Annotated in this window: 47 protein-coding genes and 2 pseudogenes (1 of these 49 only partly in view); 18 read left to right on the forward strand and 31 right to left on the reverse strand. The window is 31.3% G+C overall.

The features are described 5' to 3' along the window. From JHL18_RS16915 to JHL18_RS16960, 10 genes are all read right to left on the reverse strand, one after another. Window positions 1-272: the 5' portion of an ATP-binding protein gene (locus JHL18_RS16915; protein WP_200271378.1), read on the reverse strand. It extends 2,431 nt beyond the left edge of the window; 272 of the gene's 2,703 nt are visible here — the first part of the coding sequence; the start codon lies at window positions 270-272; the stop codon falls past the left edge of the window. A gap of 500 nt (window positions 273-772) precedes the next feature. Further along, entirely contained in the window at window positions 773-1,930 is a 1,158-nt protein-coding gene (fliB, locus tag JHL18_RS16920) for a flagellin lysine-N-methylase (protein ID WP_200271380.1), read from the reverse strand. Window positions 1,931-2,183: 253 nt separating this feature from the next. Continuing rightward, window positions 2,184-3,020, reverse strand: a complete 837-nt coding sequence (locus JHL18_RS16925; RefSeq protein WP_200271383.1) for an ABC transporter permease — start codon at window positions 3,018-3,020, stop codon at window positions 2,184-2,186. 1 nt (window position 3,021) lies between these two features. Continuing rightward, window positions 3,022-3,942, reverse strand: a complete 921-nt coding sequence (locus tag JHL18_RS16930; RefSeq protein ID WP_200271386.1) for an ABC transporter ATP-binding protein — start codon at window positions 3,940-3,942, stop codon at window positions 3,022-3,024. Between the two features lie 517 nt (window positions 3,943-4,459). Continuing rightward, the gene (locus JHL18_RS16935) at window positions 4,460-5,626 is read right to left on the reverse strand and encodes an alpha/beta hydrolase family protein (RefSeq protein ID WP_200271388.1); all 1,167 of its coding nucleotides are present in this window, start codon (window positions 5,624-5,626) and stop codon (window positions 4,460-4,462) included. Beyond that, window positions 5,616-5,750 carry a transcriptional regulator gene (locus tag JHL18_RS16940; RefSeq protein ID WP_200271390.1) on the reverse strand — a complete coding sequence of 45 codons (135 nt, stop codon included), beginning with the start codon at window positions 5,748-5,750 and terminating at the stop codon, window positions 5,616-5,618. Before JHL18_RS16940 ends, JHL18_RS16935 begins: the two co-directional genes overlap by 11 nt. A gap of 202 nt (window positions 5,751-5,952) precedes the next feature. Continuing rightward, on the reverse strand, window positions 5,953-7,005 hold the full coding sequence (locus JHL18_RS16945) for a sensor histidine kinase (RefSeq protein ID WP_200271392.1): 1,053 nt from the start codon (window positions 7,003-7,005) through the stop codon (window positions 5,953-5,955). Between the two features lie 4 nt (window positions 7,006-7,009). Next, complete coding sequence (locus tag JHL18_RS26495) at window positions 7,010-7,702, reverse strand: response regulator (protein ID WP_200271394.1); 693 nt, start codon at window positions 7,700-7,702, stop codon at window positions 7,010-7,012. A gap of 494 nt (window positions 7,703-8,196) precedes the next feature. Further along, the gene (locus JHL18_RS16955) at window positions 8,197-8,688 is read right to left on the reverse strand and encodes a GNAT family N-acetyltransferase (RefSeq protein WP_200271396.1); all 492 of its coding nucleotides are present in this window, start codon (window positions 8,686-8,688) and stop codon (window positions 8,197-8,199) included. Window positions 8,689-8,926: 238 nt separating this feature from the next. Further along, window positions 8,927-9,262 carry a CGGC domain-containing protein gene (locus tag JHL18_RS16960; protein ID WP_200271398.1) on the reverse strand — a complete coding sequence of 112 codons (336 nt, stop codon included), beginning with the start codon at window positions 9,260-9,262 and terminating at the stop codon, window positions 8,927-8,929. A gap of 410 nt (window positions 9,263-9,672) precedes the next feature. Between JHL18_RS16960 and JHL18_RS16965 the strand changes: the two genes are divergently transcribed. Next, window positions 9,673-10,005: a hypothetical protein gene (locus tag JHL18_RS16965; protein WP_200271400.1), complete on the forward strand. Its 333-nt coding sequence runs from the start codon at window positions 9,673-9,675 to the stop codon at window positions 10,003-10,005. 207 nt (window positions 10,006-10,212) lie between these two features. On the opposite strand, the gene JHL18_RS16970 is transcribed toward JHL18_RS16965, so the two are convergent. Both JHL18_RS16970 and JHL18_RS16975 read right to left on the reverse strand, forming a co-directional pair. Next, window positions 10,213-10,806, reverse strand: coding sequence for a YdeI/OmpD-associated family protein (locus tag JHL18_RS16970; protein ID WP_200271402.1), 594 nt, complete (start codon window positions 10,804-10,806; stop codon window positions 10,213-10,215). 127 nt (window positions 10,807-10,933) lie between these two features. Further along, entirely contained in the window at window positions 10,934-11,383 is a 450-nt protein-coding gene (locus tag JHL18_RS16975) for a GNAT family N-acetyltransferase (protein WP_200271404.1), read from the reverse strand. A 561-nt stretch (window positions 11,384-11,944) separates the two neighbouring features. Here JHL18_RS16975 and JHL18_RS16980 point away from each other — a divergent pair. The 3 genes from JHL18_RS16980 to JHL18_RS16990 all read left to right on the forward strand — a co-directional run bounded on the left by JHL18_RS16980 (window position 11,945) and on the right by JHL18_RS16990 (window position 14,326). After that, complete coding sequence (locus JHL18_RS16980) at window positions 11,945-13,351, forward strand: MATE family efflux transporter (RefSeq protein WP_243277916.1); 1,407 nt, start codon at window positions 11,945-11,947, stop codon at window positions 13,349-13,351. Window positions 13,352-13,691: 340 nt separating this feature from the next. Beyond that, complete coding sequence (locus JHL18_RS16985; RefSeq protein ID WP_200271406.1) at window positions 13,692-13,889, forward strand: helix-turn-helix transcriptional regulator; 198 nt, start codon at window positions 13,692-13,694, stop codon at window positions 13,887-13,889. Window positions 13,890-13,894: 5 nt separating this feature from the next. Beyond that, the gene (locus JHL18_RS16990) at window positions 13,895-14,326 is read left to right on the forward strand and encodes a DUF6442 family protein (protein WP_200271408.1); all 432 of its coding nucleotides are present in this window, start codon (window positions 13,895-13,897) and stop codon (window positions 14,324-14,326) included. Window positions 14,327-14,504: 178 nt separating this feature from the next. Here JHL18_RS16990 and JHL18_RS16995 read toward each other — a convergent pair whose 3' ends face one another. The 7 genes from JHL18_RS16995 to JHL18_RS17025 form a co-directional block, all read right to left on the reverse strand. Beyond that, window positions 14,505-14,783, reverse strand: a complete 279-nt coding sequence (locus JHL18_RS16995) for a DUF3892 domain-containing protein (RefSeq protein ID WP_200271410.1) — start codon at window positions 14,781-14,783, stop codon at window positions 14,505-14,507. A 137-nt stretch (window positions 14,784-14,920) separates the two neighbouring features. Then, entirely contained in the window at window positions 14,921-15,820 is a 900-nt protein-coding gene (locus JHL18_RS17000) for a hypothetical protein (RefSeq protein ID WP_200271412.1), read from the reverse strand. Between the two features lie 532 nt (window positions 15,821-16,352). Next, window positions 16,353-16,505, reverse strand: coding sequence for a hypothetical protein (locus JHL18_RS17005; protein WP_200271414.1), 153 nt, complete (start codon window positions 16,503-16,505; stop codon window positions 16,353-16,355). Between the two features lie 62 nt (window positions 16,506-16,567). Then, a complete protein-coding gene (locus JHL18_RS17010; RefSeq protein ID WP_200271417.1) occupies window positions 16,568-17,635 on the reverse strand; it encodes a hypothetical protein in 1,068 nt (355 codons plus the stop codon). Next, window positions 17,632-19,770 (reverse strand): hypothetical protein, encoded by a 2,139-nt coding sequence (locus tag JHL18_RS17015; RefSeq protein ID WP_200271419.1) that lies wholly within the window; start codon window positions 19,768-19,770, stop codon window positions 17,632-17,634. Before JHL18_RS17015 ends, JHL18_RS17010 begins: the two co-directional genes overlap by 4 nt. A 14-nt stretch (window positions 19,771-19,784) precedes the next feature. Next, window positions 19,785-22,565 (reverse strand): tubulin-like doman-containing protein, encoded by a 2,781-nt coding sequence (locus JHL18_RS17020; protein ID WP_200271421.1) that lies wholly within the window; start codon window positions 22,563-22,565, stop codon window positions 19,785-19,787. Between the two features lie 402 nt (window positions 22,566-22,967). Continuing rightward, the gene (locus tag JHL18_RS17025) at window positions 22,968-25,277 is read right to left on the reverse strand and encodes a VWA domain-containing protein (protein ID WP_200271423.1); all 2,310 of its coding nucleotides are present in this window, start codon (window positions 25,275-25,277) and stop codon (window positions 22,968-22,970) included. Window positions 25,278-25,541: 264 nt separating this feature from the next. On the opposite strand from JHL18_RS17025, the gene JHL18_RS17030 reads away from it, so the two are divergent. Both JHL18_RS17030 and JHL18_RS17035 read left to right on the forward strand, forming a co-directional pair. Next, window positions 25,542-26,273 (forward strand): helix-turn-helix domain-containing protein, encoded by a 732-nt coding sequence (locus JHL18_RS17030; RefSeq protein ID WP_200271425.1) that lies wholly within the window; start codon window positions 25,542-25,544, stop codon window positions 26,271-26,273. Window positions 26,274-26,448: 175 nt separating this feature from the next. After that, window positions 26,449-28,182, forward strand: coding sequence for an ABC transporter ATP-binding protein (locus JHL18_RS17035; RefSeq protein WP_200271427.1), 1,734 nt, complete (start codon window positions 26,449-26,451; stop codon window positions 28,180-28,182). A gap of 209 nt (window positions 28,183-28,391) precedes the next feature. Here JHL18_RS17035 and JHL18_RS17040 read toward each other — a convergent pair whose 3' ends face one another. After that, window positions 28,392-28,820 carry a DUF4829 domain-containing protein gene (locus tag JHL18_RS17040; protein WP_200271429.1) on the reverse strand — a complete coding sequence of 143 codons (429 nt, stop codon included), beginning with the start codon at window positions 28,818-28,820 and terminating at the stop codon, window positions 28,392-28,394. Between the two features lie 366 nt (window positions 28,821-29,186). Between JHL18_RS17040 and gdhA the strand changes: the two genes are divergently transcribed. Together gdhA and nrdJ are read left to right on the forward strand one after the other, a co-directional pair. After that, window positions 29,187-30,518, forward strand: coding sequence for an NADP-specific glutamate dehydrogenase (gene gdhA / locus JHL18_RS17045; protein WP_200271432.1), 1,332 nt, complete (start codon window positions 29,187-29,189; stop codon window positions 30,516-30,518). Window positions 30,519-31,154: 636 nt separating this feature from the next. Continuing rightward, window positions 31,155-33,206, forward strand: a complete 2,052-nt coding sequence (nrdJ, locus tag JHL18_RS17050) for a ribonucleoside-triphosphate reductase, adenosylcobalamin-dependent (protein ID WP_200271434.1) — start codon at window positions 31,155-31,157, stop codon at window positions 33,204-33,206. Between the two features lie 501 nt (window positions 33,207-33,707). Here nrdJ and JHL18_RS17055 read toward each other — a convergent pair. Next, a complete protein-coding gene (locus JHL18_RS17055; RefSeq protein WP_200271435.1) occupies window positions 33,708-34,217 on the reverse strand; it encodes a hypothetical protein in 510 nt (169 codons plus the stop codon). Window positions 34,218-34,582: 365 nt separating this feature from the next. After that, complete coding sequence (locus tag JHL18_RS17060; RefSeq protein WP_200271437.1) at window positions 34,583-35,854, reverse strand: radical SAM/SPASM domain-containing protein; 1,272 nt, start codon at window positions 35,852-35,854, stop codon at window positions 34,583-34,585. A gap of 676 nt (window positions 35,855-36,530) precedes the next feature. Here JHL18_RS17060 and JHL18_RS17065 point away from each other — a divergent pair. The 5 genes from JHL18_RS17065 to JHL18_RS17085 all read left to right on the forward strand — a co-directional run bounded on the left by JHL18_RS17065 (window position 36,531) and on the right by JHL18_RS17085 (window position 43,713). Then, entirely contained in the window at window positions 36,531-38,987 is a 2,457-nt protein-coding gene (locus tag JHL18_RS17065) for a M28 family peptidase (protein WP_200271439.1), read from the forward strand. A 17-nt stretch (window positions 38,988-39,004) separates the two neighbouring features. Further along, window positions 39,005-41,359 carry an ABC transporter permease subunit gene (locus JHL18_RS17070; protein ID WP_200271441.1) on the forward strand — a complete coding sequence of 785 codons (2,355 nt, stop codon included), beginning with the start codon at window positions 39,005-39,007 and terminating at the stop codon, window positions 41,357-41,359. Between the two features lie 15 nt (window positions 41,360-41,374). Further along, window positions 41,375-42,352: an ABC transporter ATP-binding protein gene (locus JHL18_RS17075; RefSeq protein ID WP_200271443.1), complete on the forward strand. Its 978-nt coding sequence runs from the start codon at window positions 41,375-41,377 to the stop codon at window positions 42,350-42,352. Next, on the forward strand, window positions 42,345-43,133 hold the full coding sequence (locus tag JHL18_RS17080) for an ATP-binding cassette domain-containing protein (RefSeq protein ID WP_200271445.1): 789 nt from the start codon (window positions 42,345-42,347) through the stop codon (window positions 43,131-43,133). Before JHL18_RS17075 ends, JHL18_RS17080 begins: the two co-directional genes overlap by 8 nt. Window positions 43,134-43,365: 232 nt before the next feature. Continuing rightward, window positions 43,366-43,713: a hypothetical protein gene (locus JHL18_RS17085; protein WP_243277924.1), complete on the forward strand. Its 348-nt coding sequence runs from the start codon at window positions 43,366-43,368 to the stop codon at window positions 43,711-43,713. A gap of 140 nt (window positions 43,714-43,853) precedes the next feature. On the opposite strand, the gene JHL18_RS17090 is transcribed toward JHL18_RS17085, so the two are convergent. The 4 genes from JHL18_RS17090 to JHL18_RS17105 form a co-directional block, all read right to left on the reverse strand. Beyond that, on the reverse strand, window positions 43,854-44,423 hold the full coding sequence (locus tag JHL18_RS17090) for a hypothetical protein (protein ID WP_200271449.1): 570 nt from the start codon (window positions 44,421-44,423) through the stop codon (window positions 43,854-43,856). Further along, window positions 44,410-44,901: a DUF5643 domain-containing protein gene (locus tag JHL18_RS17095; RefSeq protein WP_200271451.1), complete on the reverse strand. Its 492-nt coding sequence runs from the start codon at window positions 44,899-44,901 to the stop codon at window positions 44,410-44,412. The genes JHL18_RS17090 and JHL18_RS17095 overlap by 14 nt, the downstream gene beginning before the upstream one ends. Before the next feature lie 697 nt (window positions 44,902-45,598). Then, window positions 45,599-47,077: an Lsa family ABC-F type ribosomal protection protein gene (locus tag JHL18_RS17100; protein WP_200271453.1), complete on the reverse strand. Its 1,479-nt coding sequence runs from the start codon at window positions 47,075-47,077 to the stop codon at window positions 45,599-45,601. A 726-nt stretch (window positions 47,078-47,803) separates the two neighbouring features. Continuing rightward, complete coding sequence (locus tag JHL18_RS17105; RefSeq protein ID WP_200271455.1) at window positions 47,804-48,292, reverse strand: hypothetical protein; 489 nt, start codon at window positions 48,290-48,292, stop codon at window positions 47,804-47,806. Window positions 48,293-48,667: 375 nt separating this feature from the next. Here JHL18_RS17105 and JHL18_RS17110 point away from each other — a divergent pair, with 375 nt between their 5' ends. Further along, window positions 48,668-49,009, forward strand: coding sequence for a DUF3784 domain-containing protein (locus JHL18_RS17110; protein ID WP_200271457.1), 342 nt, complete (start codon window positions 48,668-48,670; stop codon window positions 49,007-49,009). A 170-nt stretch (window positions 49,010-49,179) separates the two neighbouring features. On the opposite strand, the pseudogene JHL18_RS26655 reads toward JHL18_RS17110, so the two are convergent. From JHL18_RS26655 to JHL18_RS17130, 5 genes and pseudogenes are all read right to left on the reverse strand, one after another. After that, window positions 49,180-49,269, reverse strand: a pseudogene (locus tag JHL18_RS26655) (SEC-C metal-binding domain-containing protein); the annotation flags it as partial. 714 nt (window positions 49,270-49,983) lie between these two features. Next, a pseudogene (locus JHL18_RS26660) lies at window positions 49,984-50,565 on the reverse strand (J domain-containing protein); the annotation flags it as partial. A gap of 212 nt (window positions 50,566-50,777) precedes the next feature. After that, window positions 50,778-52,286: a hypothetical protein gene (locus tag JHL18_RS17120; protein ID WP_200271461.1), complete on the reverse strand. Its 1,509-nt coding sequence runs from the start codon at window positions 52,284-52,286 to the stop codon at window positions 50,778-50,780. Between the two features lie 277 nt (window positions 52,287-52,563). Next, window positions 52,564-52,704: a hypothetical protein gene (locus JHL18_RS17125; RefSeq protein WP_200271463.1), complete on the reverse strand. Its 141-nt coding sequence runs from the start codon at window positions 52,702-52,704 to the stop codon at window positions 52,564-52,566. Between the two features lie 94 nt (window positions 52,705-52,798). Beyond that, on the reverse strand, window positions 52,799-54,073 hold the full coding sequence (locus tag JHL18_RS17130) for a helix-turn-helix transcriptional regulator (RefSeq protein WP_200271465.1): 1,275 nt from the start codon (window positions 54,071-54,073) through the stop codon (window positions 52,799-52,801). A 425-nt stretch (window positions 54,074-54,498) separates the two neighbouring features. On the opposite strand from JHL18_RS17130, the gene JHL18_RS17135 reads away from it, so the two are divergent. The 4 genes from JHL18_RS17135 (at window position 54,499) to JHL18_RS17150 (ending at window position 57,659) form a co-directional block, all read left to right on the forward strand. Then, window positions 54,499-55,065: a TetR/AcrR family transcriptional regulator gene (locus JHL18_RS17135; protein WP_200271467.1), complete on the forward strand. Its 567-nt coding sequence runs from the start codon at window positions 54,499-54,501 to the stop codon at window positions 55,063-55,065. A 121-nt stretch (window positions 55,066-55,186) separates the two neighbouring features. Next, window positions 55,187-55,801 (forward strand): TetR/AcrR family transcriptional regulator, encoded by a 615-nt coding sequence (locus JHL18_RS17140; protein ID WP_200271469.1) that lies wholly within the window; start codon window positions 55,187-55,189, stop codon window positions 55,799-55,801. 171 nt (window positions 55,802-55,972) lie between these two features. Further along, window positions 55,973-56,854: an ABC transporter ATP-binding protein gene (locus JHL18_RS17145; RefSeq protein ID WP_200271471.1), complete on the forward strand. Its 882-nt coding sequence runs from the start codon at window positions 55,973-55,975 to the stop codon at window positions 56,852-56,854. A gap of 4 nt (window positions 56,855-56,858) precedes the next feature. Continuing rightward, window positions 56,859-57,659 carry an ABC transporter permease subunit gene (locus JHL18_RS17150; RefSeq protein WP_200271473.1) on the forward strand — a complete coding sequence of 267 codons (801 nt, stop codon included), beginning with the start codon at window positions 56,859-56,861 and terminating at the stop codon, window positions 57,657-57,659. Window positions 57,660-57,671: the final 12 nt, after the last annotated feature.

Genomic DNA, 57,671 nt, shown 5'->3' on the forward strand with positions numbered 1-57,671 from the left:
ATCTGCTGGTTTCCATCCTTTACTACTTGTATATACATAATTCTAACTTCAAGTGACTTCGTAAATATGATAGCTTCACTATTCTCTTCTCTTAAATCGTAATCAATATTAACCCGCAGTAGATCATTCCATACAGTAAATAATGCCTTGTTCACTAACTCATCTCTATTAAAACCCGTCAATTCAATAAATAAATCATTAATATATCTCACTATTCCGTTTTCTATAATAATAGCTGGACTTTGTGCTTTGTTAACTATATAATTATCCACTTTCCTACCTCCAGTAATAAGTAAACATATTTAGTGAACCAGGCTCTACTTCATAGTCGATAATAGCATAAGTCAAGTGTAATTTTCTACTATAATGTTTAAATTATTACATAATATATCTTCTATAACTTATAACTTTTTTATTTAACCTTATATCATGGAAGACAAATAATCTTACTTGCCAATCTCTGAGGCTCATTTACAGTGCTGTTATATATACAGCTTAGACGCAGTAAAAAAATGTGCCACTAAGCATAGGCTAGGCAGCACATTTTATATGGTATATTATTCTTTTTTGTAGGATTACTTGTTAAAGAGTTCCTATGTCGAAACTTAATTTATACTTGTTCGAAAATCCCGGCTTCTGCGGATTATCGGGCATGTATAAATTAATAGTTGAGCTAGGAACTCTATATAAAGATGAACCACTTCAATGCGAAATCTATTTTCAGAACTCCTCTGGGTTCTGAGAGGAGAGTAAGTACCGATATAGGAACTTTTTAGTTCATCAACACACTTAAAACCCCATCCAAATTGAACACATCATTAGTTTCAAATATCTCCGCCAAATTTTCTATATTTTCCTCTAAATGCTCAACATCCTTAGAATACATATGCATTATATCTACTGCATCTTCATCAGTAACTTGTCCACTTTCCATCCATCTAAACACAAATAATTCCTTAATCATTAAATAACTAACCACTGCTGTCTTTACCTTTGCAGATACATCATAATCAAAAACTGCTTTCATAAAATATCTAAATACAAAGTAAACTAAAAGATTTTCAAACTTGTACATCTTATCTTTATAATACTGGTTAAACTGTTTATGTTTATCTAAATAAAGTTCTGCATCACTATTGCACTGCCAAAAATGCTTTAATACCTTATGTAAGCCTAAAGGATCCTTAGAGTTTATATGTTTTAATTCTTTGAAGACTTTAAAAAACTCATATATGTTATTATATTTGATATGCCCCTTACCTTTATACTTACTTAAATTATTAATAATCTCATTTCTAATGTCATTGTTTAAGTATTTTTCATTTACAGCTTTTATTGCCATTATATTATTTTCATCTATTACTGCTTGAATTTCGCTAGTAAACTTGATAATTAAAGAAGCTCTATCCTCTAGAACAATATCACGGTTTTGAAGTATATCAAAAACTATCTTTCTACTTTGCAAAAGATAAATAAAAAGCATAGCGTTAATGTCATTATATGAAGTGATTTCTTCTTCAACTTCACTCACTTCAAACTCTACCTTTTTGTTGTCTCTTAATATTATTCTAGCAGCTTCTGGACAAGATAGTGATATCCCTATCTCACGTAAGCCTCCAAACTCTTCAGTATATCTCGGAAACTGCCTGCAAGTATAGCAAAGGCTGTCAGCTCCAAGCTCAGTATATATATCACACATCTTACTTTCATTTAGAAATGCACAGTCATCACCTTTTAATACAAATATATTCTCTCCATCACGGTTCACTATATTATCCCGTAGTCTTTTTCCAAAATCTCCACTTACCCTTTGATATTTACTATGTGTTTCATCATCAATTACAATCTCCCAGCCAGCACAGCATGTATCTTCACACTCTGAGGCTATACATTTGAATTCTTTAAAATAATCTGGCACTCGAATCTTCATTTTTTACCTCATCTTAAATTATATTTTTAAAGCTATTTCTTAATTTTAATATCTATTTATGATATCATCAAGTGCCAAGGACTTTTAGAAGAGCCCTTGGCACTTAAAATATAATTTTTATTTGGATATATGCATTATCTACATATTTATTATAACGAAGTAGTTATTCCTTTAGTATCATTGTGTTATTCCTTATAGATAAAAATGTTGTGTCTAACATTATATTATAGTGCAATATAGAACCTGTCTTTTATTAACCCCACAATGCACTAGCATCACTTGAACTTCTGTTTAAGCGAGAAAAATCCGTTTTAACAAATGAATTAGTAGCTAATATTAGGAATATGATGCCTATAGCAATAATGATAGCAAAAGACATAATAGGAGTAACAATAAATCCGTTAATTTCGATTGCTAAGCCCTGTCTCACAAGTTCTTCAGGTGCTAAATTAGTTTTCTCTAAAACAACCATACGGAAAAAAGCAGTTGCATAGGTCATTGGATTAATATAAGAAAAATACCTAAGAGTATCAGGTAGCATAGATATTGGAATATACGCTCCTGATACAAAGGTTAAGGGCATAGTTACAGCAGTTTTAACTATCTGAAAGGTTTGACCATTTCGTACAATAGTCGCTAAGTATAATCCAACACCAGAAAAAACAATTCCAACACTAATCATAGCTAAAAGAACCCAAAGTGGCGTTATCCATGAGGTAAATTTTATACCTATAAATAATCCAAGAATTAGTATCATTAACCCTTGTATGGTGGAGACGGTTGCTGCTGATAATAATTGCCCCAGGGCAACATTTATTCTTTTTGCAGGAGAAACTAAAACCTCTTTCATAAAGCCGCTTACCATATCATCAACAGTGGATGAGGCCAAGTTAAGTGAACCTTCAAACACTGTTGTTATAATAACTCCAGAGAGCATATATGCAATAGGATTTTCTATTGAGTTAATTTTAAAAATAGCACCAAATACATAAACAAAGAAAAATGGGAACACAAGTGAAAAAATTAAACCTGTTTTATTTCTTATAAAAGCCTTCAAGCCTCTTTTCCATAATGCAAATACAGTATTCATATTATGCTTCCTCCCTAATTTTTCTTCCGGTTATTTCTAAGAAAACATCATTAAAGGTACCTTTTTTTATTTCAATGTCAGTAATTACATCTTTTTGTAGACTTAGGACTTTCAATAAAATATTAGTATTTTCAGCATCAACCTTGTAGTAGCCATCCTTTTTCTCGTAATTCATTTTAAATTCTATTAGCAATTTTTCAAGTTCAGGTTCATTTTTTGTAGTGATATATGCCTTATCCTTAGTATACATTTTCTTTAAAGCATAGGGTGTGTCATGAGCCACTATCCTTCCACCATCTATAATTGCGATCTTATCGCATATTTCTGCTTCTTCCATATAATGAGTGGTAAGAAAAATAGTTATATTTCTCTCCTTTTGAAGCTTCACGATATACTCCCAAATATGAGACCTTGTTTGTGGATCAAGCCCTGTTGTTGGCTCATCAAGAAATAAAACCTTTGGATAGTGAATTAACCCACGTGCAATTTCTACACGACGTTTCATTCCACCTGACAAAGCACCTACTAGCTTCTTTCTTTCATCCAATAAATCAACTAAATTTAAAACAAACTGGATACGTTCCTCAACTTCTTTTTTGGGAACATTATAAAACACACAATGCATTTTAAGATTTTCGTCAATGGTCATTTTTGAATCTAGGGTTGAATCCTGGAACACAACTCCAATTGTTGATCTAACTTGACTTTTTTGTGTAGCAACATCTTTTCCATCTATTATAAGTGTACCAGATGTCTTATCAAATATTGTACACAGAGTATTTATGGTAGTACTCTTTCCAGCGCCATTAGGCCCTAAAAAAGCGAAGATACTTCCCTCCTCCACTGTAAAAGAAATATCATCGACAGCAGTAAAATCACCATATCTTTTAGTGAAATTCTTAACTTCAATTATCGGATTCATTTTCTCATCCCCTCCATAGGAATATATCCAAGTTATATTATTAAAGGAACACATTAATACTCCATTTAACTATTATCATAATTAGTTTTATAGCAAAATAGTACATAAATAATTATGTCTTATAATCTATATTTTAATCACTTTACAATATCATAAAGAATTTGTTCTATTGGTTATCCTATTTTTTAGAAATTGTTTCATACTCTTTATCATCTCTTCAAAATAGAAAAAAGGAATACTCAAAGCTCTTATAGCTCTAAGTATTCCTTTTATATCAAATTATATCTTTTAATTCACTAATATATACTAAAACTTACACTCCAAGAAATTTATCTTAATTATAATTTAATGCAATTACAACTGGCTCTCTTATTACTGCATCATTTAACTCTTTAAGATAATTATTTAAATCTTCTTTAATTAAACTATCTCGCTACATGCTTTCTAACAACTATAGTTTCAACTGTAACTAATGTAAGTTTTATAAGCTCCACCTTCTAATCAACTTAAAAACATTCTAGCAGTCACTTGGTCTAGGTGCAGAAGGACCAAGACCAATGGAGCAAAGCCAATTCAGAGCTACTTCATGTAGCACATTGATGTTATCTACCTGGCAGTGTTCTAATCCACCAAGTCTTCTATCCTCTATAGCGAAGAATGTCTTATTTTTTGAACCAGCCTGCTCGTAATTTTTAAGAGCTTGTGTTAGTGGATTTGGCTGAACTAATATCTCTTCCGCACCATGCATAACAAGAAGAGGACATTCTATCTGATGAAGTACACCTTCTAGATTGTAGGCAAAACGAGGATTTCCCGCAAAGTCATCCAAGCTTTCTGCACCAAGTATTCTCATGCCATGGGCAGCCAAACTAGGTGGCATCCATTTTAGCATTGCTTCCCAGTCGAATGCGTGGGTACCTCCGTCAGAGATGACAGCAGCAATCCTGTGGTCGAAGGAAGCAAATCTAAGAGAGTCATATGCCGCAAAGCTCTCGCCATGAACAATAATCTTGCTAGGATCAACTTCTGGTCTAGTTAGAAGAAAGTCGATTGCTCTTGAATGAAAAGCCTCACTATCAGCTCGTCTCCCCTTTCCTTTTTCGTACATTGAAAGACCAGTTCCAGGCTGATCATAAACCATAAAGTTATATCCACAGGAAATAAAAGCTGGTCCTAACCAGAAATAGTTCTCAACTGACCATTCATCACCACCATTGAGAGCCAAAATTGTAGGTTTCGGACCTTTTATCCATGAAGGTGAAAAAAAGTACCCATCCAACTTAACATCCTCATAGTCTACTTGGATTTTCTCTGGTTTGACATCGAAGTAATTTCCGGCAGCTTCGAAAAGTTCATTTACTTTCCTAAATATGCGCATTTTTTCGGTGTCATTATCCATCACAGCATATTCAGCTATTCTGTAGTAATTCAACGCACGAATGTAACAGTTACGTGCTGTATACCAGTTTCCAACAGCTTCTGCCTCCTTGCCATGCTTTTCCAAGGCCTCTGCTGTTATAAGCCATTCTCTATGCCATGATTCCTTATCATTTGGATCTATTTTTTTGCATGCCTCATAAATTTCGGTGACGTCAGTAGCACCAAGACTTGCCATTCCTAAGGCTTTAGTTACTTGATATGACATCATATAGTTGTTTGGCCAACGGCTGAATTCAATTGACATTGTAGTATCCTCCTTCTCTAGTTGTATTAGTTACTCCAGTCCTTCTCTGATTAAGTACAAGGTTGCATGTTTCGAAATAGTAGCACCTATCTATGTCAGTGCCGTGAGCTTGCTTCTCTACCATATCATTTCCTCCTATCAGTTTACTTGCTGTTTTTAAGCTACAAGTAAATTTTAAGATATAAAAATAAATCAGGCCTAAAAGGAAAATAAATCTTTATAAAAAGAATATAAAAAATTATAAAGAAATAAAGAACAAAAAGGCCACTGCTGTATTCTATACTTTCAACCAGCATTGACCTTTAATTCATTGTAGAAAAATAATATTAGTTTTTTGAAAGCGGAAGGCTGAACTTTATCCCAAGACCGCCATACTCAGAAGAATATGCATATATTTCTCCACCATGATATTCAATAATTGATTTACAGCTTGCAAGCCCAAGCCCTATCCCACCGTTTTCAATTTGCCGCGATTTATCAACAGTAAAAAATTTAAGAAATAGTGAAGGTATATCCTTATCTGGAACTCCAGTGCCATTATCCTCAATTTTAAAATAGGCATAAGATCCTTTAGAGTATCCAGTCATATAAACTTTCAACTCTTTTTTTCCTCCATATCTTATAACATTACTGAAGAGATTACCAAAGACCCTGCCTATCATAGTTTCATTGACCATAAGCATTATATTTTCCGTGAATAAATGCTTGTAAGCAAGCTCACAGTTAAGTCCTGATAACTCATAGTCATACTCTTGAGCAATGTTTTCAAATAATTTCGATGCATCAACTTGTTTCAATATCATGGATTCTAAATCCTGTTTTTCTTTGGTGAAACTTATAAAGTCATTGATAAGTTCAGCCATATATTTTGACTTTTTTTGAATCAACTCGTAATATTCCTGTTTTTCATTTTCTGATAGCCCCTTTTGCATAGCTAACAGTTCAGCAAAACCGCTAATAGATGTTAATGGTGCTTTTAGATCGTGAGCAATAGCAGAAATCATATCCGTTTGCTCTTTGTGTGCTAGTTGGAGCCTCTTTTCCATCTTATTAAAGTGCTTATAAAGGTCTCCAATTTCATCATTACTCCTTAATGCAAGTGGTGGCAATGGATGCACAATATTTACTCTTTCCAATCTTCTATTAAGCAGTCCAATGGGTTTTTCTATAAAAAAATTAATATACATAATCAAAATAATAAATATAAAACAGGCAATAGCCAATATAGGAAGGAGTACTCCTATATATGAGGGATTAAATAATGAACTAGATATATGTGGATATTCTGCAAAGATAAACTTCAAATAAATTCCAATTGAAACCATAAAAAATATAAACATCAACAGGAACAGTAGAGGAAGCTTTATTTTCAGTTTCATGCTATTATTCTCCTTCCTTGTACTTATATCCAACGCCCCAAATTGTTTTAATAAAGTCATATTCAGGACCAAGTTTCTTACGGATATTTTTTATATGAACCGTTACAGTATTTAATTCTCCGTACTCGTCTCCCCATATATATTCATATATCTGCTCACGAGTCAATACATTATTGGAGTTATGCATAAGCATGGACAATATTTGAAATTCCTTTGTTGATAAATTAAGCTTTTTGTTATTTAGAAATGCTTCAAAGGTTTTATCATTCAAAATTAGAGGTGAATCAATACTTTCTCTATCGGGACTAAGTTCATTCCACTCTTTAAAAAGCCTGTCAACTTTTCTGAAGTTAGCCCTTATCCTGGAAGTAAGTTCCTGAATACTAAAAGGCTTTGTCATGTAGTCATCTGCCCCTACTTCGAGCCCAACGATTTTATCAATATCCGTATCCCTGGCACTTAAAAACATAATTGGAGCATTATAAGATTCTCTGACGCTTCTACACACATCAAGACCATCCATACCAGGCATCATTATATCAAGAATTATGAAATCAATGTGATTTTCTTTCAATGCACATAAGGCTTCTTTCCCAGAACATGCTGAAATAGTTTCAAATCCCTCATAACTTAAACTCTTTGCTATTAGTTTTACTATATCTTTATCATCATCTACAACTAATATCTTTTTTTGCACTTTTGCACCTCCGAGCTACTTCAATAAGCTTTCTCTTCCACAGTCAAAATTATAGATTAACTGGAGCCTTTAGCTTTATCAAATATATCAACCTCTTTTATGCCTTGTTATGAGACTTTTCCAAAGAGATTTTTTATTAAGGTACTTCAGTACCTTACATACAAAGCTTAGCACTCTTTTTTTTAATATGCAATTATATATTTATTTTATTTCATGGTGTTGATAAAGTAGTGAATTTTTACAGTTTTATGCCTTGTTTCAGATAACTTCAAAAACCTCATTTATTTTGGTACTGTTCACAGCATCTACTATAAGTGAGGTTTTTCTATTTTATTCTTCTGTATATTTCTTGGTATTCATGTAGAATTTAATGTCAAAGAGAAAAAGCATCTATCCTGCAAAGAATAGTGCTTTATACTCTTAAATTCATATCTTAAACTATATCCAATAGCTCTAAAAAATAAATATTCTAAATATGCTTATTATTACCATCTCTATACATTTCTTATTTCAACTAATTCGTCAGTATCAATCACTAAACGCATAGCTATAAAATCATAGTCAGCACCTCTTATAGTATTTACAAACTCCTCGATAACTTTAAAACCTAATTTCTTATATACTTTAATGGCTCTTTTATTAAATTTCGCAACTGTTAAGTCAATACAGTTATAATTATATTTTTGTTTTCCAAAATCAACTACTGATTTTACAAACTCTGTTCCAAAACCTTTTCCAGTAATATCCGGCCTCATTTGCACACCTATACAAAGGAATTCTTCAATATAATAAAACGAACAGTTTCCTACTAACTCATTATCTTCATTATAAATTGAAAAATTGTTATCTGAATCAATAAAACTTAGTATCCACTCTATTTTATTTTTATCAATACTATTATCATAGAATGAATATATATCCTCATATCTCCAAGTTAAAAATTCCTCTACATCACTTTTTGTAGCTACTCTAAATTCAAACTTCATATTATCCTTGCCCTCCTAATTATTTATTAAGATATGAGCAAAGACTACTAAAATAAAACAATTTGATATTCTACTAATTTAATTTTTTCATAGCAGCCTTTGCTATGAATTTAAAAATGGCTTTAAACAAGGATATTTCACGTTAATCACTCCAGTCATATTATTTTAATATAAGAATCTTATTTATTTATGGTACGGTTAAATGCACCGTTGTATAATTGAGTCCCTAATTATATTTTTATTTCTTTAAAGATATAGTATTTCTATTATTACCGTTTTCTGATCCATGTGTATATCCCACAACCTTAAAATGCTCCGAAAGGCTCTTAACTAAACTATCATAGTCTTCATATTTTGCTCTAAGGCAGGTGGAAAGATGGACTACTTCAACATCATTTTTAATCAAACTTTCAACCTTATGTTCTAAATCTCCTCCCACATGGGTAAATGCTATTAACTCCACCTCAGACCCATAATCGCTAAAAGAATCAACTCTCTTGTTATAGGCGTTGAAACAGCCTTTTCCGGTACATCTATTCATCGTATCTTCGTTAACCAAAATCGCAATTTTCATATGTATCCCCCTTATATAATAAAACAAAATTATTAGCTATTAAATTGTTATATAAGCCAATATTGATAAAATATTCATTGATAGTTTACCATGTTTATTATATTACTGGTATATCACTTAAGCAGTGATTACTGTCACAAACAATGTATGGTTTATTCTCAACTTTTTAATGAAAGCTTAGTAGTTTATTGGAGACACAAAATGCAAGTATATGTTTTATGTGCTATAGGTAGAGTTGGAAATGTTTTTACTGAACTTACATGCAAATGCCGAATGAAACATACAGATTTAGAAAAGTAACTTATATGTAATTATATTAAATATTTGAATTTTTGCAGGTATGTGGTATATAATTAAACAAATGTATAATTGTAAATTATGATGTATAAATAGCTTAGGTGGTGAAAGTAATGATCGGTAACTTTGAGAACAATATGTTTTATGGAACATTAGCTATTTACTTTATTACAAATTTAGTTAACACAGTTATAATGTATAAGTGCAAGAGGAGACAATTAAAATTATTATTTGCGATACTGCCATTACCTATATTGTTTATTTACTGTACTGCTAATATTTTGATATTTAAGTCAATTGTTGATATAAGTAATCCACCTTTCGGTACTGACTATAGTGGCTATTTTATGGGATTGGTAATTCTTGCAGGTTTTCTAATGGTTGTTTTTTACGTAGTAAATATAATTTATATGCTTATTTTTACTTTACACAAACCCTACCAATGAGTTTTAAGTATTAATCATCATACGGTATTTTCACCTATAAAAACAGCCTTAGGCAAGTTATATAAATGCCTAAGACTATAAATCGCACTTATTTATGATACTATTCAACTTAAATAATCTTATAACATATCTTCGGAGTAAAAGCACATCCTTAAATAATAAATCTTAAAGATGTGCTTTTGTATATAATATTATTTCTTTAATTTGCTAATCATTAAGCCCCTTACCATCAAGAATTTGCTGCATATACTTTTCAATCCTTGAGGTTCGAGTTTTCGATTGTTTAGCCTGAGAAAAGTAAAAAATGTATGCCCTTTGTCTTCCTGGTGTTAGAGCTTCAAAGGCAGTTTTAAGTTCAGGTAACTCGTTAAATTTACTTTGTAGTTCTTCAGGTATTATGTACTCTTCATTTTTCTTTAATTCTACTTCCAAACCAGCTTTTTCAATTTCAATAGCTTCATTAATATAGTCTTTTAAGGTATCTTCCATCTCAATAATTTTTTCAACACTTGTGAATCTAATCTGGCGTGCTGCCTGAACATTTTCTGTTTGCTGCACTAAAATGCCCTTTGTATCCTTTAGCAAAGCTCCTTTAATAAACAGGATCGCACAGTATTCTTTAAAGCCATGTATTAAAAGTATATTCTTTTTATCAAAGGTGTAACAAGGTTTTCCCCACTTTAATTCTTCCGTAAGCTCACAGTGAAGAAGGATTTCTCTTAATGCTTTAAGCTCTTCTTGCCACTTTTTTTCTTCAGTTAAAAATTCATCAACCTTAGGATTTGTAATAATATTTGCCATCTAGGAACACCCCTTTTCAAATTTTTTCATCTGCTACTGGTCATACATATATAAGGTTAGTATTAATACCTGTTATAATGCAATGTCAATTTAATAAACTCAAAATCTGTTAAAGTAAATCAACCCATTATAATGCTTTTTTCATACATACACTTTCATCGTCACCTATATATACACCATAGTTTTCAATAATTTCATAACCAGTTCTTTCATAAAGCTTAATTGCTTCTATTTGTTTTCTTCCTGTTTGTAAAATCCCAAATCTATACTCATCGCTTCTTCCAAGCTCTTCTATTTGTTTAACAATTAATTTAGACAGCCCTTGACCTCTGTTTGCCTTTTTAACAAATATTCTTTTAAGTTCTATAGTATTATTATCATATTCTTTAGAGGCACCACAAGCTACTGGCTCATCATCTATATAAATAACTATTACGTCCTTCAAGTTATAATCAACACTATTTTGCTTAGAATATATCTTTATATCTTCTCCATATAGTTCATAAAGGTTTTCATCCAATAGTTCCGTAAGCTTTCTAAAATCTTCATTTTTACTATCAGTTTTTAATATTCTCATTAATTTCCTCCTGTCATCTACAAATCACTCTATAAATTACCCAAAATTAAACTACTAAAACTTATTGAAAGTATACTCTATTTTTCAGTAGCTTTCAATTTATAAAAAATCTGTTGCTATGTAGATGTATCGCTCAATAGACAAAATAACTCATATATCTACACCTCAATTTATATATTTTTTTTAAATATTAATATAATATTTATTTTAAGTTAAAAACACATGATATTTGTAAATAGAAAATTTGTAATGCATTTCACTTAATTATTGTTAAGAATGTACTTCTATAGTCGTATTCTCAGTGCTTAATCCTTCTCTCCTACAACCTAAAGCCTTCAGAGACCATATATGGATATTTCATGTAAATAAGTCTAGATTTCTTACATTTTCAATATTTGAAGCTAATAATCTTTAGGTTTATACTTATCATGGTTATTTTACTATAAAATATTTTTATCAATAATATATTTTACATAATATTCAAAGAAACACAATTTATTTTTATATATTAAATATTAGTATCACATCTAGAGATTTTATTGAAGGCTGGTGAGTGTAAATATGAATATGAATTTAGGTTTTTTACGACAAAATACTGAAGAAAGACGTGAATTAATATTAAATGGTCCTATACTTTCAACTCTTTTCTTACTTTCAATCCCAACACTTATGATGGGACTAGTTCAATCCATAATACCTGTAATGGATGGAATTTTTATAAATAATATTGTTGGAACCATTGGTGCAAGTGCAATAACCTACTCAGGTCCAATAATAAACATGGCTATAGCTCTTTCTCAAGGTCTTAGCGTAGCTGCAATCGCAATTATTGGTCAGATGAACGGCAGAGGTCATTACAAGAAAGCGAAGCAGGTTTCAACCCAAGTTGTGGTATTCTCATTTCTTATAGGAATAATAACAGCTCCTATACTTTACTTCTTAGCATTTCCTATATCAAGCCGAGTTGATCCACAAATATCCCATGATGTCTTTTTGTATCTTGCATTAAATTCATTAGTTCTTCCTTTTTTATTTCTTGAAGCTATATATAACTCTATAAAGAATGCCAACGGGAAGCCTGAAGCAACCTTTATAAGAATGATGCTAATGTTAGTTTTGAAGTTTCTATTTAATATATTGTTTATAGTTGTTTTTCCTTTGGGACTTGTAGGTTCAGTTATGTCTTCTTTTGCTGCAAACCTAATTATCTGTATTTGGATGTTTTATGAATTGTTCGTTAAGAATGGGGATGACAAGCTTATACTAAAAGGCTTTAAATTTGATTTTAAAATTCTGTTCAAGCTTGTAAAGATAGGAATACCTTCTATGATATCAAGCTTAATGCTTAGCCTAGGTTTCTTCCTTATAAATAATGAAATTGAAAAGTATGGTCCTGTTGTTTTGACCGGTCAAGGAATCGCAGGAAACATAACCTCAGTTTGCTTCATACTACCATCAGCCTTTGGTTCTGCTGTAACCACTATGGTAAGTATGAATGTAGGAGCAGGACAAGGTGATAAAGCTCGTAAGTCTTGTATAGAAGGCTGCATAGTGAGTGCTATTACTGCAGCATTATTAATCATTACAGTAGTTCCACTGTCCCCTTACCTAACAGTTTTATTTACCAACAACCATGATGTGCTTGAGATTGCTAACAAGTCTCTTCATATATACACTTATTCTGTAATAGGCTTTGGGATATGTATGGTGGCGCAAGGTGCTTTCATAGGACTTGGCCGTACAGGAATACCACTTATTATGGGCTTTCTTAGAATATGGCTTTTAAGGTATGTATTTATCTTGGCAACAGAGCATTACCTTAGCTTTTATTCAGTATTCTGGGGAAATTTGTTCTCAAACTACATGGCAGCAATAATCATCACCGTTTTAATGACTAGAATAAAGTGGGTATCTGCTTTATCTAAAAAAGAAAGTAAAAGAGAGACTACAAAACTTGCTTCTATATAATTCTATAAATAAAGTTACTAGCCACTCAATAGTGTTCTACTCATTAAGAAGAACACTATTGAGTGGCTATTTGTTTTCCGAATCATTTGTTTTTCTACAAACCTATCTTCTCAGAATTCTTTCATATATATCCTTTATATTACTATTTAAAACCCAGTAACTCTAAAGCTAAAGCTATTTCCAAATCTTAATTTTTACGCTTAGTTATATGTAGCTTTACATAAATAGAAATTAAACAATGATTCTACATCATTTTATGGAAAGTATGCTTGACATTTATACTTAGCAGCACTACAATTAAATTACGGAAAGCAAGCTTTACATGAAAAGGAGTGGCAATGTGAAAAATCGTTTAGAAGAGATACGAAAAAAACACGGCATTAAGCAAGAAGATTTAGCAACTGCTCTTGAAGTGTCGAGACAAACAATTGGTTCACTAGAGAACGGAAGATACAATCCATCAATTCTATTAGCCTTTAAAATCGCAAAATATTTCAATATGAGCATCGAAGAAATCTTTATTTATGAGGAGGATTAAATAAAATGAAAAAAAATACTACAAATTACTTTGCAGTGGCATTTGGATTGTTGCTATTATGTATAGGGTTATACCTTAGTAAAACAATCTTTGAACCTCAAGGGATTATGAGAGCCTTCCCTTATGTATGTATCGGCCTCGGATGCGGAATTTTTGGTCATGGTATGGGGGAAATTATCAGCCGTAGATCATTAAAAAATCATCCTGAGATTGATAAACAAATTAGGATTGACAAATCAGATGAACGTAATGTTTCTATTGCAAATCTCGCAAAGGCGAAAGCCTATGATATGATGATATTCATATTTGGCGCATTAATCCTTACCTTTGCTTTAATGGGAATTGATATGATAGCTCTTCTTCTTTTAGTGTTTTCATATTTATTTATTGTTGGCTATGGTATTTATTATCGCTACAAATTTGATAAAACAATGTAATTAAGCCTGTACTAAACTCAACTACTAAGTTATGCGTGCCCGACAATCACCAGAAGCCTTGATTATAAAATATGTATAAATTAAATTTCTATATAGACCCTTTAATAAAAGCAGCTTAGACCTCTTAGTCCAAGCTGCTTTCTGTATAAGAATATTTAATAATCAATTACTAGCTTTCTTATTGGAAGAACTGTCTTGAATCTTGTGCATCTCTTTTTAAATGTGTCTCTGATATATTGTTTGGCTCGCTACCATCTTCTGATACACATTTAAGATATTCTGTTCCATTTTTTGCTTTGGCTATTTCAACATCTCTAAGTACTCCTTGTTTTGCAAACATAACAGCTTCACCTGTTGAAATTCTTTCTCCGTTGTCTAATTCATATAATATTATCTGATCGTCCTCATCTTTTATAATTTTAGCTATTGTGTGCGCAAAGTTCTTATCTATAGGCATATAATCATTCCTTTCTTAAACTTAATACATATTAAGTTTAAGCAGTTCTTTACGGTATATACATGATTTTAATTAATTTATTAAAAATTCGCTAGCGGAATATTTTATAGATGAATTACTATTTCAATGTATAATATTTACCCTATTTCATCCATAACTGACCCACTCCATGTTGCAATAATTATCTTTCTATCACCATCTACAAATTCCATATCTGATATATAGTCAACATCATATTCCTTTATTAGCTCGCCTGTTTCATGATTATACAACAAGCCTTTATCTTTTGATTTAAATTCATCAATCTCCTCAGAAATCTTTATAAACATATATTTTTCATTTATAGATAATATAACTTTTTCTATTCCATCATATTCTTTTTTACTCTTCATCTTAAAGTCCTTATCTAGCTTAACTAAATAATAACCTTCATTGGGCATCACACCATATTGTAAATAGCAAGATGAACAAATAATAAAACTATCCCTTATTTGCCTAAAATTAACTATCGAATCAATCTTTATTTGTTCAAAAACAAGTGGTTCTGATAGATCTGCAATATATGCCATTTTGGTTAATAATTCCGTTGCAATAATTTTCTTTTCGTATTTATCAAAATATAAATCCACATGTCTCCCTTCATTAAGAGGTTTATTGTGAAAATCATATAATACTTTATGATTATAAGTATCAGTATTTAACATCATGATTTTTCCAGTCCAATCAGTATCAAGTATATTTTTCCCATCCTCCATAAAATGAATATCGCATCCTTCATGATGTTCCATCTCACTATCTCCTAAGAGTTCTCCTTCTGGAAAAGAATATACTGCGATTTTCCCACTGGTATTTTTAACAGCAAAGCGGTCAGCACATGCATTTATAGCTACACTGCTTATATGACTTATAGTTTTATATTTATATAAAAGTTTATAGTCTTCCATACCAGTTACATAGACAGTATTCCTTGAAAAAGTAAAAAGAAGTTTTTTCTCCTCATTTACAGCAATTCTATAACCACCTTTAATTTTTTTCATGATTATTCTCCTCTACAAATTTACTATTTATATTAGTTAATCTTAAATTGTGATTTATTTGTAAGTATTATTTTCCATAAGGTATTAATTGTTTTTTAAAGATAATATTAAGTTCAGTGATTAAAATAATCTATCACGTTTATAGTCTATATATCCAGAACCTAGCAGAGTTTTAAGAATAGTCTTATGTTTAGAGTTATCCCTCCAGCTTAACAATACTTTTTCCTACATATTCTACAAACTTTGCAATACTCCTTTTTTAAATGTTAAGACACCTTTGCCATTAATTATTTTTTACTTATATTTTTCATCATTTTTGTTTGCTTTTTAGTGGTCCTTTTAACATGAACTTACGTAAATAATAAAGTGTAATTTTAAAAAAATAAAAACTCTTACCATTATTACTGATAAGAGTTTCTATAATCTTTTCTTACAATGATGATTTAGATATATAACATCATTGTGTAATTATAGAGAATTTAGTTTATATTTATGAAAATATGTTATCTTTTCTAATGGACAGATACACCCTTTACTCATATCTACCTAGCAACTTTATTATTATTTTGCAAAGCTCAGGATTATTTTTAAGCTTCTCTTCATTGAAGGAAATTTTATTTTCTCTAAGAAGCTCACAAGCCTTTTTGAATAATATCATGTGTTCTATGTTTATAACCTTATCCATGCTATCACCATATTTTGTTTTTGTTATATATTATGATGATAATCATAATAAGCTACAAACATTTATTTATCGGTGCTCGGCACTTCTCCAACTCTAAAGCTGTTGTCATCCTTTAACTCACAATAAAAGTATTGTTTATTATCATTAGTATAATACCTTCCTACTAGTTCATCTGCTCCTTCTACTGCAAGCGCAAGGTTAGTTTGCCCATCTTTTAATGGAATTTTCAGTTCTACAACTTCCATATCCATAGCTCTTAAAATGGCTGCTACACAAACTCCTAATGAATAGTTGTCACCTTCCTGTTTTTCTAAGGTTTCAGAAGGCTTTTGCAGAGTAATTGTTTTATCATTCACTTCTGTCTTATATTTAAATTTACTTATTAGAGAATAAACCGCTGAGATTTTATGAAAATTATCTAAGCCATTTAAATCACATAGCTCTTTAATCTGTTCTCCAAAATCTTTAACATTCTTCTCAACCTCTAGTTGAGTTTCCTCATCTTGAACTATGCTATTATCTCCTTTTTCAAAACTCACCTTAAAATCTATAGGCTTTTTTATACTCAAAGCATCCATAATATAGCTCCAGTTAAAATCAATATAATCCTCTCCAGCCTCTTCAGCTAGTTCCTTCCTTTCGTTCTTCTCTTCCGTTTTTATCTCACTCTTTAGGTCCTTCTTAATCTTCTTAAGCCTTAATTCTTTAAAGATAAATATTAAGCAAAGCATGCCAAGTACTATGATCTTAATATCTATTACCTTAAAAAGTATCTGAAGAACTAAGGATAGAATAATAAGAACTCTTGCTGATAGATTTATAGATCTTTGCCCTTTAGAATATTTAATTAGGCTCCACTGACTTATATCTATATTCTTAAATACGAATAAACTTTTTCTTACTACATTGGTTAACAAAAAATAAAGCAGTAAAAATAAAATCACAAAGCTTACAAAATATATTGTAGGCGGTAAATAATCTGAAGAAATATAAAGCAAAAACTTAAAAGGTGGATTTGGGTAGGTTTCTAAAAGATAGTCTGCAAATTTTATACAAAGTCCATATACCGCCAGGTTCAGAGGGATCACATAAAATACTATAATTAAAAATAATGCGATTATTTCTATCATATACTGTTCCCCTCCTTTATACTCATAAATGGAGTTATGCTGCTAAGCTCCACTCCTAAGGTAAGCTTGATTATTGATATACTATCTATAAAAACATCTTCCCCATCAATGGTAGAAATCTCATATCCACTTAGCTTTGAGTTTAATACATCCTTTGTAGCTTCTACAAAACCTTTAGTTGATACAAACATTCCATGTCTTTCTAGTTCTCGGCTATTATTATACTGAAGTAATTCTTTAGACTTAATCACACCTTTATCAATCCAACTTGAAATCCCTTCGTTTAATTCATCCCCATATTTGAATCTTAAAAACTCATAAAAGTCTAAAGCTAAATAACTTTTTGAAGCCTCCAAAGCATATTCTTCTATGATTTCCTTTATGGCTTCTTCCTTAAACTGTTTAATATCCGAAAGTTTTGCTGCAAGACCTGAATAAATTCTTCCAAGATCTTTACTTTGAGCTTCATAAAACCTCTTTCTATCCTTAAAGTCAAGCAAGCTGGTTATAAGATTTTCATCATCCAAATCATCATATTCTGCTTGAGCTAAAATATCTGACCTTACTTTTTTGCAATTTTCGATGCCTTCAGCTACTTCTACGATTCTTTGATTAATATAATCTATTATTGATTTTTGACCTTCAACTAATTTATTTTCCATATATTGCTTAACTAAGATACCAGAATTCTTATATACTTCATCTATATAAGTTTTTATGAAATCATTGAACTTTTTCACTTTATATTTGTAATCTAACCAAGTGATAGAGGATGTTAGACCTATTAATAAGAATACATATATAACCTTCATGATAGTACTTAGATAAGGAAAGAACAGATTATTTGAGGAATATATTAAAAAGCTTATAAGAATAACCATCTTCACTATAAACCCAATATAATTAGGATAATTATAAACTTTTCTTTTCAAGGTTTCATTTAAATAACTTATATCCTTAGGCTCTTTAGTTCCATATCCTGCAGACTGCCCCTCTGCACTTTTTAATAATTCCTGTAAGAAGTTTTCTCCTTGTTTTAGACTATAACTTAAAGCTACTTCATTTAAATCTCTATTTATTGCCTCCTTGGCTCTAGCTTTAATATCTATTGAACTTTTGTCTATCTTTTTCTTTATTTCTCCTAGATATTTTTGTTCAAATACCCCTTCCCAGTTTTTCATGATTCTTGGGTAATCCCAGATGTTATCCGTTAGGTTTACTTCTATAGCTTCATTGAACTTTAGCGTAGGTTCATCACCATCTATAAGAGGCACTCCGTTTTTAAGCTCATTTATATGAATACTGCTTTTAATGCTTCTAAAACTATCATAAGGACTATAATCAATATATTTTTCAAAGCTTATAGCCCTGTCCATAAGATCAAAAGCAAGATAACCTGAAAACTCTTTTAAAAGCTTATCCTTTCGAACTGATAAAGCTGATATTCCGATGGTACCAACCTTAAAGTCACCTTCATGCATCAATATTCTCTGGTTAAAATAGGATAAAGACGGCTGCTTTGATGGAACAATATTAAGATATATTAAATGAGAGCTTATATATTCTAACTCTTCCTTTGAGATTCGTGTACCATCCTTTGAGATGCTATGAAGAAGATATATTTTAGAATCAATATTTATCATATTTTCTTGCTTAGTAATGAACTTAACAATCGTGCTTAGATTATTTACTCCTCTTAATTTTTCTTCCTCAGTATACGCCCATTCTTTGTGAACTATTGGAATGATATATAAGGACACCCCTGAATACTGTGACTTATCCACATTTCCATAGTTCAGTCCATAAATACTATCAATTAATTCACTTGCTGATATTTCTGCACTATACATGTCCCAAAGCACATAAATATTTATCTTTACCCCTTCAATATTCTCATTTCTAACCTTATATCCTAAATCTACAAGTTTGTTAAGATTTTTAGCTGATAAAAGCTTATTATCCACTATTTCCTGAAGCTCACTTTTTATATCCTCAATACTTTCTACATCATAGCATTCTATTAGATTTAAAAAGTGCTCAGGTGTTCCTAAGAGCATATTATTTAAAAAGTCCAGGGCCTTTTTACCAGAAGGCCCTGCAGAAATTACTAATGAAGGATTAAATACTTCATTCATTTAAAACACCTCTACTATAATGATGTTTTATATTTAAGCTTCTCATAAGCAATAAAATCCTTCTCATTTACTTCATCGGAGATGAATTTTATCATATGCTCTTTTAGTTCTTCTTTTTTAAAGCTCTTTTCTATGGACATCACAAAATCATGCATTAATTTAATTAACTGCTTGTCTTGTGCTAACTTATTAATAACCTCTTCCTGAGAAGTACCTACGATAAGCTTCTTATCTATAGTTGCCTTGTTCATAGGGAATTCCATGCATTCTTCCATATTATCTTCAAATTCAATGCAGTAAGGAGAAGAATAGATATATTTAAATCCGTCCTCATATCTAATATTCTTAACAAAGTCTCCATCAACATTTAGTATTAATCCGTAAGCTAAGGATAAATAATAATCCTCCATCAGTTTTTCTGTATCTAGATCCAAATCACTAAGTCCAATATATGACTCATTTAGGTGAAGCGGATAAGCCTTTGTGGAAAGAAGTCTTAAATAAAACTGCTTATAATTTTTTATGTCTGGGAGATATCCTGCACAAGCTCCCATGGTTATATGAATTACATCGATTGAGTATGGATTTGTTGTTTCCACATATCTTGCTTGTCTTGATCTTTCCCCTGTTTGACTTCTAATCCAATTGTCTATAGGTTCTTGAGGTTTTATTGTAAATCCATTTGTTATATTCTCATCCTTTATTGCTCCAATGTAATAACATTCAGTCCAAGATACCTCTGGATTTTTTATAGCAGACCAAAACGGCTTGGATAGCTTAGACGTTATCTCAAGCTGCTCTCTAACATAATCATTTATACTTATATTTTTATCTTTTGCGTTTTGCTCTAAGATCTCCATTATGTTAATCTTAGAATCAATCTTATCAAATTCTCTTTCGCAAATTTCTAAAAGTCTATCTTTACCTTCTTTAATAACTGAAATAATACTCATATCCTTAAACATTGCTGAAACTTTTTCTGTAAGATTCTTACCGAAATTCTCATAATAATAGTGTTCATAGAATTCCTTTGTAATCATTTCTCTGGAAATAATGTTGCCACCGTACTTTTTGTTTGCCTGATAATTGATCTTGTTCAGCCTATTATTAACCTGATTAATAGAAGCATTTATATCTCCAATTACAGCACCAATACTAGCCTTACAGTCATCAATTATCTCTGCTGCTAGATCATACTTTTTCTTTAAGATCTTATAAGATAGCTCCCCAAATTTCTGATCTACAAACTTATTAAAGTCTGAGATGAGTTTTCCATCTACATCCTTCTTACCATTTTTGACCTTCTTATCTTTAATATTGTCCATACTGTTTTCAATATTTGCTCTATCGACAGTGCTATTATTATTATAATCTGCATAATTTTCATAATCACTTGCAAAGGCTGCTTTAAGCTCAGTTAAAATCGCATTTAAGTTAATTAGTCCATACTCTACAGCCTTTTCATTTACAAAGCTGCTGAGGATTCTATTTACTACTTCTTTACTACTCTCCTGATCACTTTTCCATTGCTGATATCTTTCATCTGAGATATTTTCAACTCTCTTAAGATTTCCTTTTTTGGCTATAAACTCAGTGTATTTCTTTCCACTATATCTATTACTGCTTCTAAAGTCCTTAAGTCTATCTGTGATTTCTAAGGCTTCATTTATCTCCAGTGCTAAGTTTTGAGCTATTTCATAAAGGCTTTCCTCTTCACTTGAATTAGATATCTTCGATAATATCTCTGAAGTGAGTCTATAAGCACAGTATCTTCTCAAATTTTCTACTGGAACCTCCATTGAGGAAGATGAAAAAGTACTAAAGTGTCTGTCCCTTTTTAACACCGGGTCTTTATCTTTACATATAAAATTAGCATAATCTGCTCTTAATTGTGAGCCAAGCTTTGTTCCTACCTCCTGGAATAGTTGAAGTGAACACAAATCGTAAATATCTTCAATGTTCGTTAACACTCCACCCATCTCATTTTTATTTTCAAGTAGATAGCAGATATCAAAAAGCTTCTTTTCAAGCTTGATTTCTCCTATATTGTTGTACTTAAAGGAGTATTTTTCATCATCTGGATTTGTGATAGAAGACATGAAAAACTCCAATTCTTTAAGTGCAGCATAGCAGTTTGCCTTACTTCTATTTTGAGCATCTAAATCCGAAGAAAGCTTGTCATCATAGCAGCTTTCTAAGGTAAATAATCCAATTATATTTGTATTATCCCTGTTGAATACCTTCGATAACATTACTGCTACATCTAAGAAAGTACCGCAACCAGTGCCCCCAGCTAAAGATCCAACTACATAAACCTTATGTCTGTCTATATTTTCTAAATAAGCTTCTCCAACATCTGTTAATACCTTGTGTAGATCCACAAGATCATTCTTAGCAGTATTTAAAGTATCATATACTAGCTGTGCATTTTTAGCTAAATACATTCTACCTATAGGTCTCATTAGTCCTGCACCTTGATCTGTTGACGTAAAGAAATCAGGAGTAATAGGTGGATTTTTAGGAAGCCAATCAAAATATGGATTCTTATAAGCCCAATCTAAAGTTGTCTTAACCCCTTCTCCAAATCTCAATTGACACTTTTCATTGTTATCTATGTCATCATCTAAAAAAGATTTTAAATCAGTATCGATTATCAAATATCTTATAGGCAGCTTCTTACCACCATATCTTTTACTAAATAGCTTTTTAAGTCTTTTAATAACTTGAAAGCCTGTACCTCCTAGTCCAATAACTAAAGTAGGCATAATATCCTTTGGCACTTCCATGTTACGCATTGTGTACCTCCTAATATAGTAATTTTTAGGTTATGTTTATGTACTGTGTTAAAATTTAGGTGCCACTATTCCGATACTTAAATGAGCTTCGCAGAGAATTAATATGATTTTCTACAATGTAACACCTAAAACTGTATAAACTCACTACGTTCGGACAAATACAGTTTTTTAACGGCTTATGGTTTCAACTCCAACTATTGATATATGCATGCATAAAAATCTTCAGAAGCCAAGATTTTTAAACAAGCATATATCAAGTTTTCGTAAAGAACCATATATTCCCTCTCCGAAAATCATTTGATTCTAGTTGCTTGCTCATAATAGTATCTTCATAGTGTCCCCTAAATTCCAACTGCTAATATAAACATAACCAGATTGTAATTATAGTTTTTTAATAATAAACTACATAAAAATGACTCTTATTTTTTCTTTCTTTATAGTTAAGGACACCTCCACTCCTGGTGTGTAGGCTACTTCACTTCCTACCTCTTCATCATTAAATAGAATTTCCTGTGGTTCTGTACCGCAGTAGGTAAATTTGAATATATTATCCTTCTTAATCAGATAGAGCAAACCAAGTAAGAATTGAAGGTTGTCCTCTACTGTAAGCGTAAAATATCCTATTGCATTATCATCTATATCATCTATAGCTATGGTTTTAAGTCTATTATTAAAATTAAGATACATAGTATTTTGCAGTAAGTTCATAGAAAGATTTATTGAACTAGTTCTTGAACCAACGGTGCAATCTAATTCTTTTGCCACACTATAGCTCTCAATGTTTTTCTTAAAGGAACTCTTCCCTAAGAGGTATAAGAACAAAGCTATTAAAGCCAAGGCTACTATAATTATTAAGGGAATCTTGAATAAGTTTAAATAGTACAAAGCACCTGACAATATAACTATTTTTGTACTTATACTTTCAGTTACTTTCACATCGTCAGCGGTCTTAAAGGAAAGCTTCAGGTTTCTTGAATTTTTAATAGGTTTTATTGAAACTGATATTTCCTTTGGTCCTTTTGGATCTACTTCAAATTCTCCTACTTTGTTTTTATCTTCATCTAAAATCTCTACTTTTTGTTTATCATATAGTATGATATTGGCTAGCTTTATATTTAAATTTACGATTTCTCCAAACTTATAATTTTTCTTAGAAGAATTGAGCCCTTCAATATCAATAGCAGGCTTATCTATTACATTAATGCTTTCATAAGGCAGATAATAGCTAAAGCTTTCGTTATTCACCACTCCGTTTATGCTGGTAGAGATCTTCACTATTCCTTTTTTATCTAACTCAATTTCACTTAAAAGCGCTCCATTTTCAAGCTTTAACGGATATTCTTTCTTTTCCTTTCCATCATCTATAACTACAGTTCCACCTAAGCTCACAACCTTTGTACCATCCTTAGGTACAAGTTTTAGTTTTAGTTTATCTCCCAGTTTTACATTCTTAGGCAGCCCTGACTCATAATAAAAAGGTGGATAATCATTAACATGTATAACTACTTCCTTAACCCCAATGATGCCGCCATTTCCATCTTGAGCTATTAAGGTAATTGGGTATTGACCAGGCTTGTCCTTATTAAATTCAAACTTAAAAACATCCCCAACCTTATTATTAAGGTTTTCAATCTTATCTTGTTCCTTCTTTTGAAGATACACTCCATCGAGCTTCTTATCGCTATCAACAGTTATATCAAACTTCAATGGTATTCCCCTTGGTATATTTAGAGTTGACTGCGCTGCATTTATATTTATACTTGCTTTACTTTTTATCTGAACAATAACTGAATTCTTAGAATTGTCTTTGCTATCTATCTTTAAGGTCTTATCACTGTTATTTTTCAATCTATAAATCTTATAGGTATCCCCAGTTTTATCTGCTGGAACCTCCTCACCATTTGAAGTAACACTCACTAAAGGTGATTTATTTTCACAGGAAGCAGTCTTTATGATAACTTCATCAATCATTGAACTTAACTTAATTTCCTGACTTTTTTGACTTTGGGTATTGTTGTTGGCTATGGTGTAAAAGCCCTCCATATCACCAAGCATCTTACTAAAAGCATTAAAAAGTTCTGCGGAGTTTTCACAGTATAGAAAATCTCCATCTGTGTTAAAAGCTATGGAATTCAATCTATTTTGATCCACATCCTTCGAAAGTCCTATGGTGTTAATCTTTATCTTTAAGGAATAGGCTTTTTTTACTAAGGAATTAAGCTCACTTTCATGATTTGCATTAAGTCCATTAACAGGGTCTTCCTTTCCATCGGACAAAATAATAATTGATTTATCCCCGGTCACTCCATCAAGCTGAGAAATAGCTTCCTTCAAACCTTCCTTAAGATCAGTACCTCTATCTTCAAACTTTATAGACTGAAAAAAGGTTTTTAAACTTTCTCGTGAAGGCTTTTCACTGAGCTTTTTATCATAAGTCACCGTTTCTCCAAAGCCTAAAACATTCACATTTACCTTATCACTTAGGGTATCCATAAGCATAACACCAGCTACTAAGGATAATCCAAATGGATCTGTTTTCTTCATACTTAAGGATTTATCTATTAAAATAATTAGATTCTTTTCTTGATTTTGTTCTGCAGCTTTAACTTTTTTGACTTCTTTTATCACGCCAAAATTAAAAATACTTAATATAAAAACTACTGTTATTGCAACAATATGCAGTTTTGTTTTTCTATCTGAATTTTTTCTCAAGCCTCTCCCCTCCCAAATAAATTTACTTTAATATACTATTTAAAATGAATTTTAATTAGAACAAGGATTGAATTTGTTAAGAATAATTTAAGACTTATACTTAGTAGGATTAAATGACTGTGTTGAAATTAAATGCTTATTCATCCGATCCTTTAATGAGCTTTCGCAAAGAATTAATATGATATTCATAAATTTTCTAACAATCAAGTTGACATTGACGTAACGTCAATTGATATAATGAGTTTAGGTTAAAGGAGGTACTTTATGGAAGAAATGTATACAATAAGAGAAGTTTGTGATCGCTATGGTGTTACAACTAGAACACTTAGGTTCTATGAAGAAAAGGGAATGCTAAGAAGTGTTCAAGAAAAGGCGCGTATGCCAAGAGAATATTCTAAACATGAGGCAGAAAAAATTGGACATATATTATTTTTAAAAGAACTAGGTTTTAATATAAGTGAAATATGTGAGTTTTTAAATGATAAATATGATTTAAAATCAGCAATTCAAGCTAGACAAGCACTTATTCAAGCACAGATTGAATTAAAAAATATCCAACTTAGACGTCTGCAAAACACCATGAAGTTAATAAATGAAGGAAAAGATATTTTCTCATTTCACGGTGATATAAACGATGAAAAGAAGCTTATGAAAGAGAGAGCTTTAGAGTTTGCTAAAAGCTTCATAGAAAAAGATTGGGATTCTATGAGCAATTTCTTTTCACCTACAGCAAAAGACTTTTTATCTTTAGATATTATAAGAAAACTTCGAGAAACCATTTCTGATGAAATAGGAAATTTTAAAAACATTGTTCATACCCTGCAGTTTGACTATGATATATCGTTATATCTTGAATTTGAAAATTGTGGTGCTGTTATGAAGATAGTATTCTCAGGACCTTATATAGTAGGCTTCACTATAGATGAAATAGATATTGATATAATAAATGTTTTTTTCGCTAGAAATAGTAATGTTTTTAAATATGAACAATTCTAAGACTAACCTTATATTAATGCACCTTGTTAAAATTAATTGGTTAACCATCCGACGCTCTTTAGATGAACAACCATATAATTGAAATTATCTTTTAGGATTATAGTTGTTAATCCTTAATGAGCTTACGCCAAGAATTAATTTCAACAATATTCTTAACCTTAGAGAGGAGTTATATATGTTTAAAAGTAATATTAACTACAAAAAGGAATTTTATAAAAATAATCATATCAATTATTTTATTTCTATTTTTGTTATCATTTCTCTTGCAGTTCTACAAATTGGCATTGCTTTTGTACTTCAAACGCTTCTGGATGTAGCAGCTAGTAGAGATATTACGGAGTTATGGCATTCACTAGCAATTGCTTCAATTGTCATGGTATCCACCATATTTGCATATTTTATAAAGAAAATATTCTTTAATCGATTTATAAAAAAAGCACTTCAGCAATATAAGAATAAAGTATTCCAGAAAATCTTAGATAAGAATATCAGCGCTTTTAACAAAGAAGCATCCAGTACTTATATATCGGCCTTTAGTAATGATTTGGCCTCAATTGAACAAAATTACCTAATTGGCAGTCTGAATCTGATCTTGCAATGTTCTTTATTTATAGGTGGCATTATGGCAATGGCTTATCTTAACTGGAAACTGCTCTTAGGAACTTTAATTACTTGTATCCTACCTATCTTAGTATCTGCTATATTCGGAAACAAGCTTACAAATGCAGAAGTAAAAGTATCCGATGAAAATTCCTCTTTTGTTGCTCTGGTTAAAGATCTACTGACAGGTTTTCCTGTAATCAAAAGCTTTAAGGCTGATAAAGAAATATTCAATATCTTCGTCAGTAAAAATGATGAACTTGAAAATACTAAAAAGATTCGTAGAGATATAACTAATAATATTGAAATATTTAACTCCTTTGCTAGCCTCTTTGTTGAAATAACCATATTTGGCTTAGGTGTATACTTGTCCATAAAAGGTGTAATCACCGTTGGAGTTGTTGTTGCCTTTATTCAGCTACTAAATTACGTTTTAGGTCCTATTAATTCTATTGGTCCTATTATTGCAAACAGAAAAGCTGCAGAAGGTTTAATAGAAAAAATCCAAAATATTGCTGAAATTTCAAATAGCAGTGGTGGAAGTACACCTCTGTCCTCATTTAATGATGCTATTATTTACAACAATGTTTCTTTTGGATATACAGAAGAGGTTTATACTCTAACCAACATCAATCTAAGATTTATGAGAAATAAAAGTTACGCTATTGTAGGGAGCAGCGGAAGCGGTAAATCGACTTTACTAAATCTAATGTTAGGTTATCAAAATAACTACAAAGGAAATATAGAAATTGATGGGATTGAGTTAAGAGATACTTCTATAGACAGTCTATATGACCTAGTTTCAATGATTCAACAAAATGTATTTGTATTTAATAATAGTATTTCTGAAAATATTACTCTTTTTAAAGACTTTGAAAAAGAACAAGTTGATTATGCCATTGCCTGTGCAGGCTTATCAAAATTGATTGAAGAAAAAGGTATAGACTACAGATGTGGGGAAAACGGAGTAAATCTCTCTGGTGGTGAAAAGCAACGTATTTCTATTGCCCGTTCTCTTATAAGAGGAACTCCAATCCTCATGATGGATGAAGCTACTGCTTCCTTGGATAATGAAACCTCTCGTTTAATAGAAGAAGCTATTTTAAAAATAGAGGACTTAACAAAAATTATCGTAACTCACAAATTACACGCAGATATATTAGCTCGATATGATCAAATTATAGTAATGAATAAAGGAGAAATCGTGGAGTTAGGTACCTTTGATGAGCTTGTTAAAAAGAAAGGCTTCTTTTATTCATTGTACTCTATAACTAATTCTAGTGAATCTATTGATGAAAAAGTTATTTGATTTTACTTTAAAGTAAAGTTCTGTTAAAGCACCGTGTTGAAATATATCCAATAGTAAAATCGTTAAATATGCACCACTTTGAACTATCCCATGTTTACTTAACATGGGATAGTTCAGACTACTTAATTTAATCTGCCTCTTTACATAATGATATCAAATTATAGCTTTCAAAGTTTGCTTAAGCTACTTATATTTTAGTATTTCAATTCTTAATACCCCTTATCATCTATAGTCCACTTACTGTTTTTCTTATCTCTTATTAATATCCATTGATAATCTGAATAAGTAGAGTTAGGATTTAATACAGGATTCTCACCTGAGCCGTCAACATCAAAATTTGATAACAAAACAATAACATTTTCTGATTTTACTCCATTCACAGCCCCTCTTCCATTACTCATATAACTTTTTGCAATAGAATCAGATTTTTCTTCGTCGTACCATACCTTTGTTAGTGTGCAGCCTTTAAAAGCAAAGTTATTCTTTACACAGTCTATTGCCTTGTTTACTTCTTCTTTAGTAAATTTAGTAGACTGTCCATTATCTACTGTTAGGTTGCTACTTGCATTGTTTGACTTACAAGCTACCAATGATAATAACAATAATATTGTACACAATGACATTATAACTTTTCTCATATAAATCTCCTTTTTAATATCAGAACATTAACTTAGAATTGTGCATAACAATACGATATCATTTGTACACCCAGTACTATTTTCAAAATAATTACAATTGACTGTAAACAAACCACCAAAAGCTAAATAAACTACTTAAAAGAATATATCTCCCAAACTAGCATAAATTAAAGTGAAAGCTTTACATCTATATACTAACTAATCATGTTTAGCTCAATTTTTATTAGCAATGTTCTGTAGCTAAAGCTTATAATGGTTTATAATTAACAATACAAGCATCTTATTTTTGGTAAACTTGTCAATAATAATTAATATTATGTTAAAGACTATTGTTGAAATTAATTTGTTATACAGGAGGCAATTTTAATGCAAATTTTAAAACATGTAATGGATGATGTTATAAAAAGAAATCCCAATGAACCTGAGTTTCACCAAGCAGTTGAGGAAGTACTTTTATCACTTGAACCAGTAGCTGCAAAACATCCTGAATGGGTGAAAGATAAAATATTTGATAAAATAGTAGAACCTGAAAGACAGATTATCTTTAGAGTACCTTGGATAGATGATAAAGGTGAGGAACATATAAATAGAGGCTTTAGAGTTCAGTTCAATAGTGCTATTGGACCTTATAAAGGTGGGCTTCGTTTCCATCCATCAGTTAATATTGGAATAGTAAAATTCTTAGGTTTTGAACAAATATTTAAGAATTCGCTAACTGGACTTCCAATAGGCGGAGGCAAAGGCGGCAGTGACTTTGATCCTAAGGGTAAATCAGATGGAGAAATAAAAAGATTCTGCCAAAGCTTTATGCTAGAGCTTAACAGACATATTGGTGAAAACACAGATGTTCCTGCTGGTGATATTGGAGTTGGCGGTCGTGAAATCGGATATTTATACGGGATGTATAAGAAGATAAACAATGAGTTTACTGGGGTATTAACAGGAAAGGGCCTGGGCTGGGGTGGAAGTCTGGCAAGAAAGGAAGCCACAGGTTACGGGCTATGCTACTTCATGAACGAAGCTTTAAAAGCAAAAGGCAAATCCTTTAAGGGCGCAAATGTAGTTATTTCAGGTTCCGGAAATGTAGCTATTTATGCTAATCAAAAAGCAACAGAGCTTGGTGCTAAAGTTGTGGCTATGAGTGATTCAAACGGATATATTTACGACTCTAATGGAATAAACTTATCTACTATTAGAAAAATAAAAGAAGTAGAAAGAAAGAGAATAAGTGAATATGTAAAATATCACCCTAATGCAACTTATACCGAAGGCTTTAGAGGAATATGGAATGTCAAATGTGATGTTGCTCTTCCTTGTGCAACTCAAAATGAGATTGATGAAAACTCTGCCAAAACTTTAATTGCTAATGGATGCTATGCAGTTGGAGAAGGTGCAAATATGCCTTCAACTATGGATGCCGTTAATCTATTCATCAATAACAAAATAATCTTTGGACCAGCAAAAGCTGCTAATGCAGGTGGTGTTGCTACTTCAGCTCTGGAAATGGCGCAAAACAGTATGAGATATTCTTGGACTTTTGAAGAAGTTGATTCTAAACTGCAGGAAATAATGAAGAACATATATGAAAAATGTAGTAGCACTGCAAGTGAATACGGCTTTGAAGATAACTTAGTTATAGGAGCAAATATTGCTGGATTTATCAAGGTTGCTGAGGCAATGTATGCACAGGGGATTTAATTTTTACAGCTCTAGCTTAATTTAAATTTGCACTTATATAGATAATCCAGTTCTATGTAATAAAACTAAGTAATAATTCTGATAACTATAAATGTTAATAGGATTATGAAATATAGATTCTATTTGGAACTGGTTTATCTATAGTTTCCTCTTTTAGAAACTTAAGTCATTCAAGCTAAAAATCATAAATTTATATTTTTTAGCTATTCGCAACTTAATATTTGAGGTTTAAGCCACCATGTTTATGAACTTTTTATACATGAGGATATATATTTAAAACAATATACCAATAAATTAGCCCAGGACAATAATTTTTATAATTATAGCCCTGGGTTAATTGTGTAGTGAAAACTCAACATTAAATACGAAAAAATTATTCTCGTAAATTTTCTTAATATATATTTTATTAATAATTATATGTATGCCCCACTTCACACACCTGGCTATATGCCCATTTGTTAAACTATGAACCACAGATTTTATTATACATTTATTCCACTGTTAACGATTAATTATCTAATCATAACATTTGACACCTTCATACCATATGTAGTATTATTTAGAAAACACCCCACTATATGTGGTGCTATTTTCGAATTATATACCCATAGTTGTACCTTTCAAGGAGGATTTTTTATGAAGAAATTATTAACTGAAGAATTTTTAAATCAATATGCAGAGATTAATACATTAGCTCCATTAGGAAGTTTTGTTTATTATAGAACTTATTCAAGATGGCTAGCAAAAGAAGGTAGACGAGAAACATGGCTTGAAACTGTTGAAAGAGCTGTTGAATATAATTGCAGTTTAGCTCCTGATACTTCAAAGGAAGAAGCTGAAGAATTATTCGATTTAGTATTTAACCTAAAAGGATTTCTAAGCGGACGCACCTTTTGGATTGGTGGAACTTCAGCTGTAAATGATCATGCTCTTGCAAATTTTAATTGCAGCCTTGTCATATTGGATGGTTTTGATAAACTTGGTGAACTATTTTATGCATTAATGGTTGGAACAGGCGTAGGATTTAGAGTTCTTGAAGAGGATGTTAAATATCTTCCTAAAATAAGACTTGTTGAAGTTATAAATAAGGAGTATGAACCAAAAAGTAAGAATAATAGATTAGAATCGACAGCTCTAGATTTCTCTAATGGAAATACTAAAGCAACTATACATGTAGGGGACTCTAAAGAGGGATGGGCTCAAGCACTAAAAATGTATTTTGATATAATTACCCGAAAAGAATATAAGCATATTGTAACAATTGAAATAGATTATGATAGTGTAAGACCTAGAGGAGAAAGATTGATACGTTTCGGAGGAACTGCTTCTGGACACGATAGCTTAAAAAATATGTTTGTCAAATTTCATAAGGTAGTTAACAATAGAATTGGAAATGATGCTAGTGAAGGCAAGGTACACGCTATTGATATGCTAGATTTTGCAAACATTATCGCTGAAAATGTAGTTGTAGGCGGAGTTAGAAGATCTGCTGAAATCGGCTTAATAGATGCCAATGATTCTGAAACAATTAAGGCTAAGAATGGGTTATATACTCAAGATTCAAATGGTAATTGGGTTGTAAATGAAGATATTATACATAGAGCATTATCCAATAATACCATAATCCACTTTCAAAAACCTTCTAAAGACTTTTGGAAATGGCAGTTTCAGCAAATGAGGTTTAGTGGTGAACCAGCAAGTTATAATGGAGCTGAAGCTTTAAGACGTAACCCTAATTTTAAAGGAACTAATCCTTGCGGTGAGGTGCTACTAGACGACCGTCAAACTTGTAATTTGGTTACTACAAATATTATGGCTCATGTGAAGGATGGAATACTTGATATAGATGGATTATTGAGAACTCATTTATTATTAACCAGGGCATCCTATAGACTTACACTTGTAGAACTGGAACTCCCTGAATGGGATTATAAATTAAAGAGAGATAGACTTCTAGGAGTAAGTATCACTGGGTATCAAGATGCTATTAATGCAGTAGGTATGAGTACATCCGATCAAGTTGATTTATTAAAGAAATTAAGATTTACTGCCAGAAAAGCTGCCGATGAATTAGCAGACTCTTTAGGGTTAAATAGATCACTACTTGTTACAACCTTAAAACCTGAAGGTACTTTATCACTGCTTCCTACAGTCTCTAGCGGACTTCATTTTTCTCACTCTCCATATTATGTGAGAAGAATAAGGATAAATGCTGAAGATGCATTAGTTAAGGTATGTCAAGATCTAGGATATCCTGTACATCCTGAAAATGGTTCTACAATGGATAACGCCCGAACTTTAGTTATTGAATTCCCTGTTGAGGCCCCTAAAGGCAAAACCAAATATGATGTTTCAGCAATAGAGCAGCTTGAAATATATAAAATGTTTATGGACAATTACGTAGATCACAATGCAAGTATTACAGTAAGCGTAAGAGAACATGAGTGGGATTTAGTTGAAGACTGGGTTTATGAAAACTGGAATTCTATAGTTGGTATCTCCTTCTTATCCTTAGATGATAGCTACTATCCTCTTTTACCCTATGAAGCAATAACAAAAAAGGAATATGAAACTAGATTATCAAGCATGAAACCTTTTGATGCTAAACTATTAATGAAATATGAGCATGGTGATGAACATGATATAGATGATAGTGACTGCACTGCAGGCGTGTGTCCTATAAAGTAATAATATTTAGAGAGAGAACTTAAGTTTTCTCTCTTTTTTTAACCTCCCAATAAAGATTTCGATACACTACTAATTTCTATTGGGAATTACTTTAATATAAACTAGTTATCCGTAATCTTGTTTTATAATTTTCTTTACAGTAAAGACTAATGCTATATTATCATACGGACTTTCCTCCCCCTATCTTTTGAATAATATAACAATATCAGTCTTCAGTTTCTATCTTACCAAAAGTATATTTTGACAAATCCAAAAGTGCTTTAAAAACATTAGGTATTTCCGTTATTCCACTGGATATTGTCTAAACCATAAGGAAAATCTACATGGGGATTTTCTATATGCAGATATATACATCATATTTCTGTAAACTATATTAATCCACGCCAATAATAGTTTCATTATTGGCGTGGATTAGTTTAATATTATTCTAAAATCTATAAATATTATTTAGGTATTACTTTAAATTCTAATTACTTCTTATTTAATATATCCAAAATATAATTAATGCATATTATCCATGTTATTCATATTATTAAAAATATCTCCACCATTACCAAGCATACTTGACGCAAAATAACTTAGTGAACTATGTACAACTACGGCTATAATTAATACTGCAATTGCTAGTATTATTTTGCTTTGTTTATTTAGCTTGTAGTTATTTTTTATCGTGAAACTTATTAATGAAATAATTATCCCTGTTGGTATAAGATAAGATACATACCTAGGACTTTCTTTAAAGTGAGAAATTCCACCGCTTATCATTCCTATACCAATTGCTAAACTTAATGATACTATTATTAATTTAGTTATTTCTACAAAAGATAATTTCTTTTTATTTATCACGATTTCATTAAAAATCGTTCCTGAAATAAATAAAATTAATCCAGTTAATAATATTGCAGAATATCTCATAATATTAAAGGGCATTAGCACTATGCCACTTGAGACTAATCCCATTCCTAAAAAGTATACTATATACACTAAATAGCTAAAAATTAAATTACTCATCCTTTACTCTCCTCTTTTTCTTTAGTATTCTAATAATTTGCATCTAACTGATATAAAATTCATACATATGTTAATTATAAAATTGTTTTCATAATTATTATCACTCTTAGTATTTATTTTAATTCTATAATTATAGTAATTGAATTATATGTAGACTATATGAAGAAGCACAGGTTCTTTTAATTTCGTTATATTATTTATAACTCTTTTAAATTTATTAAAATAAGTTATATTTCATAAAAACTTTAATTTTATGCTGATTATAAATTAACCCACCACAATAATGTTTATCATCAAAGTAGCGGGTTAATATTTTAGGCAAATCCTAACTTTATATTTTGGTAAGCACGGAGGTAGGCATATATTTACTTGTCCCATACAACTTTATTTAAATATGGTTTTACCTGCTTACATCTTTCTTCACATATTTCCTCATTATCATAATAGGAACTGCTTACGCCTACACACTTATGCATGCAGAAATACCTTACATTACAATCTTTACACTTAGGTTTATCATCTACTATAGCCCTTTTAAGCTTTTTATCCATAAACCTTTGATATTTTTCAGATCTAAATATATCATCAAATTCTTTATCTATGATATTTCCAAGCTTAAATTCCTCATTTTCTAAAATAACACATGGATATAAATCTCCTGCTTCATTAATCATTATCTTATTAATAGCTGCTTTACAAAAAATCGAACACTTCAAGCTTTCTCTTATATCTTCTAAGTCATTTTCGTCAATTGGAGTAAAAGCTAAGTGATCTTTTAGTCCAATACTCTCATAGTTTTCTAAGCCTCTTCCGAGAGCACTGAACTCCCTAACCGTTCCTTTCACATCCAAGTCTTCACATAAACTATAGAAATCATCAATATGGTTATAGTTCTGATATGTACTAACCATACTAAGAATTATGGTATCTTTATTAAAACCTACCTCTTTAAGATACTCTATTGCATTTATTATCTTATCGTACACTCCTCTTCCTCTTACAAATTCACAGGATTCCTTATCATAGCCATCTAAGCTTATAGAAACTGCATCTACATATTCTTTCAGCACACTTGCCATAGGTCTATCAATTAGCGTACCGTTAGTTAAAAGATTAACTGTTCCCTTATAATTGTCCCTTATATACTGAAGCAAAATCTTTATATCTTTTCTGATTAATGGCTCCCCTCCAGTTAACAGCAGACTCTCAATATTAAATTGAAATATCTTGTCCAAAATCTCTTTCATCTGCTTAGTACTTAAAATATCTTCATATTCTATACCAGCAGAAGCTGAACAATGAAGACACTTCAAATTACATTTATTAGTTAGTTTAAATTCAACTTCTTTAATGTCAGGCTCTCCCTCTATTTCACTAGAGCTCTTAATCATTTTTTCATCTATTAAAACCTGAAAAATTTCAGCTAATTCTTCTCTTTCTTCCTCATTTTCTAAAGTTCTTATATATGACAAAGGTGACATATTTTTATTAATGCAATAATTTATTCTTTGTAAATTTGAAGCAGAGATTCCTCCCCAAGTACCGGAATATCCATTGATTATTATCACATCGTCTTCATTTTGTATAAATCTAGCATAATCCGAAAAAACGATATCATTATCTTTTATAGTTACCATCAACTTAATCCTCTTTTTTAATAAATTTGTAATAAACAAAAAACACCAAAGTATTTTTGTACTATGGTGTTTTTTATGTTTCAAGCTATTGTGTACATCTCTTTCATACCAACCATATGGTATTATCCTCGATGCATGTACAACTTTTTTCCTACCAACACTTTCCGTTATACCAAATGTCTGGTATTATCTTTGGAGCCTCTGCCTTTTTCTTCTTACCATATACCTTCATCATAATCTCTCCTCTCATTTTAAAATATATTCTACGTAAAATATATTTTTTATTATACTTAACAAAAATGTAAAATACAAGAATAAATTTTAAAACTTTTTATAAACTTTGTTAACTTTATTATTAAATCATCACCCAAAGATACTCTTTATTTTAATTTTAGTAATATAACTAAACAAAATATTAGTTACCCATCCTTCCTATTGGTAACTAAAGAAAAAGCTTAATAAGCCTTCTACAATTAACAGAAACATAAAACTTTAGTGTATTGCAATAACTTAAATAGCTTTTCCATAAATAATTTAATATTTTTATGACTTTAATGATTTTAAACCTAAATAATTATACAATATATAGTTATTCTGTCAATTCATTTACAAATTACAAAAACTTCCTTATAATATTTACCATAAATATTTTTTAACGACAGAAAGGAGTCACTTTATGAGAAAGAACTTTAAAAGTTTGATCCCAGCTTTTATCTACACCGCAATCATAGTGTTTTTTATTTATAAAATCACTATTTCAAGCTTTAGTAATCAAGCTTTTAGTAAAGATAATGTGTACAAAAATATAGAAGAACTGTCTTCAGAGAAATTCAGTGGTAGACAAGCTGGTACAGAGGTCAATAATAAGGCTTTAGAGTATGTTAAGAATTACTTTGAAACCATAGGAATTGCACCTGCGGGAGAAAACGGAACCTACTATCAAAGCTTTAACACCATGATGCCTACATATAATTCCAATCCAGTACTTAGTGTATTGGACAAGAATACAAATGAAACTACAAGCTTTAAGTATGGTGAGGACTTTGTTGATATACTAAATGGTATTGGTGGAAGCGGAAATATTAGCGGTGACTTATACTTCTTTGATGGCAGCATAAAAGAGGTGCCTAAAAACATGATTAACGGCACGGTTTTAGTTGCTTTAGGTAAGATCTCTGACGAAGATTTAGAGTACGCAGCTGATAACCACTGTAAGGCTATGCTGATTTTATCAAACAACATGAATACAAAGGATAGCTTTAACATCCATTCTAAAAATGGCAAGTCCCTGATAATATATAAGATTTCAGCAAACACTGCTCAGTTTCTTTTTGATCATGCACAACATAATTTAACTGTTAGTTTAACGCTAGACGTATCATTTAAGAATATAAATACGCCAAATCTTTTAGGTAAAATAGATGGTAAAAACAAATCTTCAGGATATCTTTTAGTAACGGCTGATATTGACGGAGTTGGTCAAATCGGTAGTAGTACCTTTGTTCCTGGAAGTCTTCATAATGCTTCTGGTGTAGGTATGCTGATGGAACTTGCAAATACTATGAATAATTCAAAGAACAAGCCTGATAAAACCATTATTTTTGCTTTGTTTAACAGTCATGAAGAAGGAAATCTTGGTTCCAGATACTACATTGAAAATCCCCTGTATCCTCTTGATAAATCCGAGGTCATTTCTCTTGATTCCTTAGGTTCTACTATAGATAACAAGCTTTATTTATCTTCAAAAGGTGCTGCCGGTGAAGCTCTAATGAGTAATTTAGCTTCCTACATACCTAGAGATGATTTTAGTGTTATTTTAAAGAAGAATATTCATGGTGGAGATACTGAAGCCTTCCTCAAAAAGGATGTTCCCGCGGTACTTATTTATGGAGATTCTACTTATGATATTTCTAATTCCCCAAATTCTAATAACTCAACCTTAGGAAGTACTATCCAAAATCAAGGCTTTATCCATTCAACTAATGACAACTTAAGCATCATAAATAAAGATAGACTTAATGGTATAGGCAAAATTCTTACAAACTACTTTCAAAGAGAAGTATATAATGATTGGAGCCATGGTGTGCTAAACACTGCGCAGTATATTACAATTCTAATACTTGCTATCTCCTCCTTAGTGCTCCTTGTGCCAAAAACCCTTTATAAAATCAAGCCTTCAGGAAGAATACTAGGAGCACGGTTTGAGAGTATTTATCTTTCTAGGATTTTCAATATTATAGACAAGGCTGTAAAAATCTCAATAGGTTTTTTAATAATAATTTTCATAATCCTATTTATTATCTTTATACCAACTAGCTTTAATATTGTAGCCTTTAACGAAGGTTATATTTCAAATTATTCTGTTTTTATAATCGTGCAAAATGTTCTTAATTACATAGCTCATTTCCCTAGTGCAGGCTTTGGTAAGACTTTAAATCATTTTGATGTTTTTCCTGTAATAGCTTTTTCCATAGGCAAAAGCATTTTGCTAATAGTAAGTTCCTTAATTTTAGCCTTCCTAGTGGGTACCTTAAGCGGCACCTTAACAGGCTTTAACAAAAAGAAAAATGCAGTTTTAGGAGTTCTTAGTACCCTAGCAATAATGTCCTTGCCTGATGTACTGATTGCTCTTATATTTCAGCTTATAAGAATATCGATTTATAAAAACAGTAGTCTGTCCTTCCTCTCCATAGAAGGTGAAAGTCAAAACTTTTTATATGCATTTTTATCGCTTGCAATCATTCCAACAGCCTATATAGCTAGAATTTCTCAAACAGCTGCTAATGAAGAAATGCAAAAGGACTATATTATAGCTGCAAAGGCTAAAGGTCTTTCTAATGTACAAATAATCAAAAATCATCTTTTAAAATCAGTAAGCATAAAGGTGGTAGAAGCACTACCTTCAGTTTTAAATATAATTATCTCCAACCTAATTATCATTGAGTACTTTTTCAACTACCATGGAATCGTATATCAGATTTTCAGCTTCTACAAGGATGGAGATATAAACGCAACGATAGGGTTAATTATAGGTATGGCACTGGTATACTGCATCCTCTCCATTATAATAAAAACTCTTTCAAAACTTATAAACACTGAAAAGAGATATAACTCTTTAAGACAATCAATGTGAGCAAAGGGGTGATAAATATGAATAATAATTCTAATAAATTTAATACAGAACGAAAACTAAACTCCTCAGATCAATTCAATAAAACCTTTAAAAGCATAAAAAGCAAAGTAACAAGCTATAAAAATCCAAATGTTTTATTTATTCTAGGAACCATAATAATACTTGCCATAGTTTTTATAATATTATTCCCTGAAAAGCTCACCAGTCAAAACCCTTACAGCATAGAAGGAATAAAGTCTGCAATACAAAGCAATGGCACCCTTGCTATAAAAGGTGCTCCCTTTTCTCCTTCAAAGGAAAATCTCCTTGGGACAGACAGCCTTGGACGAGATATTCTTAGCATTATAGTTTATGGTACAAGTTTTACAGTGGAAATTTGCTTTTTTGTAGTGCTAGGAAGATTTTTGATTGCCTTGCCTCTAGGTATTGCTGCTGGAGTTGGAAATTCCTTCAGCAATTCAGCTATAAACCTATTTAATGTGATATTTAGTACTGTTCCTTCTTTATTAATAAGCATAATGATTCTAAAAATAGCTTTCTTCACAAATTTATTCAAAGCACAATCCCTAATAGCCTTTGTGGTAGTGTTAACTGCTGTTGGGTGGTCCAAGCTTGCTGGAATAATTCGTGAGAGAGTTCAGAGCATATTAGCACAGCCCTTTGTTACTGGAGAAAAGGCAATCGGGAAAAGTAATTTTAAGATTATTATGGAAAATGTACTGCCTCACTTTTCACCTGAGCTTACAGTATTATTCTTTATGGAAATGGCCCTTGCGCTTTCTATGCTAATGCAGCTTGGCTTCTTTGGGCTTTACGTAGGTAATATAAGAGTTGTACAGAATTCGGATTCCAATGCTTTAGTAAATATAAGCTATGAGCCAGAATGGGCCAGCATGTTGTCTAGTTCAATAAACTCCTTCAAGACCGCCCCTTGGACTGTACTCTCCCCTGCTGCAGCATTCTTTATAAGCATCTTTGGATTTAATTTATTTGGTGAAGGACTTAGAAAAAAGCTTCAGAGTAAGAACTCCATGTTTATTGTAAATTTTAGAAATATATTAACTCTTAAACTTATAAGTAAAAAAACTTTAAAGTATGCAGGTTCTCTGGCTATTATTATCCTAGCATTATTTACTACCTTTACTGTTAGATCAAGTAACAACAAGAAAGCAATCACCGCGGAGGCTTCCGCTCTAACAAACTGGGAAGGTGAAAATCAAGTACTTATAGGAAGTAACGAAGCCTCTCACACCGCTGATTATCTTAAAGCAGTTCTTGAAAAAACTGGTTTTAAGCCTTTAGGCAAGGACTATATCCAAGCTTATAATGTAGGAAACTTGTATTCTATAAATAGTTATAAATTTAAGGTTACTAGTTCAAATACTACGGAAACATTGGCCCTTGGGAAGGATTTCTCTCTTGAAAACTGCACCAATTACTTTTTATCAGGCAATTTAGTTTTCTCAGAAAACTTAGATATTTTCAATATAAAAGATTTCTCAAGATTTGATGGCAGCTTTGTAGCTTTGGATGAAAAGATTTATTCAAAGGAAGCAATAAAAAACTTTTCAGAAAAACTGCAAAAGAGTTCCAAGTCCTTAGGTATTATAGATATTATTTCAGATGCGGAAAAACTTCCTGAAGTTACATATGGTAGTGCTTCAAGTTCACCATTTATATACCTTACAAGGACTGCTTCCTTGAAGCTAAAGAAAGACTCACAGATAACTCTTGATATAAAGACTACAACTTTATCAGACACAGGAAAGAACGTTATTGGCGTATTGCCAGGAAACAACCCTAAGACCTCTAAAGAAGCAATACTAATAAGTGTCGGTTATAACTACTTAGACTATGATAAAGAGAGTGCTCTAAAAAGAATAAAAATGGCTATAGAACTAGCTTATAAACTTAATAATAAAGATTCTAAGCTCCAAAGAACCATCATAATAGCCTTTTGGGATGGTAATAAGGTTGATAAATATTCCGGGGAGAGATACTACTGTGCTAACCCTTTGTATCTCTTAGAAAATACAGTTTTAAACCTAGACCTTACTAATATTGACACCAAAGGTGATACCCTGAGGTTTAACACTGAATTAGCTCCAGTAAGCCGTTATTTTGCATGGGCCTTCAATCACGAGCTTCAGACAAATCTAAAAAATCACGGCATTAAAATCAGCACTGCTGGCAATAATGTTTTAACTCAAAACTTGGATGTTAATAAGGATCCACAAGCAGTGCTTTACACCAAAGGTGTTCCTACTATTATCGCTATGCCAAGTGAAGCTAAGAGTTTGACAAAGAAAACTACTGTTAACGACAATTTTGTAGATATCTTAGTAAATACAATTACAGAAAATAAATATTAGTTTGGGCGTGAAAAAATGGATAATAATAACTTACTTCAAATAAAAGATTTAAAAATATCCTTTAAGAATGAAAATAGCTTTCTACAGGTTGTTAGAGGCGTAGATATTGAACTAAATAAAGGTGAAATCCTTGGGATTCTAGGGGAATCTGGAAGTGGTAAGACCGTTACTGCTTCCTCAATCCTTCGTTTGATTGATGACGGAAGCTCCAGAGTAGATTCTGGAAGCATCAGCTTTGAAGGAACGGATCTTTTGAAACTGAAAGAAAAAGAAATGAGAAAAATCCGTGGCAGGAAAATCTCTTACATATTTCAGGATTCCTCTGCAGCACTAGATCCTTATAAAAAGATCGGCGATCAACTTAAGGAAGTACTAAAGATTCACAACAAAAGCTTTACTAAAGAAGACATCATAAAGGGCATGCAAAAGGCTGGCATAGAAAACGCTGATGTTATTTATGATATGTACAAGTCTCAGCTAAGTGGAGGGTTATGCCAAAGAGTAGGAATAGCTATGGCTACCCTTTGCTCTCCTCAGATAATTATCGCAGACGAGCCAACCACAGCAATTGACGCTTCCCTTCAAAAGAAGGTCTTAGAGCTTTTAAAATCTGTGAATGAAAATAGCTCTACTTCTATTCTATTAATCACCCATGATATTGATGTGGTTAAGCATATATGCCATAAGGTGGTTGTGATGTATGGGGGCTTGGTTATGGAGGAAGGTCCAATGGAGCAGTTATTAGACAACCCTCTTCATCCATATTCAAGGGAATTACTCCGCTGCGTTGACTCCCTAGATACTAATGATTCTAGTTTATATACCATTAGTGGAAGTCCTCTTCAGGTTAAGGATTTTAAAGATCAGTGCCCTTTTTATGAAAGATGTAAGTATAAAAATGGTAGATGCGAAAGCGAAATGCCTAATATAACATCTATAGGCCAAAGAAAAGTAAGATGTTTTTTAAATGAGGATGGTGAAAATATTGAATAACCCTAAACAGCCATTAATTACTGTACAAAATATCAGCAAGCACTATGTTGTAACCCAAAATATATTTTCTCCAAAAACCATAATAAAAGCTGTAGATGACGTTAGTTTTACCATAAGTAAAGGAGAATCCCTTGGACTTATAGGAGAAAGCGGAAGCGGAAAGACTACCGTCGCCTCTCTAGTTCTTAAACTCATAAAAGCTGACACAGGAAAAGTCGTCTATAAGGATACTGATTTAACTTCACTAACCGAAGATGAAATGAGAACCATGAGAAAAGAGCTTCAAATAATCTTTCAACATAGCCAAGGAACCTTAGACCCTAAAATGACAGTAGCAGAGTTTCTAACTGAACCACTTTTACTACATAAAATAGTTAAGCCATACGAAACCTCAAAAGAAGTTTCAAGGCTTTTAAATCTTGTAGGTCTATCAGAAAGTGATAAGTCTAAGTTTCCATATCAGATGAGTGGTGGCCAATTGCAGAGAGTTGGAATCGCAAGAGCTATTTCCACAAGACCAACCTTCATCATCTGCGACGAACCAGTATCAGCCCTAGATGTGTCCATTCAAGGTCAGATACTAAACCTACTAAAGGACCTACAGAAAGAACTAGATTTAACATATTTGTTTATCTCCCATAACCTAAAGGTAGTAAAACATATCTGCGATAGAGTTGCAGTGATGTATAAAGGAAAGCTTATTGAGATAAATAACACAAGAGCTATTCTTGAAGATCCTAGCGAGGAATACACTAAGAAATTGGTTGAGTCTATGTTATAGGATTTCTAACTGAACTATTAAGTTATATGTACCTGAAAATTATTTTCAAAAGACTCTAAATATTATATTTGTCCACTGTAATATTTAATTTCATTAGCTAATATACATTATTAAATAATAAAGGATAGGTGATTTAATGTTTCAATTTCTTGCCCTATTAGGCATCTTCATATTTTTCTTCTTTATAATCTCCATAATTTTATATGTTTTTATGGCTTATGCCTTATACACCATGGCTGTGCGTCAAGGATTAGAAAATCCTTGGGTAGCTTGGATTCCTATAGCTCAGCTATATACTCTAGGTAAGTTAATAAAAGGCTTAGAAATCTTTAATTATGAGGTTCCAAATATTGAGATAGTTCTACCAGTAGCCTCAATTATATTTGTAGTGTTCCGTCATGTACATCTCTTAGGACCTATAGTATCATTGCTTAACTTTATACTAGTACTGTTTGCATTAAATAAACTATACAAACTCTATAAGCCAGAAAGTGCTACTCTTTATACAGTTTTAAGTATACTAGGCTTCACTGTGCCATTTATAGTGTTCTCTTTAAAGGATAAAGACCCAGTAGCATAAAATAAATATGATTTTATCATATTATTTTCCACTCTATCTTTTAACTCTAAGTAGATGCACAGATAAACTTAATAATATATCAATATACACCATTCCAAAAGGCGACTGTTGTTCCAAACCAACAGCCGCCTTTTAAAAACTTATAATCCAATAAGCTCCTCTTTATAAATAACTTTTCCATCCTTGTCCAAGCCTAATAGATACTTTGTTCTATTTAGCTTATTATCTTCATTCCAATAAAAAATGAACATTCTACTTTCATCTAATTGATACTTAGCCGAACTAATTTTATCTTCACCATCAATTTGCATAGTGGTTATATTAGGATCACTTACATAGCCAAAGACTTTCATAATCATTTCATTATTTTTTGTACTAGAACCATACCAGCTATAAGATACTTGTTTTGAAGAATCTATAAGAGTTCCCCCTACCCCTTCGCCTGGATACCATTTAATTAGCTCCTTCTTAACCGTGTCTCCTGAAAACCACTCCTTATATCTGCCTAAATATATTTTTTCTTTACCTAGGTCTATTGTTTTTATTATCTTTGAAGGGCCATAGTGATAAGTTCGCTCAGACTGTTCATGCGCTTTTAAAGGTGAAAAGCTGCCAGATGATAGAAATGAATATTTGTAGCATATAAATAAAAGTACTATTGCTATACTCCACTCAATAATTACATCAATATGCTTCTTATTTATTTTCATTGATATTCTTCTCCTTATCAAGTGAAATGGTCATTTCAGCCTTTCTATCATACCAGTCAAGTTTTAGAGTTATAGCCTTAGTCTCTTTATCTATTCTATCAAATTCAGTCAGTTGATCTTGTCCCCATATCTTACCTTTATCTTCTCCGCCCCTATACTTATACTGTCTTCCTTTATCATCATATATCTCGATTGCACTAGTAGAAAAAGTCCACCCTAGCTCAGAAGGTTTATATGTAGATATAATATAGGCTTTATCATCAGTGTTAATAATTCTTTTGATTGATATAGTATCATTGTCTATCTTCATATCTTTGTTCACTTCAATTACCTGTGCCTTTTTCTGGTTCACCAGTTCTTTTAACTCTTTATAATAGTATTTGCTCTCAGGCAAATTTGTAAATATTTCAATGGTAATTATGATAAGACAAACTATTGTAATTGGATTTTTTAATACCTTAATTTTTCTCTCCTCCAAATCTATATTAAAGTTCTAAATTCATCATTCTCTTCTAGTACTTTAAAATTTAGAAATTGTTTAGTTGATAATACTATTGCTTACTATTATTAAATTACACTATATCCATATATTAGTATATCATCCCAAGCAAAATATAAATATATAATACTATGTATCTTTAATTAAAACCGTTTAAAATTTGAGTAAATTATTATCAATTTATAGGCTGATATAGTAGTGGCTGTAATTATATCATTAAGCGAGTTATCTGGTGTTTTATGAATAACCTTTTTCATAGGATTAAAATTTTAGTAGTCTCCATTAGGTGAGTATGTTACTTTAAAATATATAAAAAGATGTATCAAAGAAATGTTGTTATTATTTCAATAAGGATTGTCCATGCTTTATATTATAAATTAAGCTTTTTATCATTGAATCAAACTACCGCATTATATGTACAAGCTATACTTTTAATCACCAACATTTATTTAATACATAACTATAGGTATTTACAAAAGCATTCATTACATCGCTCTCTCATACAATAACAACTTTTTACTGATATAAAACTTGCTTTAAGAAATAGAAAAGGGGATAGCAAAAACTCTGCCATACCCTTTAAAATCTTTGAAACTCTATGGTTAAAATTGAAATCCTATACCTTTTGATTATATAGTCAGTATTTTTTCTACAATTAGCAGCACTATTTTTACAACTACAATCTTATAATTTTAGTTGCTACATTCTCGCAAAATGTAATATCATGCTCAACAAACAAGATTGTTGGTTTATATTCCATCAATAGCTCCTCTATCTGCATACGTGAAATTACATCAATAAAGTTTAGCGGTTCATCCCAGATATAAAGATGAGCTCTATCACATAGGCTTTTTGCTATCAATACCTTTTTCTTCTGGCCTCCACTAAAGTCTTCCATATTCTTTTCAAACTGCTCTCTTGAAAAATCAAGCTTTCTAAGCATTGCTTTGAATAAACTTTCATCAATAGAATTTTTCTCTGCATACTCAGTAAGGTTACCTTTCAGAGCAGAAGTATCTTGTGAAACATAGGAAATTATTAGCTTATTATTTTTTCTTACAATACCTTTATGAGGAATATCTTCACCATTGATTAATTTTAAGATACTTGATTTTCCACTACCGTTCTTTCCTTGGATTGCAATTCTTTCGCCTTGCTCAACTGTAAAGCTTATTTCTTCACATACAATTTTGTCCTCATATCTAATGGAAACCTCTGAAAGTTCCACAAGCTTTCTATCGTGAAAAGTGAGAGGTACTATTTTTAAACTTTCATTAGATTCAATATTTTTAAGAAGCTTTGATTTCTCCTCTAAGGCATTTTGCTGTCTAGCTTCAATATTTTTAGCGCGCTGCATCATTTTTGCAGCTTTGTGGCCCACATACCCTCTATCTATCTTACTTCCAGAATTAGTGGTTCCAAACTTACTGCTTTCAACTTTATCAGACCAGTTTGAGGAACGCTTTGCTGCTGCTGAAAGCCTATTAATATCTTTTTTAAGTTTTTCATTTTCCGCAAGCTCAAAACCATCCTGCAATTCTTTGTTTCTCCACCAGGAAGAAAAGTTGCCTTTTTGTATTTCTATATTGGTTTTATTTATAGCTAATATATGATCAATACAATTATCCAAAAAAGCTCTATCATGAGAAATAAGAATAAATCCCTTCTTCTTTTTAAGGTAATCACTTAATTTCTTTCTACCTTCAATATCCAAATGATTTGTAGGTTCATCAATAAGCAAGAAAGAGTTCTCTTTTAAAAACATTGCAGCAAGCATGGCTTTTGTCTGCTCTCCTTTAGATAGTGTGTAAAACTGCCTATATAAAGCGTCATAATCCATATCAAGCATAGACAATTCTTTTACTATCTCCCAGTCCATTGAATTTGGACTGATTTCTCTTATGACATCAATGGTAAAATTCTCTTGATCCTTAACTTCATAGGGGAAGTATTCAAAATTTACACTAGCTGAAATAATCCCTTTGTATTCGTATTTCCCTAGAAGAAGATTTAGGAAGGTAGTCTTCCCTCTTCCATTTCTTCCTGTAAACCCTAGCTTCCAATCAGTATCGATCTGAAAGCTTACATTTTCAAATATATTATCATAACTACCTTCATAGGCGAAGGTTAGATTTGTAACATTTATCATAGACATATTATAGTCCTCCTCTGTATTTAAATCAGGAAAGCCTCAGATCATCTAAAGCTATTTTTAAACTCTGCCATATTATGTGCAAAGCATAAAATACAAATGGATCTTAAGGTCACCCTTTTATATTTTTCTAAATAACAAAGTCGGAACAAAAGGCGACTTTGTTATTACTCCATATGAGAATCGCCTATAGTATCCGGCTCTATATGGAGAATATCATGCGTTAGCAAAGTATCTTCAATTTTCATTTTTAATCCTCCTATTCATTTTCCAATAAATATGGTTTATAGTATTATCAATCTAATTTTAAGTTCTTTCATAGAATGCTTTACACTATCTATGCTAAAAACAAAAAAATAAGAGCCGCAAGAAATTATCATTCTTACAGCTCATAGATATACAAAGTTACGCTAAACATTAAAGCATAGCATAAAGATATATATTAAGAGAAAAAAAGAATAACTTTCTTGCATAAAAAAGTACGACAAAATAACAGAATTACTCTGTTTATATTTGTGTCTGTTGTACTTTAAAAACTAGCAAGAAAAATTATACATTTTTTCACCTCAAATTCCGATTTTCTTATTATTCTACTCTTACACTTGAAAAATGTCAACAGCAATATATGTTAAAACATTATGTTAAAACCTATCCTAATAAATCTGATATTTTTGTAGTCCGGAATTTCCTTATTGCAAATTCCTTTCCTTAACTACTCAAATCCTAAAACTACTTATTCAATATATCTAATAATTTATCATCACGAAGTAATGGACCTATTGGACCATAGCCTTCACCTTCAAAGTCCATTTGATCACTTTTACTATCATTTTTATCCAAATCAAAATAAAGCTTAGTATATGTAACAGTTCTTAATTCATTAGGTCTAACAGCATACTTAAAAGTCTGCTTTTCGGAATAATCAAATTCTAGCAAAGTTCCCTTCTTCTTTAAATCATCTAACATGAATATACTTGGAGCCATATCTTTAATGCCTTTAACTCTTTCATTGGTTATACTAACAATAGAGTAAAACCTATAGTCTGACTTAGTTAAAGTAATCCTACCATCTTTCTTATAGTAAATGATGCTGTCCGGAGCTGCTATACTTCTATGTTCACTTAGCTTAGCCCGAATATCATTCTTCATTAGTAATGTACTAGCAATTATCATCAAAAGCACTACCATTACTAATACAGTGGTTTTCTTTTTATTCATATTATTTTCTCCTATAACTTGTCCATCTTTAGCAAAAAAACATTTTATAATAATCATTTTACTACTAATTTATGGTTTTTATCGGCTTTTCTTAGCATATATATCTTCTTATCCTAAAATTATCATAGCCTAGCTTTACTTATCTTAATATAACACCTATTTTGTAACTATCTACTAAAATTGTGTTTTTCACCTTTTCCATATTACAATATATTCATACATTAGTAAACACTGTAATCAATGATTAATAAAGATAAAACACTTCCATTTGAAAATATAAATTTAAATATGAAGTGGTTCATCTATATATTTCTATAATGAATATATACATAAAAAATTACGGCAAACAAATATTCTAATAACTGGGGAATAATAATGCCAGCTGGACAAATCGGGATAATTGTATTATTCGTTGTATTAGGAATAGTTTTTTCTTTAGGGAAAGGCTCTTTTCTGATCGCTGGATACAATACTTCAAGTAAAGAAGAAAAAGCAAAATATGATAAAAAAGCCCTAGGTAAATTTATGGGCAAGGCAATGTTTATGGTTGCTTTCTCAGTGTTCTTGTGCGGTCTTAGCACTCTACTCAATCAACATTTTATATTTGTTATTGGTTTTATATTATTAATTGGAACAGCACTTTTTATTCTTATTTATGCCAATACAAGCCATAGATTTAGAAAGTATACTAGTTGTAAAATAATTTATATTTGGTAGCTCTTATTAAGTATCAGACTTAAAGCCATCTAAAATTATTTTTATCTATGAACCTTAAACCATCATAAAAACTTATATGTCATTCCATAATAAAGAAGGCAGCTATAAAAATACAGCTGCCTCTATTGTTCTATTATTCAAAATTACATTCTCGTAATATAAACCTTTAGTTACTTACCACAACACTTCTTATACTTTTTACCGCTTCCGCAAGTACAAGGATCATTTCTTCCTATCTTAGGCTCTTCTCTAACAAAGGTTACTACCTCGTTCTCATTAAGGCTATCTGCAGCTGACTGCCCATCAGCAGAGTTATCTTCTTCACCTTCAAATAAGTCTGGTGACTCATTTATAAGTTCAAAGAATCTGTCACTATGCTTTTCATATCCCTTAAGCATTTTTCTTCTTTCCCCATCATTTGCTGCTTTATCAAGAAAATCTCTTATTAGTTCATAAAATTCACGGTAACTCTTCTTAAGTTTTTGAATTGAAGCTTTGAAGTCATCATATTGCGATAATATTTGATATTCGTTATAATAAGCCATTGCATCTTTTCCATCTTCGTCTAAGTCTAGAACGCTGTCTGGAAGTACCTCTAGTCCAACAAGAACACCAATTTCTTGTTTTATTTCTTCATCATCACTTAACTTACCAAACAAGTCAGCATACTTATTGAAATTTTCAATTTCTTTTTTAGTATCTAACACATTTTCATCTTGAGGCAAGATTTCAATTGCAGCATCGTTAAGTCTTTCAGCCTCTTCTGCTCCACCTAACTGTATAAAGTATCTTGCTATATCACATAATATCCACGCTATATCTTCTTTGATTTCTGAATTATTTTTAGCAAGAGCTACAAGCTTATCAATAGGCTCGTTTATTAAAGAGTTCATTCCAAAGCTTATTTCGAGCATTATAAGTCTGAAATATAATGTAGCTATAAAGCTAATCTCCTTTTGACACTCTATAGCTTTCTCTATAGTCTTTTTAGCCTCATCATAATTTTCATCCTTTGTATGAGCATCGCAAAGACCAATCCAGAAAGATATGTTATCAGCATCAAGCTCTAAAGCTCTTTCATAAGCTTTTACCGCCTTCTTTTGCCAGCCTCTTATATAATATGAATTAGCAAGATAACCGGAAAATGCTGCATTTTCAGACTCTTCCTTTTCAAGCTCTTCATAAAGCTTTATGGCTTTCCCACTGTTATTATTCTTCAAATAACCTTCAGCTAAAAGCGCTCTTACACTAAGTAGCATAGGATTATCTTTTAATATTTCCTCAAGGGTTTTAACAGCAGAGCTTAGCTCACCTTCTTTGATAAGCTCTCTTGCCTTCTCATAATTTTCTTTTATATCATTAGACATAACAATAACTTCATCATATTCTTGTCTAGTTTTAGAGTTACTTAAAACCTCATAAGCACCTCTTACATCAATAAATTCCCATTCGTATCTATCAAAAGGGAATTTTCTTGCAGCTGCAAAATATGCTCCCTTTACTTCTTCCTTTGTAGCTTGTTTTTCTAATCCTAAAATTCCATAAAAATCTTTCACTTACTTCAACCTTTCTAACTATAGATGCTCAACTGAAAATTCTAGTTTATATAGTCTGAAAATATCTTAAAATACCGTGATTTTCAAAAATACAAATTAAATTTCCGTAAAAGCTCCATTAAAATCCTTTTGTGCTTTTAAAAAAATCGCCCTTTCTATTATACATAATTTTTCTAAAAAGCAAAGAAATAATGTGGAAATTGTATTAATTTTTACAAGTACCTTACTCTATCAAGCCAGCTTACACCTTCAACTTTTCTATCATACCCCACTAAAACAATCTCAAGGTTGTCTTCATTGTAAATCTTCAGCTTATTCACAATGGTTTCCTTGAAGTTTTCATTGCCTCTTCCATTATCCAAATCAATTACAATAACCTTTTTATCATCAATATCAATTAGCGTTCTTAATATACCATTGATATGCTCATCATCTTTATTAAATCCGAAACCTACTATACACAGCTTGTCGGATTTTTTAAAGTTCTCATACATATTAACATAACGCTTGGACATCTCTATTGAAGTCATAGGTTTAGTACCGCTTTGAGTAAAGATTAATGGTACTAGAAAATGCTGTTCTCTTTTTGATAGCTCTTCCTTTTTCCCTAATCTATTTACATAAGGATCGTACCATATATCTGTAGATCCGTTTAAAAAGCAAATATCCTGTTTTAATGTTTCCTGAATAAACACATTGTAATTTGTAGTAGCTATTGTTGTAGTCTTAATTATATTTTTTTCAATGGCGGAAATTAAATCATGATAGTATCCATCAGTCTTTATCCTTGCCCCATCCCCTAGCTGCCTTACAATATACTCTCTAACGGAAAGCAAAAATATATTAATCTTACAAAACTTTGCCCATTCATCCTTAGGGCAATATAAATAATGCCAATTAGAATCTATAAGAGATTTATAGTCAAGCACTGAAGAATATATTGTCTCAATTATATTTCTTGCAAAACTTAAGATTAGATCACCATTTGAATTTAATTCTATAGTTTTATTTTCCATAACATATTCTAACCCTGCGAGACCTGTTGACTGGGAATTTAGTTGAATCACATCTCCTATATCATCAAGAAAATCTATAGAATCATCTTTGTCCTTAAATATACCGTCATTTATTTTCCTAGTTAAATTCTCACTTAAAGCCCCTATTTGAAGCTGAAATATAGCTAAGATAATCTTCCTAAGTTCGTATTTCGTATTCACTTCAAATATCCCTGGAGTTTTATACAACTTTAATAAAGAGGAAAAATAATTACTTTCAAAAAGTTTATTCCCTTCATTAAAATAATCTATGAAAGATATTTCATGCTTCATATTACAGTTTTTCAGTGGTGTTCCTAAAACCTCATTTACTATCTGGGTATATGTCTTGCTATAACTTCCCTTAAGCTTTCCTTCTTCTTCTTTTGCTATAGCATCGAAATCATTAATCCTTGCTATGATTTTCTCTCTATTATGTTCAATAGTATCTTTGATAATAGCTTCAAAAACTGTTTTTCCAAAAGAACTTACACTCTTGGTTTTATAATCATCAGGAAGCCAACTGGCTGCATAGTATGTAGAACCATCAATTTTTTCTCTCAGTTCCTTAAATAATTCTTTTATCTCCGTAGTATCCTGCCTAAAAATCTCTAAAGCAAACTTCCCTCCTGATGGCAGACCATAACCAGCCTCTGCTCCAGCTCCAAACAAGAATCCAACCTTCAAATCTCTCCCCCCTATTATCAAGCATTCTTTTACTTTTGCTTATTAGTCTTCTTTAAAATTTCTAGATAAGGCCTCAAATTCCTCTCAATTGCAATAAATCTATCTAAAGTGATCATAGGCTATAAAAATAGAATCAATTTAATTTAAAATATTGTTTGTAAGGGATATACAATACAGAAGTTTTTGCATATTCAATTAATGCCAAATTTAATCGTTTAAATAGAAAAGACTAGATAACTTATATTACCTAAGTTTATCTAGTCCTTTATTTTAAGTTTTAATTATCAGCCTGATGATAGTCTCCACCCATAATAGTTATCCCACCATGTGTTGGCAAGCTCTTATTTCCTATCACCGGAATCACTAACATGCAAACTAAAAGCATACCTCCAATGGTTTTAAAAAACTTATTTCTCATATCCCATCCTCCTTATCTTATAAAGCAATTATAATATATTATACACAAATTACCATGAAATATGAAATATAAATTGTTAACATTAGTCAATTTATTACAACAAAATTTCTAATTTGTTTATATACTTTATAGTTTCCTTACTATCATCCAGTTTCGCTGATACTTCTGCTAGCTTCAAAACCGCATATGCTTTGCCAGTTTTAACATCATTAGTATCTAAAATCTCTAATAATCTGTTCATCAAATCTTGTATACTTTGATAATCGTTTGTGGATTCATATACTGATATCAAATCCTTACAACTTTCCATAAGGTAATCAAATCTTTTGTACTCTTCTGCTAAGTCAATAGCCAAACCTAATACAAGTATACTTTCTTGGTAAAAGCCTGTCTTAAACAGAACCTTACCTTTGGTATTTAGTGTTTGTGACAACATCGGCTTATTAACTTTAACTTTCAATCTTTGAGCCTCATCTACATATTTTAAACTATTAGCATAATCACCTATCTTGTAATAAGCTTCAGCTATATTATTATATACCATAGATAGCATTTCATCATCTTTGCCTTTTAAAATATCAATCAAACTTAAATCTTCATCAATTGCTTCTTTCACTCTACCTAGATTATCTAATTCATAGCCCTTCAGAATTTTTGCATCAGCCAATATATCAAAATCAATTTCATCTGATTTATCAAGAATTATTTGATCAAGTGTCTCTAAACTCTTATCATATTGCTGAGTTAACATATAACTAATTGCTATATTATATTTACCTTTATAGAATACTCTCTTATTGTTTTCTTCTCTAGCATAATCTATAGCCTCTTTAAAGTAATAAATAGCATCCTCATGTTCTTGTCTTCTACTCTTACAGATACCAAGTAGTTGATATATTCTTACTTGCGACTTTCTATCCCTAAGCTCTTTGTACTTGCCTAAAGCCTTACGAAAGTAAGAGAACGCTTCCTTATAATCTTCTTTATTATAATACTTCTCCCCTTGAAGCTTGTACAATTCAGCCTGTAGGTCATCTAATTCAAAGTCTTCAGATATTTCGATAAGTTCTTCTAACTTATCGTGATTAAGATCATTCTTTAGTTCTTCATTGCAATAATAAATTGCATCTTCCTTAGGAGTTCTTGAAAAATACTCATCATCTAGATTTAAGTTAACCGAAATTCGCTTTGCAATTTCATTAAATTTTTCTGAAAGTAACTTAGAGCTAGCCTTACTTACATTTCTTCTGCCGCTTTCCATCATGCTGATAAAAGCTCTGGTCATGTTTATACCTTCTAACTCCGCTTGGTTAACTCTAAATTTCTTTCTCATAAGTTTGATTTTTTCACTTGGACTATGAAATTCCAATGTTCTCCACCCCATTTCATTAGCTTATTACTGTAATATTTTTACACTTATTATCAATTATAAACTAACCTTTTATAATTTGCACCATTATTTCAAGAAAATTTGTTAATTTTTTCAATTAACTCTCAATCATAGCCGTTTAGTTGTCTCTTTTTTTTACCTTTTTTGTTATGCAACATCAAATTCATCGCACTCAAATTGAGATTTTATTTACGCCAAATTAAAGTACATACTGTTATGTAATATAGATAACGTGCTCTGAAAGCTATATAATAATATTGTGAGAGATTAACCAAATTTTAGATGAAGATACTTTAATCTATTACCTGATTAAGCAAATTAAATAGAATTTATATATTACTAACTAAAGAAGTTACTACTACTCTTCCACTACATTATGACAACTCAGCATCGGAGGTATGATTATGGCACAAACAACTAAAAAAGCACTTGCTGCATCATTAAAAAAATTATTATCACAAAAACCTATGGATAAAATCACTATTGTTGATATCGTAGAAGATTGTGAAGTTAATAGACAAACCTTCTACTACCACTTTAAGGATATATACGATCTTGTTGAATGGATTTATACAAATGAAGCTTCCCAGGCTCTTGGAGGCAAAAAGACATATGCTACCTGGCAGCAGGGATTTATGCAAATCTTTGAATACGTGTCTAAAAATAAGGATTTCGTGTTAAATACATACCACTCCCTTAATCGAGAACACTTAGAAAATTATCTCTATAGCGAAACTTATAATCTCCTTCTTGGAGTTGTAGAAGAAAAAGCTAGTGGTATCACTGCAAGAAATGATGATAAGGCATTTATAGCCAATTTTTATAAATATGCCTTTGTAGGACTTATGCTTGAATGGATTGGTAAAGGTATGAAAGATGATCCATCTGTTATTATAAGCAGAGTAAATATTTTAATATATGGAAGCATAGCTAAAGCACTTGAAAACTTTAGAACTAATAATCATATTTAACCTCTTCATTTTAAAACTCGGTCGAACAAAAAATATTTATCTAACCATATTGACCGAATCGGTTTATGGAGTTACAATTAGATAAACCGATTCGGTTTACAACAATTGCGAGGTGGTGTTCTTGGAAAAGTTTAAAAACTTGCCAAAAGAAAAGCAAGATACAATAATAAATGCAGCACTAAAAACCTTCGGGGCAAACGGTTATAAAAAAACTTCTGTAAATGATATTGCTTCTGCTGCAGGAATCTCTAAAGCCATGGTATTTCACTACTTTGGTACAAAAAAGGCCTTATATCTCTATTTAATTGAACTATGTACAAATACAATAATGAGCGAAATTACTAGTAGATTTGACAACAATGTCACTGACTTCTTTGACAGAATCAAAATGGCTACTGAGATTAAGCTCTTTGCTATGAAACAGTATTCCGCTATTCCTACCTTTTTAACTAGTATGTACTTTGAAACCGATGAAGAAGTTAACGGAGAGATTAGTACTTTAATTTCTCAAAGTGAAGGTATTAGAGAGAAAATGGCTCTTACTGGTATGGATTTTTCAAAATTTAAAGAATCCGTTGATGTTAAGACAATTATGAAAATGTTCACTTGGATGGCTGAGGGTTTTATGAATCAATTTTCGGGTAAAACTAATGTTGATTTTGAAGGGATCTCTAAGGAATTTTACGAATGTCTAGATATGCTAAGAAAGAACTTTTATAAAGAAGAATACTTATAAATACATATAAAGCTGTACTACTTCATATTAAAGTCTATCAAAATAATATCTATTAGGTCATGAAAAAAATTATTTTGAGTACAAGGTTGAAGTAGTATATATTTAACGTTCTACTTATTCAATCAATGCCAAAAATGAATTTATATTATTAAAATTTAGGAGGCTTCAATTATGAATGTGATTGAAATTAACAATCTTACAAAACAGTATGGTAAGTCAAGAGGTATCATTGATGTTAACCTAAATGTAGAGGAAGGTGAAATCTTTGGTTTTATAGGGCCAAATGGAGCGGGAAAGTCTACTACTATTAGAACACTTTTAGGACTTATATATCCCACAAGTGGAAGTGCCACTATATTCGGAAAAAATTGTATTGAACATCCTGAAGTAAGACAGTCACTAGGTTATCTTCCATCAGAAGTTTTCTATTATGATAACATGAAAGTTATAGATTTATTAAAATACTCTGCAAGCTTTTACAAAAAAGACTGCGCTAAAAGAATACATGAACTTGCAGAAATTATGGATTTGGATTTAAAAAAGAAGATAGATGATCTTTCCTTTGGTAATAAGAAAAAAGTCGGTATCGTACAAGGACTTCTACATGAACCAAAGCTAATCATACTAGATGAACCAACTAGTGGACTTGACCCATTGATGCAGCAAAGATTTTTTGAGCTTATCAAAGAAGAAAACAAAAAAGGTGCAACTATATTCTTCTCCTCTCATATTCTAGGTGAGGTTCAAAAGATGTGTGACCGTGTAGCATTTATAAAAGATGGTAAAATAATTAAGCTTGAAAAAATGAGTACTCTACAAGAAAATAGCTATAAAAAGATTAGTATCGAAGCTAAATCAGCTATTAAAAAGGATGACTTTAATATTAGTGGTGTAAGTAATTTTAATGTAGACAGTACTACAGCTAGCTTCATTTTTAAAGGTAATATTAACTCCATTACTAAAAAGCTTGCTGAAATAGATCTGAGCAATATCTCCATCGAAGAACCAGATTTAGAGGAAATCTTTATGCACTATTATAATAAGGAGGATTAGTACTATGAATATGTTTCTACATGAACTAAGATCACTCCGAAAGTCAACGATCATATGGACTATTTCTTTAGTTGCTTTACTTGCACTTTATCTTTCTATATATCCTGGTATGGTAAAAGATGCAGAGGATTTTAAAACCTTACTAGGAAACTACCCAGCATCAGTTAGAGCTATTCTAGGTATTAACCTTGACACTATTACATCGATTTTAGGATTTTATTCAATGATATTTTCCTTTATTGTAGTTTTTGGTGCTGTTCAAGCAATGAACTTTGGAGTTTCAATACTTTCTAGAGAAGCTAGAGAAAGAACAGCTGACTTTTTACTGGTAAAGCCAGTGTCACGTACATCCATTGTAACCGCAAAGCTTTTAGCTGCTTTTACTTCCCTAGTTATTACAAATGTGATTTTCTTAGTTGTTTCTTTTATCATGGCAAATGCGGTTAAAACTTCTGATTTTGATGTAAATGCATTTTTCTTAATTAACCTTACACTATTTTTTATTCAAGTTATTTTCCTTGCAATCGGAATGATTTGTTCAGTATTTTTTAAGAAGCTTAAAAATATTCTTCCTTTGTCGCTAGGAGTAGTTTTCGGACTTTACATGATAGGCGCACTTATTGCTACTGGAAAAGACGTTGACGCTACACGTTATATCTCTCCTTTTAGATATTTTGATATTCCTTATATAATTAACAACACAAGCTATGAAACTTCATATATGGTTACTGGAATAGTTATTGTGGTTATTTCTATAATTTTAAGCTATATCGTTTATAACAAAAAGGATATCCATGCAGTATAAGCTAAATGCACT

Origin of the sequence: Clostridium yunnanense, from assembly GCF_016595795.1 — a bacterium.
Taxonomy (GTDB): domain Bacteria; phylum Bacillota; class Clostridia; order Clostridiales; family Clostridiaceae; genus Clostridium_AR; species Clostridium_AR yunnanense.

What these genes read in the sequence shown, in the direction of transcription:
- JHL18_RS17110 (WP_200271457.1), top strand. Translation starts at nt 48,668, where the DNA reads ATGCCAGCTGGACAAATCGGGATAATTGTATTATTCGTTGTATTAGGA.
- JHL18_RS16980 (WP_243277916.1), top strand. Translation starts at nt 11,945, where the DNA reads ATGAATATGAATTTAGGTTTTTTACGACAAAATACTGAAGAAAGACGT.
- JHL18_RS17150 (WP_200271473.1), top strand. Translation starts at nt 56,859, where the DNA reads ATGAATATGTTTCTACATGAACTAAGATCACTCCGAAAGTCAACGATC.
- fliB (WP_200271380.1), bottom strand. Translation starts at nt 1,930, where the DNA reads ATGAAGATTCGAGTGCCAGATTATTTTAAAGAATTCAAATGTATAGCC.
- JHL18_RS17035 (WP_200271427.1), top strand. Translation starts at nt 26,449, where the DNA reads ATGTTTAAAAGTAATATTAACTACAAAAAGGAATTTTATAAAAATAAT.
- gdhA (WP_200271432.1), top strand. Translation starts at nt 29,187, where the DNA reads ATGCAAATTTTAAAACATGTAATGGATGATGTTATAAAAAGAAATCCC.
- JHL18_RS17065 (WP_200271439.1), top strand. Translation starts at nt 36,531, where the DNA reads ATGAGAAAGAACTTTAAAAGTTTGATCCCAGCTTTTATCTACACCGCA.
- JHL18_RS17105 (WP_200271455.1), bottom strand. Translation starts at nt 48,292, where the DNA reads ATGAATAAAAAGAAAACCACTGTATTAGTAATGGTAGTGCTTTTGATG.
- JHL18_RS17100 (WP_200271453.1), bottom strand. Translation starts at nt 47,077, where the DNA reads ATGTCTATGATAAATGTTACAAATCTAACCTTCGCCTATGAAGGTAGT.
- JHL18_RS16990 (WP_200271408.1), top strand. Translation starts at nt 13,895, where the DNA reads ATGAAAAAAAATACTACAAATTACTTTGCAGTGGCATTTGGATTGTTG.
- JHL18_RS16935 (WP_200271388.1), bottom strand. Translation starts at nt 5,626, where the DNA reads ATGTCAATTGAATTCAGCCGTTGGCCAAACAACTATATGATGTCATAT.
- JHL18_RS16975 (WP_200271404.1), bottom strand. Translation starts at nt 11,383, where the DNA reads ATGAGAATATTAAAAACTGATAGTAAAAATGAAGATTTTAGAAAGCTT.
- JHL18_RS17030 (WP_200271425.1), top strand. Translation starts at nt 25,542, where the DNA reads ATGGAAGAAATGTATACAATAAGAGAAGTTTGTGATCGCTATGGTGTT.
- JHL18_RS17040 (WP_200271429.1), bottom strand. Translation starts at nt 28,820, where the DNA reads ATGAGAAAAGTTATAATGTCATTGTGTACAATATTATTGTTATTATCA.
- JHL18_RS16925 (WP_200271383.1), bottom strand. Translation starts at nt 3,020, where the DNA reads ATGAATACTGTATTTGCATTATGGAAAAGAGGCTTGAAGGCTTTTATA.
- JHL18_RS17070 (WP_200271441.1), top strand. Translation starts at nt 39,005, where the DNA reads ATGAATAATAATTCTAATAAATTTAATACAGAACGAAAACTAAACTCC.
- JHL18_RS17060 (WP_200271437.1), bottom strand. Translation starts at nt 35,854, where the DNA reads ATGGTAACTATAAAAGATAATGATATCGTTTTTTCGGATTATGCTAGA.
- JHL18_RS16940 (WP_200271390.1), bottom strand. Translation starts at nt 5,750, where the DNA reads ATGGTAGAGAAGCAAGCTCACGGCACTGACATAGATAGGTGCTACTAT.
- JHL18_RS17005 (WP_200271414.1), bottom strand. Translation starts at nt 16,505, where the DNA reads ATGGATAAGGTTATAAACATAGAACACATGATATTATTCAAAAAGGCT.
- JHL18_RS16930 (WP_200271386.1), bottom strand. Translation starts at nt 3,942, where the DNA reads ATGAATCCGATAATTGAAGTTAAGAATTTCACTAAAAGATATGGTGAT.
- JHL18_RS16995 (WP_200271410.1), bottom strand. Translation starts at nt 14,783, where the DNA reads ATGCCTATAGATAAGAACTTTGCGCACACAATAGCTAAAATTATAAAA.
- JHL18_RS17145 (WP_200271471.1), top strand. Translation starts at nt 55,973, where the DNA reads ATGAATGTGATTGAAATTAACAATCTTACAAAACAGTATGGTAAGTCA.
- JHL18_RS17085 (WP_243277924.1), top strand. Translation starts at nt 43,366, where the DNA reads ATGGCTGTGCGTCAAGGATTAGAAAATCCTTGGGTAGCTTGGATTCCT.
- JHL18_RS17015 (WP_200271419.1), bottom strand. Translation starts at nt 19,770, where the DNA reads ATGAATGAAGTATTTAATCCTTCATTAGTAATTTCTGCAGGGCCTTCT.
- JHL18_RS17000 (WP_200271412.1), bottom strand. Translation starts at nt 15,820, where the DNA reads ATGAAAAAAATTAAAGGTGGTTATAGAATTGCTGTAAATGAGGAGAAA.
- nrdJ (WP_200271434.1), top strand. Translation starts at nt 31,155, where the DNA reads ATGAAGAAATTATTAACTGAAGAATTTTTAAATCAATATGCAGAGATT.
- JHL18_RS17010 (WP_200271417.1), bottom strand. Translation starts at nt 17,635, where the DNA reads ATGATAGAAATAATCGCATTATTTTTAATTATAGTATTTTATGTGATC.
- JHL18_RS17055 (WP_200271435.1), bottom strand. Translation starts at nt 34,217, where the DNA reads ATGAGTAATTTAATTTTTAGCTATTTAGTGTATATAGTATACTTTTTA.
- JHL18_RS17090 (WP_200271449.1), bottom strand. Translation starts at nt 44,423, where the DNA reads ATGAAAATAAATAAGAAGCATATTGATGTAATTATTGAGTGGAGTATA.
- JHL18_RS17020 (WP_200271421.1), bottom strand. Translation starts at nt 22,565, where the DNA reads ATGCGTAACATGGAAGTGCCAAAGGATATTATGCCTACTTTAGTTATT.
- JHL18_RS17135 (WP_200271467.1), top strand. Translation starts at nt 54,499, where the DNA reads ATGGCACAAACAACTAAAAAAGCACTTGCTGCATCATTAAAAAAATTA.
- JHL18_RS17075 (WP_200271443.1), top strand. Translation starts at nt 41,375, where the DNA reads ATGGATAATAATAACTTACTTCAAATAAAAGATTTAAAAATATCCTTT.
- JHL18_RS16965 (WP_200271400.1), top strand. Translation starts at nt 9,673, where the DNA reads ATGATCGGTAACTTTGAGAACAATATGTTTTATGGAACATTAGCTATT.
- JHL18_RS16970 (WP_200271402.1), bottom strand. Translation starts at nt 10,806, where the DNA reads ATGGCAAATATTATTACAAATCCTAAGGTTGATGAATTTTTAACTGAA.
- JHL18_RS17125 (WP_200271463.1), bottom strand. Translation starts at nt 52,704, where the DNA reads ATGAGAAATAAGTTTTTTAAAACCATTGGAGGTATGCTTTTAGTTTGC.
- JHL18_RS16945 (WP_200271392.1), bottom strand. Translation starts at nt 7,005, where the DNA reads ATGAAACTGAAAATAAAGCTTCCTCTACTGTTCCTGTTGATGTTTATA.
- JHL18_RS16955 (WP_200271396.1), bottom strand. Translation starts at nt 8,688, where the DNA reads ATGAAGTTTGAATTTAGAGTAGCTACAAAAAGTGATGTAGAGGAATTT.
- JHL18_RS16960 (WP_200271398.1), bottom strand. Translation starts at nt 9,262, where the DNA reads ATGAAAATTGCGATTTTGGTTAACGAAGATACGATGAATAGATGTACC.